At 65.4% G+C, this 53354-nt stretch carries 52 protein-coding genes and 2 pseudogenes; 20 read left to right on the top strand and 34 right to left on the bottom strand.

Annotated features, from left to right (window positions below; genetic code table 11):
• Positions 1–156 precede the first annotated feature (156 nt).
• From I6F38_RS34830 to I6F38_RS34820, 3 genes are all read right to left on the bottom strand, one after another.
• Entirely contained in the window at positions 157–1014 is an 858-nt protein-coding gene (locus I6F38_RS34830; protein ID WP_225163606.1) for an FkbM family methyltransferase, read from the bottom strand.
• A gap of 30 nt (positions 1015–1044) precedes the next feature.
• A complete protein-coding gene (locus tag I6F38_RS34825) occupies positions 1045–3096 on the bottom strand; it encodes an ABC transporter ATP-binding protein/permease (protein ID WP_225163605.1) in 2052 nt (683 codons plus the stop codon).
• Positions 3097–3255: 159 nt separating this feature from the next.
• Positions 3256–5400 carry a hybrid sensor histidine kinase/response regulator gene (locus tag I6F38_RS34820; RefSeq protein ID WP_225163604.1) on the bottom strand — a complete coding sequence of 715 codons (2145 nt, stop codon included), beginning with the start codon at positions 5398–5400 and terminating at the stop codon, positions 3256–3258.
• 332 nt (positions 5401–5732) lie between these two features.
• Between I6F38_RS34820 and I6F38_RS34815 the strand changes: the two genes are divergently transcribed.
• The 3 genes from I6F38_RS34815 to I6F38_RS34805 all read left to right on the top strand — a co-directional run bounded on the left by I6F38_RS34815 (position 5733) and on the right by I6F38_RS34805 (position 10770).
• Positions 5733–6020 carry a FeoA family protein gene (locus I6F38_RS34815; protein WP_057018132.1) on the top strand — a complete coding sequence of 96 codons (288 nt, stop codon included), beginning with the start codon at positions 5733–5735 and terminating at the stop codon, positions 6018–6020.
• The gene (locus I6F38_RS34810) at positions 6017–7891 is read left to right on the top strand and encodes a ferrous iron transporter B (protein ID WP_225163603.1); all 1875 of its coding nucleotides are present in this window, start codon (positions 6017–6019) and stop codon (positions 7889–7891) included. The genes I6F38_RS34815 and I6F38_RS34810 overlap by 4 nt, the downstream gene beginning before the upstream one ends.
• Before the next feature lie 128 nt (positions 7892–8019).
• Positions 8020–10770 carry a bifunctional acetate--CoA ligase family protein/GNAT family N-acetyltransferase gene (locus tag I6F38_RS34805; protein WP_225163602.1) on the top strand — a complete coding sequence of 917 codons (2751 nt, stop codon included), beginning with the start codon at positions 8020–8022 and terminating at the stop codon, positions 10768–10770.
• A gap of 28 nt (positions 10771–10798) precedes the next feature.
• On the opposite strand, the gene I6F38_RS34800 is transcribed toward I6F38_RS34805, so the two are convergent.
• From I6F38_RS34800 to I6F38_RS34780, 5 genes are all read right to left on the bottom strand, one after another.
• Positions 10799–11584, bottom strand: a complete 786-nt coding sequence (locus tag I6F38_RS34800) for a succinate dehydrogenase iron-sulfur subunit (RefSeq protein WP_028337893.1) — start codon at positions 11582–11584, stop codon at positions 10799–10801.
• An 18-nt stretch (positions 11585–11602) separates the two neighbouring features.
• A complete protein-coding gene (gene sdhA / locus I6F38_RS34795; RefSeq protein ID WP_057018135.1) occupies positions 11603–13441 on the bottom strand; it encodes a succinate dehydrogenase flavoprotein subunit in 1839 nt (612 codons plus the stop codon).
• A 3-nt stretch (positions 13442–13444) separates the two neighbouring features.
• Complete coding sequence (gene sdhD / locus I6F38_RS34790; RefSeq protein ID WP_085964893.1) at positions 13445–13819, bottom strand: succinate dehydrogenase, hydrophobic membrane anchor protein; 375 nt, start codon at positions 13817–13819, stop codon at positions 13445–13447.
• Between the two features lie 14 nt (positions 13820–13833).
• Positions 13834–14232 carry a succinate dehydrogenase, cytochrome b556 subunit gene (sdhC, locus tag I6F38_RS34785; RefSeq protein ID WP_028337891.1) on the bottom strand — a complete coding sequence of 133 codons (399 nt, stop codon included), beginning with the start codon at positions 14230–14232 and terminating at the stop codon, positions 13834–13836.
• 229 nt (positions 14233–14461) lie between these two features.
• Positions 14462–15364 carry a LysR family transcriptional regulator gene (locus I6F38_RS34780; protein ID WP_225163608.1) on the bottom strand — a complete coding sequence of 301 codons (903 nt, stop codon included), beginning with the start codon at positions 15362–15364 and terminating at the stop codon, positions 14462–14464.
• A gap of 162 nt (positions 15365–15526) precedes the next feature.
• Here I6F38_RS34780 and I6F38_RS34775 point away from each other — a divergent pair, with 162 nt between their 5' ends.
• Positions 15527–16387, top strand: coding sequence for a sulfite exporter TauE/SafE family protein (locus I6F38_RS34775; RefSeq protein WP_225163607.1), 861 nt, complete (start codon positions 15527–15529; stop codon positions 16385–16387).
• 118 nt (positions 16388–16505) lie between these two features.
• Here I6F38_RS34775 and I6F38_RS34770 read toward each other — a convergent pair whose 3' ends face one another.
• The 3 genes from I6F38_RS34770 to I6F38_RS34760 all read right to left on the bottom strand — a co-directional run bounded on the left by I6F38_RS34770 (position 16506) and on the right by I6F38_RS34760 (position 19207).
• Positions 16506–16994: a hypothetical protein gene (locus I6F38_RS34770; RefSeq protein ID WP_225163601.1), complete on the bottom strand. Its 489-nt coding sequence runs from the start codon at positions 16992–16994 to the stop codon at positions 16506–16508.
• A gap of 153 nt (positions 16995–17147) precedes the next feature.
• Positions 17148–17651, bottom strand: coding sequence for a DUF3658 domain-containing protein (locus I6F38_RS34765; protein WP_225163600.1), 504 nt, complete (start codon positions 17649–17651; stop codon positions 17148–17150).
• A 26-nt stretch (positions 17652–17677) separates the two neighbouring features.
• Positions 17678–19207: a malonyl-CoA synthase gene (locus I6F38_RS34760; protein ID WP_225163599.1), complete on the bottom strand. Its 1530-nt coding sequence runs from the start codon at positions 19205–19207 to the stop codon at positions 17678–17680.
• 86 nt (positions 19208–19293) lie between these two features.
• Between I6F38_RS34760 and I6F38_RS34755 the strand changes: the two are divergent.
• Positions 19294–20054: pseudogene (locus tag I6F38_RS34755) on the top strand (SDR family oxidoreductase).
• 258 nt (positions 20055–20312) lie between these two features.
• Here I6F38_RS34755 and I6F38_RS34750 read toward each other — a convergent pair.
• Positions 20313–21713, bottom strand: a complete 1401-nt coding sequence (locus I6F38_RS34750) for an MFS transporter (RefSeq protein ID WP_225163598.1) — start codon at positions 21711–21713, stop codon at positions 20313–20315.
• A 326-nt stretch (positions 21714–22039) separates the two neighbouring features.
• Between I6F38_RS34750 and I6F38_RS34745 the strand changes: the two genes are divergently transcribed.
• From I6F38_RS34745 to I6F38_RS34735, 3 genes are all read left to right on the top strand, one after another.
• Positions 22040–22594 carry a fasciclin domain-containing protein gene (locus tag I6F38_RS34745; RefSeq protein ID WP_225163597.1) on the top strand — a complete coding sequence of 185 codons (555 nt, stop codon included), beginning with the start codon at positions 22040–22042 and terminating at the stop codon, positions 22592–22594.
• 181 nt (positions 22595–22775) lie between these two features.
• Complete coding sequence (locus tag I6F38_RS34740; protein ID WP_225163596.1) at positions 22776–23408, top strand: cytochrome b/b6 domain-containing protein; 633 nt, start codon at positions 22776–22778, stop codon at positions 23406–23408.
• A gap of 11 nt (positions 23409–23419) precedes the next feature.
• Positions 23420–24205, top strand: coding sequence for a molybdopterin-binding protein (locus I6F38_RS34735; protein ID WP_225163595.1), 786 nt, complete (start codon positions 23420–23422; stop codon positions 24203–24205).
• A 95-nt stretch (positions 24206–24300) separates the two neighbouring features.
• On the opposite strand, the gene I6F38_RS34730 is transcribed toward I6F38_RS34735, so the two are convergent.
• The 3 genes from I6F38_RS34730 to I6F38_RS43815 form a co-directional block, all read right to left on the bottom strand.
• A complete protein-coding gene (locus I6F38_RS34730; RefSeq protein WP_225163594.1) occupies positions 24301–25509 on the bottom strand; it encodes a YbfB/YjiJ family MFS transporter in 1209 nt (402 codons plus the stop codon).
• A gap of 81 nt (positions 25510–25590) precedes the next feature.
• A complete protein-coding gene (locus tag I6F38_RS34725) occupies positions 25591–25965 on the bottom strand; it encodes an EamA family transporter (protein WP_225163593.1) in 375 nt (124 codons plus the stop codon).
• Entirely contained in the window at positions 25872–26453 is a 582-nt protein-coding gene (locus I6F38_RS43815) for a DMT family transporter (protein ID WP_225163592.1), read from the bottom strand. The genes I6F38_RS34725 and I6F38_RS43815 overlap by 94 nt, the downstream gene beginning before the upstream one ends.
• A gap of 263 nt (positions 26454–26716) precedes the next feature.
• Here I6F38_RS43815 and leuB point away from each other — a divergent pair, with 263 nt between their 5' ends.
• Complete coding sequence (leuB, locus tag I6F38_RS34715) at positions 26717–27829, top strand: 3-isopropylmalate dehydrogenase (protein WP_092086966.1); 1113 nt, start codon at positions 26717–26719, stop codon at positions 27827–27829.
• Positions 27830–28102: 273 nt separating this feature from the next.
• Here leuB and I6F38_RS34710 read toward each other — a convergent pair whose 3' ends face one another.
• Positions 28103–28507: a hypothetical protein gene (locus I6F38_RS34710; protein ID WP_028337879.1), complete on the bottom strand. Its 405-nt coding sequence runs from the start codon at positions 28505–28507 to the stop codon at positions 28103–28105.
• A 177-nt stretch (positions 28508–28684) separates the two neighbouring features.
• Entirely contained in the window at positions 28685–29476 is a 792-nt protein-coding gene (locus I6F38_RS34705; RefSeq protein ID WP_225163591.1) for a hypothetical protein, read from the bottom strand.
• 116 nt (positions 29477–29592) lie between these two features.
• On the opposite strand from I6F38_RS34705, the gene I6F38_RS34700 reads away from it, so the two are divergent.
• Both I6F38_RS34700 and I6F38_RS34695 read left to right on the top strand, forming a co-directional pair.
• Positions 29593–30627, top strand: a complete 1035-nt coding sequence (locus tag I6F38_RS34700; RefSeq protein ID WP_225163590.1) for an aspartate-semialdehyde dehydrogenase — start codon at positions 29593–29595, stop codon at positions 30625–30627.
• A 25-nt stretch (positions 30628–30652) separates the two neighbouring features.
• The gene (locus tag I6F38_RS34695) at positions 30653–31213 is read left to right on the top strand and encodes a TIGR00645 family protein (protein ID WP_225163589.1); all 561 of its coding nucleotides are present in this window, start codon (positions 30653–30655) and stop codon (positions 31211–31213) included.
• A gap of 1 nt (position 31214) precedes the next feature.
• On the opposite strand, the gene I6F38_RS34690 is transcribed toward I6F38_RS34695, so the two are convergent.
• A complete protein-coding gene (locus I6F38_RS34690; RefSeq protein ID WP_225163588.1) occupies positions 31215–31871 on the bottom strand; it encodes a carbonic anhydrase in 657 nt (218 codons plus the stop codon).
• Between the two features lie 144 nt (positions 31872–32015).
• On the opposite strand from I6F38_RS34690, the pseudogene I6F38_RS34685 reads away from it, so the two are divergent.
• Positions 32016–32893: pseudogene (locus tag I6F38_RS34685) on the top strand (CoA ester lyase).
• A 169-nt stretch (positions 32894–33062) separates the two neighbouring features.
• Here I6F38_RS34685 and I6F38_RS34680 read toward each other — a convergent pair.
• The 3 genes from I6F38_RS34680 to I6F38_RS34670 all read right to left on the bottom strand — a co-directional run bounded on the left by I6F38_RS34680 (position 33063) and on the right by I6F38_RS34670 (position 35033).
• The gene (locus tag I6F38_RS34680) at positions 33063–33851 is read right to left on the bottom strand and encodes a hypothetical protein (RefSeq protein WP_057020955.1); all 789 of its coding nucleotides are present in this window, start codon (positions 33849–33851) and stop codon (positions 33063–33065) included.
• Between the two features lie 93 nt (positions 33852–33944).
• On the bottom strand, positions 33945–34547 hold the full coding sequence (gene leuD, locus I6F38_RS34675; RefSeq protein ID WP_057020954.1) for a 3-isopropylmalate dehydratase small subunit: 603 nt from the start codon (positions 34545–34547) through the stop codon (positions 33945–33947).
• An 87-nt stretch (positions 34548–34634) separates the two neighbouring features.
• Positions 34635–35033 carry a metallopeptidase family protein gene (locus tag I6F38_RS34670; protein WP_016847635.1) on the bottom strand — a complete coding sequence of 133 codons (399 nt, stop codon included), beginning with the start codon at positions 35031–35033 and terminating at the stop codon, positions 34635–34637.
• A 115-nt stretch (positions 35034–35148) separates the two neighbouring features.
• On the opposite strand from I6F38_RS34670, the gene I6F38_RS34665 reads away from it, so the two are divergent.
• Entirely contained in the window at positions 35149–35475 is a 327-nt protein-coding gene (locus I6F38_RS34665) for a hypothetical protein (RefSeq protein WP_057020952.1), read from the top strand.
• Here the strand turns inward: I6F38_RS34665 and I6F38_RS34660 are convergent.
• Positions 35472–35810, bottom strand: a complete 339-nt coding sequence (locus I6F38_RS34660; protein WP_225163587.1) for a hypothetical protein — start codon at positions 35808–35810, stop codon at positions 35472–35474. The two genes, I6F38_RS34665 and I6F38_RS34660, sit on opposite strands and share 4 nt — an antisense overlap.
• 220 nt (positions 35811–36030) lie before the next feature.
• Between I6F38_RS34660 and I6F38_RS34655 the strand changes: the two genes are divergently transcribed.
• Together I6F38_RS34655 and I6F38_RS34650 are read left to right on the top strand one after the other, a co-directional pair.
• Positions 36031–36264, top strand: a complete 234-nt coding sequence (locus I6F38_RS34655; RefSeq protein ID WP_016847632.1) for a hypothetical protein — start codon at positions 36031–36033, stop codon at positions 36262–36264.
• Between the two features lie 127 nt (positions 36265–36391).
• On the top strand, positions 36392–36715 hold the full coding sequence (locus I6F38_RS34650; RefSeq protein WP_225163586.1) for a hypothetical protein: 324 nt from the start codon (positions 36392–36394) through the stop codon (positions 36713–36715).
• A gap of 75 nt (positions 36716–36790) precedes the next feature.
• Here the strand turns inward: I6F38_RS34650 and I6F38_RS34645 are convergent, their stop codons facing one another.
• The gene (locus tag I6F38_RS34645) at positions 36791–37084 is read right to left on the bottom strand and encodes a DUF1330 domain-containing protein (RefSeq protein ID WP_225163585.1); all 294 of its coding nucleotides are present in this window, start codon (positions 37082–37084) and stop codon (positions 36791–36793) included.
• A 158-nt stretch (positions 37085–37242) separates the two neighbouring features.
• On the opposite strand from I6F38_RS34645, the gene I6F38_RS34640 reads away from it, so the two are divergent.
• Complete coding sequence (locus tag I6F38_RS34640; RefSeq protein WP_225163584.1) at positions 37243–37809, top strand: hypothetical protein; 567 nt, start codon at positions 37243–37245, stop codon at positions 37807–37809.
• A gap of 125 nt (positions 37810–37934) precedes the next feature.
• Here the strand turns inward: I6F38_RS34640 and I6F38_RS34635 are convergent, their stop codons facing one another.
• The 6 genes from I6F38_RS34635 to I6F38_RS34610 form a co-directional block, all read right to left on the bottom strand.
• The gene (locus I6F38_RS34635; RefSeq protein ID WP_016847629.1) at positions 37935–38144 is read right to left on the bottom strand and encodes a hypothetical protein; all 210 of its coding nucleotides are present in this window, start codon (positions 38142–38144) and stop codon (positions 37935–37937) included.
• 170 nt (positions 38145–38314) lie between these two features.
• Positions 38315–39721 (bottom strand): 3-isopropylmalate dehydratase large subunit, encoded by a 1407-nt coding sequence (gene leuC / locus I6F38_RS34630; protein ID WP_225163583.1) that lies wholly within the window; start codon positions 39719–39721, stop codon positions 38315–38317.
• Between the two features lie 500 nt (positions 39722–40221).
• Positions 40222–40602: a 50S ribosomal protein L19 gene (gene rplS / locus I6F38_RS34625; protein ID WP_018269387.1), complete on the bottom strand. Its 381-nt coding sequence runs from the start codon at positions 40600–40602 to the stop codon at positions 40222–40224.
• A gap of 109 nt (positions 40603–40711) precedes the next feature.
• Positions 40712–41473: a tRNA (guanosine(37)-N1)-methyltransferase TrmD gene (gene trmD, locus I6F38_RS34620; protein WP_092086995.1), complete on the bottom strand. Its 762-nt coding sequence runs from the start codon at positions 41471–41473 to the stop codon at positions 40712–40714.
• A gap of 9 nt (positions 41474–41482) precedes the next feature.
• Positions 41483–42565, bottom strand: a complete 1083-nt coding sequence (locus I6F38_RS34615) for a zinc-binding alcohol dehydrogenase family protein (protein ID WP_225163582.1) — start codon at positions 42563–42565, stop codon at positions 41483–41485.
• A gap of 134 nt (positions 42566–42699) precedes the next feature.
• Entirely contained in the window at positions 42700–43899 is a 1200-nt protein-coding gene (locus I6F38_RS34610; protein WP_225163581.1) for an MFS transporter, read from the bottom strand.
• 171 nt (positions 43900–44070) lie between these two features.
• Here I6F38_RS34610 and gcvA point away from each other — a divergent pair, with 171 nt between their 5' ends.
• Entirely contained in the window at positions 44071–44982 is a 912-nt protein-coding gene (gcvA, locus tag I6F38_RS34605; RefSeq protein WP_225163580.1) for a transcriptional regulator GcvA, read from the top strand.
• A gap of 13 nt (positions 44983–44995) precedes the next feature.
• Here gcvA and rimM read toward each other — a convergent pair whose 3' ends face one another.
• From rimM to ffh, 3 genes are all read right to left on the bottom strand, one after another.
• Positions 44996–45517, bottom strand: coding sequence for a ribosome maturation factor RimM (rimM, locus tag I6F38_RS34600; protein WP_225163579.1), 522 nt, complete (start codon positions 45515–45517; stop codon positions 44996–44998).
• 18 nt (positions 45518–45535) lie between these two features.
• Positions 45536–45868 carry a 30S ribosomal protein S16 gene (gene rpsP, locus I6F38_RS34595; RefSeq protein WP_016847621.1) on the bottom strand — a complete coding sequence of 111 codons (333 nt, stop codon included), beginning with the start codon at positions 45866–45868 and terminating at the stop codon, positions 45536–45538.
• A 140-nt stretch (positions 45869–46008) separates the two neighbouring features.
• The gene (ffh, locus tag I6F38_RS34590; protein WP_018269389.1) at positions 46009–47556 is read right to left on the bottom strand and encodes a signal recognition particle protein; all 1548 of its coding nucleotides are present in this window, start codon (positions 47554–47556) and stop codon (positions 46009–46011) included.
• Between the two features lie 426 nt (positions 47557–47982).
• Between ffh and I6F38_RS34585 the strand changes: the two genes are divergently transcribed.
• A complete protein-coding gene (locus tag I6F38_RS34585; protein WP_225163578.1) occupies positions 47983–49047 on the top strand; it encodes an MBL fold metallo-hydrolase in 1065 nt (354 codons plus the stop codon).
• Positions 49048–49298: 251 nt separating this feature from the next.
• Here the strand turns inward: I6F38_RS34585 and I6F38_RS34580 are convergent, their stop codons facing one another.
• Both I6F38_RS34580 and I6F38_RS34575 read right to left on the bottom strand, forming a co-directional pair.
• Entirely contained in the window at positions 49299–50039 is a 741-nt protein-coding gene (locus I6F38_RS34580; protein ID WP_225163577.1) for an SIMPL domain-containing protein, read from the bottom strand.
• 5 nt (positions 50040–50044) lie between these two features.
• Entirely contained in the window at positions 50045–50755 is a 711-nt protein-coding gene (locus tag I6F38_RS34575) for a GyrI-like domain-containing protein (RefSeq protein WP_028340834.1), read from the bottom strand.
• A gap of 183 nt (positions 50756–50938) precedes the next feature.
• Between I6F38_RS34575 and dapF the strand changes: the two genes are divergently transcribed.
• Together dapF and mtaB are read left to right on the top strand one after the other, a co-directional pair.
• Positions 50939–51826: a diaminopimelate epimerase gene (dapF, locus tag I6F38_RS34570; protein ID WP_225163576.1), complete on the top strand. Its 888-nt coding sequence runs from the start codon at positions 50939–50941 to the stop codon at positions 51824–51826.
• A gap of 18 nt (positions 51827–51844) precedes the next feature.
• Positions 51845–53119 carry a tRNA (N(6)-L-threonylcarbamoyladenosine(37)-C(2))-methylthiotransferase MtaB gene (gene mtaB, locus I6F38_RS34565; RefSeq protein WP_225163575.1) on the top strand — a complete coding sequence of 425 codons (1275 nt, stop codon included), beginning with the start codon at positions 51845–51847 and terminating at the stop codon, positions 53117–53119.
• The last annotated feature ends 235 nt before the right edge of the window (positions 53120–53354 follow it).

Here is a 53354-nt window from a genome sequence, read left to right as displayed (position 1 = left end):
TGTTCACCCGTCGAGCACTCGCCACCATCGACCAGCCTCCGCCCATCAATCCCAGCCACCGCAAATGCAGAACATCCCCAAACCAGATGGAGTTCTGCTATGGATGACGTTCCCCGGACAGCCCTGCCTTTCAGGGGGAAGGAGAAGACAAGTCTGTCAACTCCGCACCAGCAGCGTGTTGCTCCGCGTCCGGCCCTGCTCGACGTAACCGCGCGCATGCATGTCCGCAATGCAGTCGTCGGCCCATTCGTCGTTCGACAGGTGCTCGATCACCACCGCGCGCGGCCACAGTGACTGCGGCGCGTCGCGGAAGAAGCCGATCAGCACGCGGTCCTCGAAACCCTCGACGTCGATCTTGAGCGCATCGACCTTGGTCGCGCCGGCCTCGTCGAGGATGCGTTGCAGCCGCAGCGACGGCACCTTGAACGCCTTGCCCGTCGGCGTGCCGGTGACGATGTGGCTGGCGCCGAGATTATCGCCGTCGGTCTCGATCATCAGTCCGCCATCGGTCGGGCCAGCGGCCGCCGCAACCAGGCGCACCTGCGGAAAGCCGGAGGCCTGGGTGTTGAACTTGAGCCGCGCATGCGTCACCGGATGCGGCTCGATCGCGATCACCCTGCCACCGGGCCCGACATCGCGCGCCAGCGCCAGCGCATAGGTGCCGACATTGGCGCCGAGATCGACGAAGGTGCCATCCGCGCCGACATGCGCCCGCAGGAAGGCGAGTTCTTCAAGGTTGTAATCGGGATTGAACAGCGCGCCGCGCTCGGTCGCGCTCGCCTGATGATAGAAGCGGAACGATGCGCCCTGATAGGTCACGTCCAGCGGCCCAGCGCCGAACAGATTGACCAGTTTCGACAGCCAGGGTCGGAACGCGCCGCGCTTCAATCCTGAGCCATGCGCCAGGCGGATGATGGCGGCCTGCGCCGCATTGGGCGCGAAGGCGCCGAACGGCGCCGGCGATATGTCGTTGCTCGGGATCACGCATGGCCTCGTCAAAAGCGCGGCATGCATAGCCGGTTTTGCCGGCAGCGCCAACGCCCGTTACGCCGCCTTGCCCGCTGCCTGTCGTTGCCGCAGGAAGCGGCCGAGCAGCCTTCGCTTGCCCTTGCGCGGGATCAGGTCGACGTCGCTGACCAGTTTGGCGCCGCCCTTGCGGCGCTCCAGCACGATCTTGCGGCTATGGAACGCTTCGAGCTCGACGCGGTGGGCGACGCTGACGATGGTCGCCTTCGGCAGTTCCGTCGTCACCGTCTCCATCATCTTGTCCTGGCTCTTCTCGTCGAGCGCGGACGTCGCCTCGTCGAGCACGACGATGTCGGGGGCGTGCAGCAGCAGGCGGGCAAAGGCGAGCCGCTGCTTCTCGCCGCCGGACAGGGTCTGGTCCCACGGCGCGTCCTCCTCGATCTTGTCCTTGAGATGGTCGAGGCCAACCTTGTGCAGGGCACGGCTGATCTCATCGACGTTCCAGTCTTCCGCCGCACCGGGATAGGCCACCGCGCGCCGCAGCGTGCCCGAGGGCACGTAGGGCTTTTGCGGCAGCATGAACAGGCGGCGGTCCGCGTGCAGGCCGACACTGCCGCCGCCCCACGGCCACAGCCCGGCGATGGCGCGCACCAGCGTGCTCTTGCCGGTGCCGGATTCGCCGGCGACCAACAGCCGCTCGCCCGGTTCGATCACCACTTCGGTCTCGCCGACCACGGCGGTGCCGTCGTCCAGCGTGACGGAGAGATCGTTGAGGCTCAGCATGGCCTCGCCCTCGGTCTCGCCGCGCTCGATGCGGCCGAAGCCGTCGCCGGTCTCGGCGCGTTCCAGCCCGTCAAGCGACATCATCAGCGAGGCGATGCGCCGTGCGCAGGCGTTCCAGTCGGCGAGCCGCGGATAGTTGTCGACCAGCCAGCCGAACGCGGTCTGCACGATGGTGAAGGCCGAGGCCGCCTGCATCACTTGGCCGAGCGACATGCTGCCGTCGAGGAATTTTGGCGCACACAGCAGCAAGGGTACCACCGGCGCAATGAGATTCGATCCCTGCGACACCAGCGTCGTGCGCATGTGTTGCCCGGCGAGCCGCGCCCATTGCCGCAACACGTTCGAGAACGTCTTGTCGATGCCGTCGCGCTCCTCGGTTTCGCCGCCGAGTAGCGCGATGCTTTCGCCATTCTCGCGCACGCGGGTCAGGATGTAGCGGAATTCCGCTTCCGCCTGGTTCTTGTCCTCGGAGATCTGCGCGAAGCTGCGGCCGATCGCCGTGATCGAGCCCGACGCGATCGCCGCATAGATGATGGCGGCAATGACCAGGAAGCCCGGGATGCTGATCGACGAGCCGCCGAGCGTCACCGTCAGCGCGCCGCCGATGGTCCAGAGCACGACGATGAAGGTGACGGCCGAGAGCAGCGCCGACGTCACGCCGGCGACGAAGTCGACCGGAGAATCGGTCGCGATCCGCAAATCCTCCGCGATCCGGTATTCCGGATTCTTGTGATCGCCGTCGACGAGGTTGAGCTGGTAGTAGCGGCCGTTCGTCAGCCATCGCGAGACGACGGCGTTGGTCAGCCAGGCGCGCCAGCGCCGCTGGATGCCCATGCGGCCGAACACCTGGGCGACCCCCAGTAGCACGCTGCCGATCGCGAGCGGAAAGAAGGTGGCCGTCAGGTGGAAGACACTGGCCGAATCGCGCTTTTCGATCGCATCGAAGATCGCGCGATTCCAGACATTGATGCCGTACTGAACGGCGACATTGGCGACGATCAGCAGCAGCAGGCCGATCGTGAACAGCCACGCCAGCCGGTCGCCGCTCCGGCCCCAATAGCCGCGCGCGCTGATCCAGAACCGCGTCAGCAAATAGTCCTTGCGCGCCTGTTCGGCCTCTTCGGCCGACAATTCGGGATCGGGTTCGACGATTTCGGGCGGCGGCGGTTCGACATCGTCGCCGCCTTCGGCAATCACCTCGACGAATTCCGACTTCTCATCCCCTTCGCTTGGCGCGGGATCCTTGCGCTCTTGACCGGCCGCCTTTGCGCTCGCTTTCCGGGACGATGCAGTCTTGGCCGACGACGGCCCGTCCGACGATTTGGATTTTGCCTCAGCTTTGCCCATGGCAGATAACGCCAGGCAAATTACCCGGTTCCGCACTGGGACCGGCGGTCAGTCGCGCGGATTGCAACGACGAGTCCCCGCCACAACATCCGCCGCGGCGGTATGGCTCCCTGCTTTCGCCAGGACGACAGCGTGCTTGGGATGTGCCGCGCAACTACCTCACTCCGCCGGCGCCTGATCGCGCTTCAGCCGGCGCGAGCGCGTTGCTTTGTGCAGCACGCGCGCGAGCTGCTCGGCCGAATAGGGCTTCTGCAGCAGCTCGAAGCCACCGCTGCCCTGCTGCGACAGCACCTGGCTGTAGCCGGAGGCGAGCACGATCGGCAGATCGAGGCGCTGCCGGCGGATCTCCTCCGCAAGCTCGATGCCGCTCATGCCGGGCATCACGACGTCGGTGAACACCAGGTCGAACCGGTCAGCGTCGACGGCCAGCTCCTCCAGCGCGTGGGTGGCGTTGTCCACCAGCACGCAGGTGCAGCCGAGCTGGGTCAGCGTGTCCGCGGCAAACTTTCCGACCTCGGCATTGTCCTCGACGATCAGGACCGATGCGCCGGTCCGATCGACCGAGGGCGCGTCCTCGGCGCGCGGCGCTCGCGCGCCATGCCCGCCGACGACGCGCGGCAGATACAGCGTGAATGTCGCACCCTTGCCGACTTCGCTGGTGACGGTCACCTCGCCGCCGGACTGCTTGGCGAAGCCGAACACCTGCGACAGGCCGAGGCCGGTGCCGTGACCGACCTCCTTGGTGGTGTAAAACGGCTCGAAGATGCGGCCGAACAGCTCCTGCGGAATTCCGACGCCGGTGTCGGTCACCGACACCGCGACATGGCCGGGCGAGTTCGGCGGCGTGCTGGTCGCGGACGGCAGTCCGTCCACGGCGCGGACAGCGATCGTGAGCCGGCCGACGCCGTCCATGGCGTCACGCGCGTTGACCGCCATGTTGATGATGGCGGTCTCGAACTGGCCGGCATCGGCGTTGACGAGACAGGTCTCGTCCGGCACCTGCGCTGTGATCTCGATGCGCGCGCCGATCAGGGTTGCGATCATCTCGCTCAGGGTGCGGACATTCTGGCAGGCGTCGAACACCTCGGGCTTGAGGGTTTGCCGCCGCGCGAATGCAAGCAGCTGGTTGGTCAGCTTGGCGGCACGGTTCACGGTGTTGGAGATCGCATCGATGTAGCGCTGCCGCCGCGGCTCCGGCAGGTCCGGCCGCCGCAACATGTCGACTGACGCGCGGATCACGGTGAGCAGGTTGTTGAAGTCGTGCGCGACGCCGCCGGTGAGCTGCCCGAGTGCCTCGAGCCGCTGGCCGTGCCGCAATGCCTCCTCGGCCTCGATGCGCCGGTTGGCCTCCTCCTGCAGGCGCTGGGTTCGCCGGAAGGCGAGTGCGAGCAGGCCGAACAGCAGGGCGGTGGCCGGGATCCCGAAGATCAGGTGCTGGGCCATGGTCGACCTCCAGCGCGACTGGATCGCCGAGGTTTCGAGGCCGGCGCTGACATAGATCGGGTATCCGGCCAGCCGCTGGTAGCGCATGCGCCGCTCGATGCCGTCGGCCGGGGATTGGATCGTCATCGTCCCGGCCTCGGGATTGGCGACGATCTGCCGCCCGAGCGGGCCGCTCGGCTCGAACCGGACATCGTGGTCAACGGCAGGGAAGTGTGCCAGCACGGCGCCGTCGGTCCGGATCAGCGCCAGGAAGCTGCCGGGCTCGCGGCCGATCCTGGCGTAGAAATTCTCGAAATATTCCGGAAGCACGGAGGCCTGGATCACGCCGGCAAAGCTGCCGTCGTCGCCGTTGCGGCGCCGGCCGACGCTGAAGAACCGCGAGCCCAGATAGGGCGGCCGCGGCGTCAGCACCTCGCCGATATAGGTGCCGATGTCGCCCTGGGCATGGATCCGGAAGTAATCCCGGTCCGAGAAGTCGACGTCGGGGGCCGGCTGCACCAGGCTGTTGACCAGGGCGCGGCCGTTGGCATCGAACACCCAGACCGATTTCACCTGGGGGAGCGCCATGGCGACCTGGCGCAGCCGCTCGTGCAGGCTCTTCTCGCGCGCGCCGATATCGGCATCGCCCATGCCGCGGACGACCTCGGTGACCTCGGCGAGGCCGCGATCGATGGTCTCGAACACCTTCAGCGCGTGCTCATGGGCGACATCGAGCGTGCGCTGGATCTCCTGGTCGGCGGCCTCGCTGGTCGAGATCCAGGACATTGCGGAGGCAAAAACGAACAGCGCCAGCGGAAGGGCCAGCGCGGCGGCCATCATCCATTGCAGCAGTCTCAGCGAATTGCGTTGTGCGGTCTGCACGGGCGCTCCGGCTCCGCGCGGACCATAACGCAAACCGTTGCGCGGGAGGAAGCGAAACGGCGCCGCCGGGCGCGGCGCGGACGCTCGTTCGCCATTCCGCGACCTGTCAAGGTTACCGGAGGCCAACCCGGATCAATCAATTCGCAGCCGGCTCGCGTCCGGGGCGGCACGGGCGGCTGCGGCGCGGTAACATCACGACCTCGTTAGCCGCTCGCCGGCAGTCAAGCGGAAAATCGGCCTGGATGGCGCTTTCGGCCGCTGTTTTTAGGAGTTCTAAAACCTCTCACGGGCAAACGCTTGACCCTGTGACTACCTGCTGAAAAACAGGCCGCATGACAGGCGATCCAAACAGCTCCCGGGATGATTTGCAGGACGTCCGGCTCGGACATGCGGATCGCGGTTTTGTCGGAAAGATCATCAGGCTCGATGCGCTCGTGACGGGCTCATCGCTGTCTCCGCAGGAGCTGGAGCAGCGCCTGGTCGAGATGGGATTTGTCGAGGGCGCGCGCGTGGAAATCCTGCATGAAGGCACGATCCGAAAGGACCCGATCGCGGTGCGCGTCGACAACATCACGATCGCGCTGCGCCGGAGCGAAGCCATGGCTGTGATCGTCGAATGACCGCTGCATCCCTGCGCCTGGCGCTGGTCGGCGCGCCGAACACCGGCAAGACGTCGCTGTTCAACAGCCTGACCGGCAGCCGTCAGAAGGTCGCCAACTATCCGGGCGTCACGGTCGAGCGCAAATCCGGCGGCTTCGTCACGCCGGAGGGCCGCAGCGTGACCGTGCTCGACCTGCCCGGCACCTATTCGTTGCGCGGCCGCAGCCCGGACGAGGAGATCACCCGCGACATCGTGCTCGGCCGCTTCGACGGTGAGGCGGTGCCCGATCTCGTGCTCTGCGTCGCGGACGCCACCAATCTGCGGCTGACCTTGCGGCTGGTGCTCGAGCTGAAGCGCGTCGGCCGGCCGATGATGCTCGTGCTCAACATGATCGATATCGCGAAGCGCCGCGGCGTCACGATCGACATCGACCGGATGTCGCAGGAGCTCGGCCTGCCGATCGTGACCTCGGTCGCGGTTCGCAAGGGCGGCATCGACGAGCTCCTGAAGCGAACCGACGAATTCCTGGCCAAGTCGCATGAGGCGGCGGCCAGCGAATGGACGACGCCGACGATCGCCGACCTCAAGGCGGCGCAGCGCGAGGCGGACCGCATCATCGCGGCGGCGGTGACGCTGCCGACCAAGCCCGACACGCTGACCAACCGGATCGATTCGGTGGTGCTGCATCCGGCCTGGGGTCTCGTGATCCTGGCCGTGATCCTGTTCGTGATGTTCCAGGCGGTGTTCACCTGGGCGCAGCCGGCGATGGAGTTCCTGTCGGACAGCTTCGCCGCGCTCGGGCAGCTGATCCACAATTTGCTGCCCGAAAGCTGGAGCCTGTTGCAGAGCTTCCTACAGAACGGCGTGATCTCCGGCGTCGGCAGCGTGATCGTGTTCCTGCCGCAGATCATCATCATCTTCCTGTTCATCCTGCTGTTGGAAGATTTCGGCTACATGGCGCGCGCCGCGTTCCTGATGGACCGCATCATGGGCGGCGCCGGGCTGCATGGCCGCGCCTTCATTCCGCTGCTGTCGAGCTTTGCCTGCGCAATTCCAGGCATCATGGCGACGCGCGTCATCGACAACCGCCGCGACCGCCTGACCACGATCCTGATCGCGCCGCTGATGACTTGCTCGGCGCGCATTCCGGTCTACACGCTGATTATCTCCGCTTTCGTTCCAGCGACCACGCTGTGGGGTTTCGTCAACCTGCAGGGGCTCGTGATGTTCGGCCTCTATACCGCCGGCATCACCAGCGCGCTGACGGTCTCGGCGATCGCGAAATTCTTCCTGTGGCGCGATCACGCGCCGGCGCCGTTCATGCTGGAATTGCCCGACTACAAGATGCCGCGGCTGCGCAGCATCGCGATCGGCGTGTTCACCCGCGCCAAGATGTTCCTTTACCGGGCCGGGACTACGATCCTCTCGATGATGGTGCTGATCTGGTTCCTGGCCTCGTTCCCGCAGGCGCCGGCCGGCGCCGAAGGGCCGGCGATCAATTACAGCTTTGCGGCGATGATCGGCCATGCGCTCGAGCCGCTGCTGCGGCCGATCGGCTTCAACTGGCAGATCGCGGTGGCGCTGATCCCGGGCATGGCGGCGCGCGAGGTCGCGGTCGCAGCCCTCGGCACCGTCTATTCGATCGAGGGAGGCAAGGAGGCGGCGGACCAGATCGGCCAGGTGCTGGCGCAGAAATGGACGCTGGCGACCGCGCTGTCGCTGCTGGTCTGGTACATCTTCGCCCCGCAATGCGCCTCGACGCTCGCGGTGATCCGCCGCGAGACCGGCGGCGCGAAGTGGATGGTGGTGACGTTCATCTACATGCTCGCGCTGGCCTATGTCGCGAGCTTCCTGACCTTCAACCTCGCGCAGGCGCTTGGCCTGCATTGATCGGCAACGCAGTTTCATCATTTCGACTCGAAACTACGATAGGTGCATGCAACCAAGCGAAGCAGTAGAGTTGGCCGAGGGCGCGTGAAGCGGCAGGCGCCTCCGCGTGTTCCCTGCGAGACCATGCAATGTCGACGTACGGCCTGGAGCGGCTATTTTCGCCTCGAAGCATCGCAATCGTCGGCGGCAGCCCGCGTCCGTCGTCGCTCGGCGCGGCGGTGCTCAGGAACATCAAGGCGAGCGGCTTCACCGGCCGCGTCGGCGTCGTCAATCGGAACTATGCCGACGTCGATGGTGCGCCGACCGTTCCCGACCTGAAATCGCTGCCGTTCGTTCCGGATCTCGTCGTCATCAGCGCACCGGCGGCGGCGGTTCCGGAAATCGTCGCGGAGGCGGCTTCGGCCGGCGTTGTCGGTGCGGCGATCCTGTCGGCCGGTCTCGGCCATGGCGCGGGCTCGCTCGCGGAGGCCGCGGGGCAGACGGCGCGACGGCATGGCATGCGCCTGATCGGGCCGAATTGCCTCGGCGTCATGGTGCCGCGCGCCAAGCTCAATGCGAGCTTCGCCTCGCATCAGCCGTCCGACGGACACGTTGCCCTGATCTCGCAGTCCGGCGCGGTCGCGTCGGCGATGATCGAATGGGCGGCGGAGCGGCGGCTCGGCTTGTCCGGCATCGCGTCGATCGGCGACCAGCTCGATGTCGATGTCGCCGACCTCCTGGATTATTTCGCGCTCGACGACCACACCAGCGCGATCCTGATCTATCTCGAAGCCGTCAAGGACGCGCGCAAGTTCATGTCGGCGGCGCGCGCCGCGGCGCGGTTGAAGCCGGTCGTCATCGTCAAGTCGGGACGGATGGCGCAGGGCGCCAAGGCCGCCGCGACCCACACCGGCGCGCTGGCCGGCTCCGATGCGGTCTACGACGCCGCATTCCGCCGCGCCGGCATGCTGCGCGTCTACGACCTGCGCCAGCTGTTCGATTGCGCAGAGCTGCTCGGCCGCGGCTTCATCCCGCGCGGCAACCGGCTGGCGATCCTGACCAATGGCGGCGGGCTCGGCATCCTCGCGACCGACCGGCTGGCTGAACTCGGCGGCGTTCCCGCGACACTGACGGCGGAGACCATCGCGCGGCTCGACAAGGTGCTGCCGTCGGGCTGGTCCTGCGCCAATCCCGTCGACATCGCGGGCGATGCCGATGCCGACCGCTACGTGGCGGCGCTCAACGCACTGCTCGATGATGCGAACAGCGACGCGGTGCTGGTCGCGAATGTGGAAACCGCGGTTGCGCCGGCCCAGGGAATTGCAGAGGCGGTGGCGCAATGCGTGCGCGACCGCAGGACGAAGCGGAGTGCGGTTGCCGCGCTGGTGCTTGCGGCCTGGGTCGGCGCCGACGAACGCGCCGGCGCGATCTTCGAGGCGGCGCGGATTCCGCATTTCCCGACCGAGGACGATGCGGTGCGCGCCTTCATGTATCTGGTGCGCTATCGCGAGGCCTCCACGGCGCTCGCCGCAACCCCGCCGGGCGTCGCATCGGTGTTCACGCCGGAGACGGCGGCGGCGCGCCACGTCGTCGTGAACGCGCTGTCGGAAGGGCGCGCCTGGCTCGATCCGGCCGAGATCGTCGCGCTGTTCGCGGCCTATCATATTCCGATCGTGACGACGCTCGTCGCCGAGACCGCCGAGGACGCCGCCGCGAAGGCGGCGCCGTTTCTCGCCGAGGGACATGCGATCGTGGTCAGGGTGTTCTCGCGCGACATCCGGCACGCCTCCGATGTCGGCGGCGTGATCCTCGACCTGCGCACGAAAGACAACGTCGTTGAAGCTGCACGGACGGTCATGGCGCGGGCACGAAGTGCCCGGCCCGATGCCATCCTGCAGGGCGTGACGATCCAGCCGATGATCGTGCGGCGCGCGGCGCGCGAGCTGATCTTCGGCATCGCCGAAGATCCGACCTTCGGTCCGGTGATCGTGTTCGGCCGCGGCGGCCCCGCGGTCGAGGTGATCAACGACAAGGCGCTGGCGCTGCCGCCGCTCGACATGAATCTCGCCCGTGAGCTGATCGGACGCACCCGCGTTTCGCGGCTGCTCGGCGGCTATGGCGATGTGCCGGCGGTCCCGGCGGACGTCGTGCCGCTCACCCTCGTCAAGCTGGCGCAGATGGCGGCCGACATTCCCGAGGTCGCCGAGCTCGACATCAATCCGATGCTGGCGGACGAGAGCGGCGTGCTCGCGCTCGATGCGCGGGTCGCGATCCGCAAGCCGGCGCGGCTGTTTGCCGGCCAAACGCGGCTCGCCGTCAGGCCCTATCCGTCGCAATGGGAAGGTGAGCTTGCGCTGCGCGACGGCTCGCGTGTCACGGTGCGCCCGATGCGGCCGGAGGATGAGCCGATGGTCAGCGAGTTCTTCAAGCGCGTCACCGCCGAAGACCTCAGGCTGCGCTTCTTCCATGCGATGAAGGAATTCTCGCACGCCTTCATCGCGCGCCTGACCCAACTCGACTATGCGCGCGCGATGGCGTTTGTGGCGCTCGATCCGAACACCGGCGAGATGATGGGGGCGGTCCGGCTGCATTCGGACTCGCTGTACGAGAATGCCGAATACGCGATCCTGCTGCAGTCCGATCTCAAGGGCAAAGGCCTGGGCTGGGCGCTGATGCAGCTCCTGATCCACTATGCGCGGTCGGAGGGATTGAAGCGTCTGTCCGGCCAGGTGCTGACCGAGAACACCACGATGATCGGGATGTGCCGCGATCTCGGCTTCACCGTGACGATGGATCCGGACGATCACAGCATCGTCGATGTCGTACTCGACCTCGATCGATCCGGCGTCGATGCGGTCGGCGCCGATATCTTGATCCGGCCCGCTGCGGCTGGCCGCTGATAACAGCGCCAGCCGCGGCCGCGTCGGATCAGATCTGGCGTTCGACCAGCTTGAACTTGAGCTCGGCGATCGCTTCGGAGGGATTGAGGCCCTTCGGGCACGCCTTGGCGCAGTTCATGATGGTGTGGCAGCGATAGAGGCGGAACGGATCCTCGAGATTGTCGAGCCGCTCGCCGGTCGCCTCGTCGCGGGAGTCGGTGACCCAGCGGTTTGCCTGCAGCAGCGCGGCGGGGCCGAGGAAACGCTCGCTGTTCCACCAATAGCTCGGGCACGAGGTCGAGCAGCAGGCGCACAGGATGCACTCGTAGAGACCGTCGAGCTTCTCGCGGTCCTCGTGGCTCTGCCTCCACTCCTTCTGCGGCGTCGGCGTCGTGGTCTTCAGCCACGGCTCGATCGAGGCATACTGGGCGTAGAAATTGGTCAGGTCGGGAACGAGGTCCTTCACCACCGGCTGGTGCGGCAGCGGATTGACCTTCACGGCGCCGCCCGCGCCGACGTCGTGCATCGACTTGGTGCAGGCCAGCGTGTTCTGGCCGTCGATGTTCATCGCGCAGGAGCCGCAGACGCCTTCGCGGCAGGAGCGGCGGAAAGTCAGCGTCGGGTCGATGTGGTTCTTGATCCAGATCAGGCCGTCCAGCACCATCGGACCGCAATCATTGGTGTCGACATGATAGGTGTCGACGCTCGGATTCTTGCCGTCGTCCGGGTTCCAGCGATACACCCGAAATTCGCGCGTCTCGGTGGCGCCGGCCGGCTTCGGCCAGGTCTTGCCGCCTGAAATCTTCGAATTCTTCGGAAGTGCGAATTCAACCATGCTTGCTCGCCTTCGTTCTCAGTAGACCCGCGCCTTCGGCGGGATGTACTGCACGTCATTGGTCATCGTGTAGCTGTGCACCGGACGGTACTCGATCGCAGTCTTGCCGGCCGGATCGATCCAGGTCAGCGTGTGCTTCATCCAGTCCTTGTCGTTGCGGTCCGGGAAGTCCTCGCGCGCATGCGCGCCGCGGCTTTCGGTGCGGTTCGCCGCCGAATCCATCGTCACGACCGCCTGCACGATCAGATTGTCGAATTCCAGCGTCTCGACCAGATCGGAATTCCACACCAGCGAGCGGTCCGACACCGAGATGTCGCCGACGCCGCCATAGACCTTGTGGATCAGGTTCTGGCCTTCCTGCAGCACGTCGCCGGTGCGGAACACCGCGCAATTGTTCTGCATCACATGCTGCATGCTGTCGCGCAGCTTGGCGGTCGGCGTGCCGCCGGAGGCGTGGCGGAAGTGATCGAGGCGGCCGAGCGCGAGATCGGCGGAATCCTTCGGCAGCTCCGGCTGCTTGGCGTTCGCCGTCAGCTTGTCGGCAAGGCGCAGCGCGGCGGCGCGGCCGAACACCACGAGGTCGATCAGCGAGTTGGAGCCGAGGCGGTTGGCGCCGTGCACCGACACGCAGGCCGCTTCGCCGATCGCCATCAGGCCCGGCACCACCGAATTGTCGTCGCCATTGCGCTTGGTCAGCACCTCGGCGTGATAATTCGTGGCGATGCCGCCCATGTTGTAGTGCACGGTCGGCACGATCGGGATCGGCTCGCGGGTGACGTCGACATTGGCGAAGATCTTTGCCGATTCGGAGATGCCCGGCAGCCGCTCATGCAGCACCTTCGGATCGAGGTGGTCGAGATGCAGGAAGATGTGGTCCTTCTTCTTGCCGACGCCGCGGCCTTCGCGGATCTCGATCGTCATCGCGCGCGAGACGACGTCGCGCGAGGCGAGGTCCTTGGCCGACGGCGCATAGCGCTCCATGAAGCGCTCGCCCTCGGAGTTGACGAGATAGCCGCCTTCGCCGCGGGCGCCTTCGGTGACGAGGCAGCCCGAGCCGTAGATTCCGGTCGGGTGGAACTGGACGAATTCCATGTCCTGCAGCGGCAGGCCGGCGCGCAGCACCATGCCGCCGCCATCGCCGGTGCAGGTGTGCGCCGAGGTGCAGGAGGCATAGGCGCGGCCATAGCCGCCGGTCGCCAGAATCGTGGTCTGGGCCCGGAAACGATGCAGCGTGCCGTCATCGAGCTTGAGCGCGATCACGCCGCGGCAGACGCCCTGATCGTCCATGATCAGGTCGATGGCGAAGAACTCGATGAAGAACTCGGCCGAGTGGCGCAGCGACTGGCCATACATCGTGTGCAGCATGGCGTGGCCGGTGCGGTCGGCGGCGGCGCAGGTGCGCTGTGCCTGGCTCTTGCCGAAGTCGATGGTCATGCCGCCGAACGGGCGCTGATAGATCTTGCCGTCCTCGGTGCGCGAGAACGGAACGCCCCAATGCTCGAGCTCATAGACCGCGTCGGGCGCGTTGCGCACCATGTATTCGATCGCGTCCTGGTCGCCGAGCCAGTCCGACCCCTTCACGGTGTCGTACATGTGCCAGCGCCAGTCGTCCTGATGCATGTTGCCGAGCGAGGCCGAGATGCCGCCCTGCGCCGCCACCGTGTGCGAGCGGGTCGGGAACACCTTGGTGATGCAGGCGGTGCGCAGCCCGGCTTCCGAACAGCCGACCACGGCGCGCAGGCCGGCGCCGCCGGCACCAACCACGACGACGTCGTAGGTATGGTCCTGGATCGGGTAGGCCTTGCCGTTCGTGGCCGGGCCACCGTTGGTGGCCTTGCCGTTTCCTTCACCGGCCATGGATCAAACTCCCGACGACAATTTGAGGATTGCGTAGATCGAGGCCAATGCGACCGCGACGCAGAAGAAGTTGTTCGCCATCACGCTGGCGATCTTCAGCTTCTCGTTGTGGATGTAGTCTTCGATCACGACCTGCATGCCGATCTTCATGTGCCAGGTGCTGGCGATAATGAAGAGCAGCAGGATGATGGCGATCGGGATCGAGCCGAGGATCTGCGCCGCGCCGGCATGGTTGCGGCCGATCAGCGTGATCACCACGACGATCACGGGAACGATCAGCAGCGTCATCGCAACCGCGGTGAGGCGCTGGCGCCAGAAATCGCCCGTGCCGGTATGCGCGGAGCCGAGGCCGCGGACGCGCTCCAGCGGCGTGCGCATCGAGGAGGGGCCGCTCATCGTCCACCTCCCACGGCGTAGGCAATGATCCAGACCAAAACGGTCAATGCGATGCCGGCGACCAGCGCGCCCCAGGTCAGGGCTTCGCGCTCATTGGCCTTGAAGCCGTAGCCGAGGTCCCAGACGAAATGCCGGATGCCGCTGCACAGATGGTGCATCAGCGCCCATGTGTAGCCGAACACGATAAGCTTGCCGATCGCGCTGCCGGTGAAGGCCTGGACGTTGGCGTAAGCCGAGGGGCCGGAGGCGGCGGCGATCAGCCACCAGGCCAGCAGCAGCGTGCCGAAATAGAGGGCCAGACCCGTGGCGCGGTGGACGATGGACAGCGCCATCGTCAGCGTCCACCGGTAGGTCTGCAAATGGGGTGAAAGCGGTCGTTCGATCCTGGCGGTCATCGGCGGGCTTTATGTTGTGAGGGACCGCGGCCGGCCCATCGGGGAACGCGGTAGAGGAGTTCTATTTACGGAGTCGGATCACCCCGCGCAACGGCCAAATAGCCTTCGGTCGAACCGAAGTTCATTGTTAGAGTTGCCGAATTCTGGTTGATCCGCAGTGTGGTATACCAGATGCAAGGCCGAGCGAACAAAGTAATGAATCAGGATGCTCGTGGATCGATTGGCGCGCTCAGCTGCCCGCAAACGGGGTCCGCAAGGCGTCGATTTCGCCCCACTGCTCCACCAGATAATCGACAAATGCCCTGATCTTAGGCGATGCGAGACGTGACGGCTGAAGCATCAGATGTAGCGGCGTCGGCGCCGCCTCGTGGTCGATCAGCAGGCGCGTCAGGCGACCGCCGGCGAGATCGGACTGCACCTGCCAGGACGGCACGCGGACGACGCCGGCGCCCTCCCGCGCCGCGCTGACCAGCGCGTCGAGGCTATTCATCCAGAGCCGACCGGATATGCGGATTTTGCGACCCGTCTTGCTGCCGTCGGCAAAACGCCACTCCGCGCTGCCGGGCGAATTGGAAAACACCAGGCAGTCATGCCCGGCAAGATCGTCCGGGGTCTGCGGTGCGCCGTGCCGGGCCAGGTAGTCCGGCGACGCGCACACGATCATCTGCAGATCGGTGAGCTTGCGCGCTACGAGTTGCGAGTCGCGCAAGCGGCCGATGCGTATGGCCAGATGGATATCCTCCTCGACCATGTCGACGGCGCGGTCGATCAACAGCAGGTCGACGGACAGCGCAGGATAGCGGCGCAGAAACTCGACCAGCAGCGGCGCGATCACGAGCCGTCCGATCAGACTCGGCGAGCTGACGCGGATCCGTCCCGATGGCTGATGCGGGTCGCGCGCCAGCGTCGCCTCGATCTCCCTGACTTCGCCGAGGATCGATTTCGCGCGCTCGTAGAGGATGCGTCCGTCGTCGGTCAGCGCGAGCTGGCGGGTGGTGCGCAGCAGCAGGCGAGTGCCGAAATGCTCCTCGAGCGCGCTGATCTGCCGGCTCACCGAGGTCAGCGAGCTTGGCAGTGAGCGCGCGGCCGCCGACAGGCTGCCGCTCTCGACCGCGCGGACAAAGGCCGCCATCGCCGCAAGCTGGTCCAAGCCCGATCCTTCCGTATTTCGCAAGAGAGCCTGCTCAAGTGCATAGATACTCCCGAATCCCAAAAGGGGCTATTGCTCACCGCGAACAGTCTCAGGACGGCGCCGGGGAACCTGGTGTGGCCCTACATCGATACTGCGAAGGACATGATGGCCGGCCTCGATCCCAAGGAGCTACTCGAGCTTGCGCTGCTGCTGATCGCGGTCGGCGCGCTTTCCGGCTTTCTTGCTGGGCTGTTCGGCATCGGCGGCGGCGCGATTCTGGTGCCGGTGTTCTACGAATGCTTCCGCCTCGCCGGCGTGCCGCTCGAGGTGCGGATGCCGCTGTGTATCGGCACCTCGCTCGCGATCATCATCCCGACCTCGCTGAGCTCGTTCCGCGCGCATTATCGCCGCGGCGCGGTCGATATGGCGATCCTGAGGCGATGGTGGCTGCCGATCGTGATCGGCGTCGCCGCCGGCAGCGTCACCGCGCGCTTCGCGCCGGAGCGGCTGTTCAAGATCGTGTTCGTGATGGTGGCATGGTCGGCGGCCGCGCGCCTGCTGCTGGCGCGCGAGACCTGGAAGTTCGGCGACGACGTGCCGAAGGGCTTTTTGATGCGCGTCTATGGCTTCTTCGTCGGCCTGTTGTCGACGCTGATGGGCATCGGCGGCGGCCTGTTCGCCAATTTGCTGATGACCTTCTACGGCCGGCCGATCCATCAGGCGGTCGCGACCTCGTCGGCGCTCGCGGTGCTGATCTCGATCCCCGGCGCGCTGGGCTATGTCTATGCCGGCTGGCCCGCCGCCGCGCGCTTCCCCGACGTCACCGCGCTGCAACTGCCGTTCGCGCTCGGTTACGTCTCGCTGATCGGCGCGCTCTTGGTGATGCCGACCACGCTCGTCACCGCGCCGCTCGGCGTCAAGGTCGCGCACGCGCTGTCGAAGCGGGCGCTGGAGGTGGCGTTCGGGGCCTATCTCTTCATCGTCGGCGGACGGTTCGTGATCAGCCTCGTCGGCGGACATTAGCCGCAGCGCGTAGCCCGGATGGAGCGAAGCGTAATCCGGGGTTCATGCCAGTGATAGACCGCTCCCGGATTTCGCTTCGCTCCATCCGGGCTACGAACCGAGCGGACAACAGCCGCAGTCAGCCCTTCAACCGGACCTCGCTGTTGCCCCAGTATCGCAGATCGCCAGCGCTCTCGATACGATCCAAATCAGAGAGCGCCTGCAATCGGGCCGCCGTCGCCTCATAGGTGATAGCCCAACCGAGTTCCTTGAAGCGCTTTTCCGCATCGGTCACGAACGCCACAACTTTCCGCCAGCGGGACTTCAAAAGCGAGAAGATGACTTCGTCCAGTTGATCTTCGGTCACCGATGGCGGGAGAAGTACCTCGCTCCATGTCAATTCGCTGAAGAGATGCGGGGGCCTCGGTGGAGGTTTTAGGTCCGGATGCTGGGCATAGATGCCCACCAACAGCTTTCGGTGGACGATTTCGTAGAGTTCCTTGAGATGCTCCCACAAGGCGTCGCGCTCGGCCTCGTCGATTTGCCCCATGGCCATGACCGTACGATCGAGTGCTCGGCCCACGTTCAGTAGGCGTCTTTTCAGTTCGGCCGCCTGCTCTCGATCCATGCCGGGTCCCCGTCACCGCGTCCTGTAAATATCCTTGCGCGCTTCTTTCCGCAGCGCGTAGCCCGGATGGAGCGAAGCGCAATCCGAGGTTCTCGCAGCTGATAGAGTGGTCCCGGATTTCGCTTCGCTCCGTCCGGGCTACAAAACCACGCGTTAGTCCGTCAGTCGTACTTGGCTGTGGGTCGGTGAACGGGGATCACCCTCACCTTCGATTCGACCGGTATCCCATAGGTATCGCAAACGTGCTGCCATCATGCGATAGCTGAACGGCAATCCCAGCTCGTCGGAACGTACGATGCCTTTGCCTAGAACCAGCGCGGCCTTTTGCCAATATGGCTCAAGCAGCGACATGAGGAATTCGTCGAGCGCTGCTGTGGTCGCGCCGCGCGGCAATTTTACGTCGCTCCATGCCACGTCGGAGGTGGGGGAGGGGACAGGCAATTCCTCAAGAAGCGCGGACGGCAGCAAGTCGGGAAATTTTTCGTAAAGCGGCACCATCACTTGCCATTGCAACTCAATCAGAAGCTCGAAGAGCGGGCCGTCAAATTCGAGCTGCTCCTCTTTTCCGAGTTCTGCAATAGCCGTTCGGGCTTTCATCATCGCCTCGTTGGCGACGATGAGGTGGTCACTCAACCGAATAGCCTCTTTGCGATTCATCGGTTATCGCGGATTGTCGCGCCCCCTTACCCCTTCGCGTAAATATCCTTGTAGGTATCCCGCAGAATGTTCTTCTGCACCTTGCCCATTGCGTTGCGCGGCAGTTCGTCGACGACGAAGACGCGCTTCGGCATCTTGAACTTCGCCAGTCGTCCGTCGAGCGCCTTCAGCACTGACGCCTCGCTGACATCGGCGCCCTTGCTGCACACCAGGACGGCGGTGACGCCTTCGCCGAAATCGGCATGCGGCACGCCGATCACGGCTGATTCGATCACCCCGGGCATGGCGTCGATCTCGCTCTCGATCTCCTTCGGGTAGACATTGAAGCCGCCCGAGATCACGAGATCCTTGCCGCGCCCGAGGATGTGGACATAACCCTTGTCGTCGATCTTGCCGAGATCGCCGGTGATGAAGAAGCCGTCGCCACGGAATTCGGCCTTGGTCTTCTCCGGCATCCGCCAGTAGCCCTGGAACACGTTCGGGCCCTTCACCTCGATCACGCCGATGGTCTCGCGCGCGAGCTCCTTGCCGGTCTCGGGATCGGTGACCCGCACCGAAACGCCGGGCAGCGCGAAGCCGACTGCGCCGGGCACGCGATCGCCGTCATAGGGGTTGCTCGTGTTCATGTTGGTCTCGGTCATGCCGTAGCGCTCGAGCACGGCGTGGCCGGTGCGATCAGACCATTCGCGATGGGTGTCGGCGAGCAGCGGCGCCGAGCCCGAGATGAACAGCCGCATGTGCCTGGTCGCGTCCTTGTTCAGGCTGGGGTTCTGCAGCAGGCGGGTATAGAAGGTCGGCACGCCCATCATCACGGTGGCGCGCGACATCAGCTTGATGATCACGTCCGGATCGAACTTCGGCAGGAAGATCATCGAGGCGCGCGCGAACAGCGTCACGTTGCTCGCCACGAACAGGCCGTGGGTGTGATAGATCGGCAGCGCGTGGATCAGCACGTCCTTGTCCGTGAAGCGCCAGTAGTCGACCAGCGAATACGAGTTCGACGCCAGATTGTCGTGCGAGAGCATCGCGCCCTTGGAGCGGCCGGTGGTGCCCGACGTGTAGAGGATCGCGGCGAGATCGTTATTACCGCGCGGCACGGTGGCGAATTCCGTCGCCGCCTTGTCGGCGGCCTCGGTCAGCGAACCCTTGCCGCTGGCACCGAGCGTCTCGACCTTGGCGCCCACCTTGGCTGCGATCGCCTTGATGCCGTCCTGCTTGGAAGGATCGCAGACCACCAGCGCCGGCTCGGCATCGGTGATGAAGTATTCGAGCTCGTTCAGCGTATAGGCGGTGTTCAGCGGCAGGTAGACGCCGCCGGCGCGCACGGTGGCGAGATACAGCACCAGGGCCGAAACCGACTTCTCGGTCTGCGCCGCGACGCGGTCGCCCGGCTTGACGCCGCGCTCAACCAGCACGTTCGCCATCTGGCCTGCGCGCGCGATCAGATCGCCATAGGAGATGCGGCTGCCGTCGAGCTGCTCGATCGCGAGCCGGCCGGGGTCGTCGAGGCCGTCGAACAGGCGGGAAAACAGATTGGCGTTGGTGGTCGTGTTCATGCAAAGATTCCCCGAGGGGCGAAGGGCCAGAAGATTTCGGCTGGATTAGCAAAAACGCCCTTCAGAAAGCAACGGAGACAGTTTGCATGACAAATAATGGGAAACGCGTGGCCTGGGTCACCGGCGGCGGCACTGGAATCGGCGAATCCGGGGCGGAATTCCTGGCTGCGGACGGCTGGACGGTGGTGATCTCCGGCCGCCGCAGGGAAGAGCTCGACCGCGTGGTGGCCAACATCACGAAAAAGGGCGGCAAGGCCGAGGCGATCCCGCTCGATGTCAGCAACAAGACCGATGTCAACAAGGCCGCCGAGACGATCGTCGCCAAGCACGGCCGCATCGACCTCCTGGTCAACAGCGCCGGCATCAACGTGCCGAAGCGCAGCTGGGCCGACTGGAACTGGAAGGCTGGGACAAGCTCGTCGAGATCAACCTCAACGGCGTGCTCTACTGCATGCGCGCGGTGCTGCCGACGATGCGCAAGCAGAAGGACGGCTGCATCATCAATGTCGCCTCCTGGGCCGGCCGCCACGTCTCGAAGATGCCGGGTCCGGCCTACACCACGACCAAGCACGCGGTGCTGGCGCTGACCCATTCCTTCAACATGGACGAATGCGTCAACGGCCTGCGCGCTTGCTGCCTGTCGCCGGGCGAGGTCGCGACCCCGATCCTGAAGCAACGGCCGGTGGTGCCGAGCGAAGCCGAGCAGGCCAAGATGCTGCAGCCGGAGGATTGCGGCCGCACCATCGCCTTCGTCGCCAGCATGCCGGCACGGGTCTGCATGAACGAGATCCTGATCAGCCCGACCCACAACCGCGGCTTCATCCAGACGCCGGCGAACCGGGATTAGATGAGGACCGTCTTCTCCTTCCCCCTGAAAGGGGGAAGGCCGGGATGGGGGTCAGCCGCAGGCTATGCTGTATGCGGAGAGCGCTGATCCCCACCCGCCTTGCTCTGCGAGCAAAGCGACCTCCCCTTTTCAAGGGGAGGTTGGACTCCGTAGCCCGGATGGAGCGAAGCGTAATCCGGGGCGGTCTTCCCGCGGAGAGGCTGGTCACGGATTTCGCTGCGCTTGATCCGGGCTACAAACGACGGAGTCCCGCGCGACTCACTCGATGATCTCGTTCAATTCCTTCCCGGTATGCTCCGGCACGAACAGGAACACGCCGATCGCCATCGCGATCATCAGCACCGGGATACACAGGAACGACAGCGCGAATGAGCCGGTGTGCTGCTGGAGTGCGATCGAGACGAACGGGAACAGCACGAAGCCGACGAAATAGGCGATCGCCCAGACCACGCCGTTGGCGGCGCCGCGGATGCGGGTCGGGAAGATCTCCGCGGTCAGCGTTGTGCTCGGCCCCCAGAAGCCGAGGAAGCCGAGACACCAGGCGAGCCCGAACGCCCAGAGCAGCACACGGTCCTCGGAATAGACCCAGAGCGTCATGAAGATCGCACCCTCGATCAGGGTGATGATGAAAGTGCGGCGGCGGCCGATCTTGTCGATCAGCCAGCCCACCAAGCACAGTCCAAGGAAGCCGCAGAGCCCGTAGAACACGTAGAACAGGCTGTACTCGGTGGTCGACCAGTGCTTCTCGGTCGATAGATACAGCGGCATCCAGGCGCCGACCGTGCCGTAGATGCAGGTCGAGGCGCAGGCGACGAACAGCGCGACAAGCGTGGCGGGCAGCACGTCGGGCATGAACACCTGGCGGATGCCGACCGACTTGGCCTTGCCGAACCAGGCGCTGTCCTCGGCGCTGACCGTGCCGCCGCGCGCCAGCGTCTCCGAGATGCGCCGCTTGCGGTCCTGCGCGCGCACCCAATAGGGCGATTCCGGGCAGGTGGAGCGGATATAGATCGCAAGCAGCGCGATCACGCCGGGCACCATCACTGCGATGCGCCAGCCGAAATTGGCAGCCACGAGCCCGGTGATTGCGCCGGCGAGCGTGGCGCCGAGGCACCAGGCCGAGCGGGTGATGCTGATGACGCGGCCGCGCAGCCGGGCCGGCCAGGTCTCCGCGACCAGCATCGAGCCCAGCGACCATTCGCCGTTGAGCGCGAAGAACAATAGCGAGCGCGCGATCACGAACACCGCGAAGGTCGGCGACATCGCCGCGACCGGCATCAGGAGCGAGAACAGCGCGATATTGACGGCGAGCAGCGTGCGGCGACCGTAGCGGTCGGCGAGCCATGGCCAGAAGTAAAGCCCCGCGATGCCGACGAACAGCGCGATCTGCATGCCGGAGCGGTACTCCGGCAGGCTCAGCGAAAATTCCTTGATCACCATCGGCGAGATCAGCGCGAAGATCACGCCGTCCATGCCGTCAAAGCCCCAGCCGAGTGCGTTGGCGGTGGCGATGTGCCAATGCGTTTTCGTGATCTCGGTTGTGTCCGCAACCGCGCGGTAGTTGGCGTATTGCAGGTGCTTCTGCTCGAGCGGACCGATGTCGATGCCTGCATCGTTCACCGCAGGTGCGGCGTGGCCGTCAGCCGTGATGCTGCTCATGATGCCTCCCCGCGGCCGCTTTCTGCGAAGCCGTGCCGCAACCTCAAGCTGAACCAATCGGCTAGTGGCGGCAAGCAAATTGCTCGCGGCAGCGCACGCGTCCATTCCGCTGAATGGAATGCCTGGCGGGCTGCGCGAGGTGTCGCGTGTACGCAGCGCGCGCCGGCCGGTTTCAACAATCACAAAGAATTATTTCCGGAAACCGTCGGGAAAACCTGCCGTAGCTCGGCCAACGACGACGCACACATCAACCAGCACGCGCCGTTGTTGCCCCTTCAACGCCGGCGAAGCCTCGCCGGTCGGCCTACTCATCGGGAGATGAAACCATGTCGAAGCGTATTGCCTATCTCGCCGCCGCCACCTTCAGCGCGCTTGCGATCACCGCCACTGTCGTGGCGCCGGTCCGTGCCGAGGAAAAGACCGTGATGGTCGGCGGCGCCGCGATGTTCCCGTCGAAGAACATCGTGCAGAACGCCGTCAATTCGAAGGATCACACCACGCTCGTCGCCGCGGTGAAGGCCGCGGGCCTGGTCGGCACGCTGGAAGGCAAGGGCCCGTTCACGGTGTTCGCGCCGACCAATGCCGCGTTCGGCAAGCTGCCGGCCGGAACCGTCGACACCCTCGTCAAGCCCGAGAACAAGGCGACTCTGACCAAGATCCTCACCTACCATGTGGTGCCGGGCAAGCTCGAGGCCTCCGATCTCACCGACGGCAAGAAGCTGAAGACCGCCGAAGGCGAGGAGCTGACCGTCAAGAAGCAGGACGGCAAGGTCTGGATCGTCGATGCCAAGGGCGGCACGTCGATGGTGACGATTTCCAACGTCAACCAGTCGAACGGCGTCATCCATGTGGTCGATACCGTGCTGATGCCGGCGACGTAACACCTGACGGCCTGCTTTAGTCCCTCAAAGGACCCGCGACATAGCGAGCCGGCGCCTCGCCCCGGCTCGCATTTTTGTGACCATATGAAGCAGCCTATATCAAACTGATGATGCGCGACCCCGTAACGGACCGCCGGTTCCGGGCGTATAACCCGGTAACGACCACGAGCAGAGATATCCCATGACGAGCCTTGCCGTCAGCGACCACCAGGCAGAGACCGCGGCGCCCGCGAAGGCGATCCAGCCGGTCTGGGTGCGCATGGTGCACTGGATCAACGCCTTCGCGATGATCCTGATGATCATGTCCGGCTGGCAAATCTACAACGCCTCGCCGCTGTTTGGCTTCACTTTCTCGCGGAGCATCACGCTCGGCGGCTGGCTCGGCGGTGCGCTGCTCTGGCATTTCGCCGCGATGTGGCTGTTGATGGTCAACGGCCTGGTCTATCTGGCGCTGGGTTTCGCCACCGGCCGCTTCCGCAAGAAGCTGCTGCCGATCACCCCCGGCGGCGTGATTGCCGACACCAAGGCGGCGCTGACCTTCAAGCTGTCGCATGACGATCTCAGCAAATACAATTCGGTGCAGAAACTGCTCTATGCCGGCATCATCGTGGTCGGCGTCGTCATCGTGCTGTCCGGCCTGTCGATGTGGAAGCCGGTGCAGCTGCACTGGCTGGTGTCGCTGTTCGGCGGCTACGATTTCGCCCGCTACGTTCACTTCACCTGCATGGCGCTGATCGTCGCCTTCCTGGTGATCCATGTCGCGCTCGCCCTGCTGGTGCCGAAGAGCCTGCGCGCCATGATCATCGGACGCTGAGGGAGGTAGTCATGGGTCGTCTCCGCAAGCTCCTGATTCCCGGTGTCGACAAGAAGCTGCTCGTGCGCGATGCGGTGAAGACGATGCCGGAGCTGACGCGCCGCCGCTTCATCACGGCGGGCACCAGCCTCGGCGCGCTGACGTTATTGACCGGCTGCGACGTGGTCGATTCGTCGTCGGCCGAGGAAATGCTGAAGCAGGTCTCGAAGTTCAACGATGCGGTGCAGGCCTGGATGTTCAATCCGGATGCGCTGGCGCCGACCTTCCCCGAGAGCATGATCACCAAGCCGTTCCCGTTCAACGCCTATTACGATCTCGACGACGCGCCTGAGATTGCGGCAGCGGACTGGAAGCTCGAGGTGCGCGGGCTGGTCGACAACAAGAAATCGTGGACGCTCGACGAATTGTACAAGCTGCCGCAGGTCAAGCAGGTGACGCGGCATATCTGCGTCGAAGGCTGGAGCGCGATCGGCAGCTGGACCGGTACGCCCTTGCGCGATTTCCTCAAGCTGGTCGGCGCCGACACGCGTGCCAAATATGTCTGGTTCCAGTGCGCCGACAAGGACGGCTACAACTCGCCGCTCGACATGCGCTCGGCGCTGCATCCGCAGACCCAGATGACGTTCAAATTCGCCGACGAGATCCTGCCGCGCGCCTACGGTTTCCCGATGAAGATCCGGGTGCCGACCAAGCTCGGCTTCAAGAACCCGAAATACGTGCTCTCGATGGAAGTCACCAACGACTACAAGGGCGGCTACTGGGAAGACCAGGGCTACAATTCGTTCAGCGGGAGCTGACTCGCTGTCGTCCCGGCGAAAGCCGGGACCCATACTCCGCGGCTGAGGGAATAGGCAGGCCGGGAGACGCTCCCCTCCATCGCAACCGCTTGTGGTTATGGGTCCCGGCCTTCGCCGGGACGACGCCGGGAGGGGACCTTCCTTTGAAAGGCCGACAGCAGCGCGCCGAGCGCGAGCATCGCGGCCGAGACGTTCAACGCAAATGACAGGCTGCCGACCGCGTCGGTGATGGCGCCGACCACGATCGGTCCGAGCGTCTGGCCGATGCCGAAGGCGATGGTCATCGCCGCGATTGCGGTCGGCCAGGATTGCGGCGGGTAGTTGAAACGCACGAAGGCGGTGGTCGAGCCGACCACGGCGAAGAAGGCGACGCCGAACACCAGCGCCGAGATCGCCAGCAGCAGCGGCGAATGCCCGAAGATCGGCAGGCTGGCGCCGAGCGCGTTGACGCCGAGGATGATGGTGGTGGCGAGCCCGCCGCGGTCGAGCGCCAGCACGTGCCCCCAGACCCAGGGCGTCACGAATGCGCTGACGCCGATCAGGCTCCAGAACGCGCTCTGTGCAGCCGCGCCGCCGCCGCCGTCGCGGACATAGGCGATCATGAAGGTCATGTAGGCGATGTAGCCGGCACCGAACAGGAAATAGGCGGCGAGGTAGATCAGGACCGGCATGACAGCGAATTGGGTCCGCACGATGCCGCCGGCGGCGGCATTGGCGTGGAGCGGCGCCAGCATCAGCGGCACGGTCATGATCGCGGAAAGCAGCGTCATCGCCCACCACACGATCCACCACGAGCCGGCGCCGAAGCCCTGCAGCACGAAGGGCGCGATCAATCCGGATGCCAAGATGCCGACGCCCGGCCCGGCATAGAACAGGCTGAGCAGGAAGTTCGCGCGTTCGGGTCGCGATTGCGCGATGGTTGCCGCAAGCGCGCCGCCGCCGACAAAGCCGATCGCGGCGGCGAAGCCGACCAGCAGGCGGGCAAAGCTCAGCACCACGAAATTGCCCGAGAGGGCGCAAAGCGCCAGCGACAGCGCGCAGGCCAGCGTCGACCAGCGCACCGACGCGGCAAGTCCGAAGCGTTCAATCAGGCGTGAGGCGAGCAGTGCGCCGACCAGATAGCCGGCGGCATTGATCGTGTTCATGAAGCCGGCTGCCGAATAGGACCAGGCCAGCGAGTCGCGCATGTCGGGCAGCACCAGCGAATAGGCAAACCGGCCGATGCCGAGACCGACCGTCGGTGCGAGCGACAGAATAAGGATCAGCCGCGCGGGATGCGGGTAGGACGGGGCGGGGGCTCTCACAATTCACTCCGGCAATGCGGCCATTGTGACAGGCCGCGGCGGCGCTGCCCAGCGCCGATGCCCGCAACACTGTCTTGCGTATCAGGCAATCAGGACCAGCGCGACGCCGATCACGGTCAGCAGGGTTCCGCCGACGATCCGCGCGGTGATCTCGACATGCTTGAGCACCACCGCGCTCATCGCCACGGTGACCAGCGGGTAGATCGCGGCGAGCGGCGCCACCAGCGTGATCGGGCCGTTGCGGACCGCGGCGAACAGGCTGAGCGCGCTGAGCCCGTTGCTGATCCCGGTCAGCGCGAACCAGAACCGGCCCTCGCGCGGCGCCTGCACCATGAAGCTGCCCTTGCGGACCCGTTGCACGGTCAGCACCACCAGCGAGGACATGACGTAGCCGACCAGGCAGGCCCATAGCGGGCTCGGCCAGATCGCAAGGCCGAGCTTGGCGATCGGCGGCACGATGCCCGCACCAGCGCGCTGGTAAGCGGCAGCAGCAGGGCCCAGCTGCGCCAATGGCCGAGGTCGTGCGGCCTCGTCACGGTGATGATGGCGGCGCCCGCGACCGCGACGACGAGGCCGATGAGCTGCTGCGGCAGCAAGGGCTCGTGCAGCAGCACCACGGCGGCGGTGACCGCAAACAGCGGTGCCAGATTGCCGAGCGTCGAGGTGATGACCGGTCCCAGCGCCCGGTTTGACGCAAAGGTCAGGAGCGTCAGCGAGGCCGGGAAGAACAGCCCGATCGCCATGAAGATCGGCAGCGCACGCCAGACCACCGGCTCGCCATGCAGGATCAGCGGCGACAGCACCAGGAACAGCAGGGTGAAAGTGGGCACGCTGATCGCGGCGCCCGACAGCGGCTCGACGGTGCGCAGGCCAAGCTGCGCCAGCACCACCCCGGCGCCGAGGAAAATGGCCGAGGCGAAGGCGTAGACGATGGCTGCGGTCATGAGGTCCGTCTTGTTGGCTTCTGAAGGCGCGGGTTGCCCGTTGGGACCATTCTGGGCCGATCCAGGGTGCCTTGCCAATCCGGCTCCGGCGTTTTAGCACTCCGGCCGGATTTCCCCCCGCTCGTCATGCCCGGGCTCGACCCGGGCATCCATCCATCTTCAAAGGCCTTTCGAAGCGGGATGGATTGCCGGGTCATCTGTGCGAGGACGCGCTTCGCGCTCTTGCCCGGCAACGACAACAACGATTAGCTCGAGGTAACACCATGGCGACCCATAAACTGCTGCTTCTCCCCGGCGACGGCATCGGCCCCGAAGTGATGGCCGAGGTGCAGCGCCTGATCGACTGGCTGAATGCGCAGGGCATCGCGAAGTTCGAGACCGAGCAGGGCCTGGTCGGCGGTTCCGCCTATGACGCCCACAAGGTGTCGATCTCCGAGGGCGACATGGCCAAGGCGACGGCGGCGGACGCCGTGATCTTCGGCGCGGTCGGCGGCCCGAAGTGGGACAGCGTGCCCTATGAGGTGCGTCCCGAGGCCGGCCTGCTGCGGCTGCGCAAGGATCTCGGCCTGTTCGCCAATCTGCGCCCGGCGGTGTGCTACCCGGCGCTCGCCGAGGCCTCGAGCCTGAAGCGCGACGTGGTCGAGGGGCTCGACATCATGATCGTCCGCGAGCTCACCGGCGGCGTCTATTTCGGCGAACCGAAGACCATCACCGATCTCGGCAACGGCCAGAAGCGCGCGGTCGACACCCAGGTCTACGACACCTACGAGATCGAGCGCATCGGCCGCGTCGCCTTCGACCTGGCGCGCAAGCGCCGCAACAAGGTGACGTCGATGGAGAAGCGCAATGTCATGAAGTCGGGCGTGCTCTGGAACGAGGTCATGACCCAGGTCCATGCGCGCGAATACAAGGACGTCACGCTCGAGCACCAGCTCGCCGATTCCGGCGGTATGAACCTCGTCAAGGCGCCGAAGCAGTTCGACGTCATCGTGACCGACAATCTGTTCGGCGACATGCTGTCGGACATCGCGGCGATGCTGACCGGCTCGCTCGGCATGCTGCCGTCGGCCTCGCTCGGCGAAGTCGATTCGAAGACGAAGAAGCGGCGCTCGCTGTTCGAGCCGGTGCACGGCTCGGCGCCCGATATCGCAGGCCGAGGCCTCGCCAATCCGATCGCGATGATCTCGTCGTTCGGCATGGCGCTGCGCTATTCCTTCGACATGGGCGAACTCGCCGACAAGGTCGATGCCGCGATCGCGGCCGTGCTCGCCAGCGGCCTGCGCACCGCCGACATCAAGTCGGAAGGCACCACGCCGGCCAGCACGAGCCAGATGGGCGAGGCGATCCTGAAGGAATTGCAGAAGCTGCACGCGTAACGGCTCGCGGCAACGACAATGCGGCAACGAACAATGGTGTCGTCCCGGCGAAGGCCGGGACCCATACGCCGCGGCTTCTCAATCTGAAGCGACTGGCAGACGAGCTCATAACCAACAGCAGTGGTTATGGGTCCCGGCCTTCGCCGGGACGACGCAGGACGTTGAACATCAGTAAGCTGGGCAAAGCGAAAGCGCGCCCACCCTACACTTTGATCCAAATAAAAATGCCCGGCCGAAGCCGGGCATTTTCGTATCGGCTGCTCGCCGAAATTCTCAATACAGCGGGAAATTCCGCGGATAGCCACCGAGATCGGCCGGCGGGCTGAGCGGCTGACGATCGATCGGGCGATTGTTGTTCTCGCGTGCGAACGTGGGGTAGCCGATCTCCGGCGGATACGCGTAGTCGTTAAACTTGCGGTCGCCCGGCAGCACTTCGGTGCCGGCGTCGAGCCACGAGCGCGTGGTGACGTAAACGCGGGTGCGCGGACCCTGCTGATAGACGCGGTTCGGACCCTGCGCACCGTAATAGCGGCGGCCGTCGCGGTCATACTGCTCCTGCTGCTTGCGCTTGGCCGGGCTCTGCGCGCTGGCCGCGGTCATGCCGAACGCGGTTGCGGTGACGGCAGCCGCGGCAAGCAACACCACGAGCTTGTTCGCGGCAGGGAATTTCAAGGTCATCGCATCCTCGTCATTACGGCCCCGTTGGGGGCTGGCGCGTCCGCCAAAATCACTCGGAACACATTGTAGCCATGGTGGGGAGGCCGTCACTAGGTCAATTGCGCCACACCGGCCGAGATAATGCGTGTCCAAGCGCAAAAGTTTCATGAAAACCAGTGCCTTGCCACGGTCTCGCCATCAAAGGGCGCCGCGCAGGCGCGGGTTCTCGCTGCCCATGACCCAGTCGGCCGACAGGGCCGGCGCGCCGGAGGTAACGCAGTCGGTGCGCTTGAGCTTGGCATGCGCGAACAGATCGGCGAGCCGCGGATCGTTGCCCGCGGCCAGCAGAGTCAGGCGGTTCAGCATGCAGACGATCGCGGCGCGCCGGGCCGGCAGACTGGTGCCCTGGCAGGTCCAGCCGGAGATCCGGAGGTCAGGCGCGTCGGCCTGCTTGAGGAAGCCGAGGCAGGCGCGGTCGCCGTCCTGCCGCGCCGGGCGCAGCAAGGTGACGCCGCCGAACTTGCTGTCGACGATGCCGGCCGCCTCGAGCTCGCGGACGCCGCTCGGCTCGAGCCGCCCGGCAATCTCGGTGACCGCAGGGCCCATGGCCTCGCCGCCGGGGCGGTAGATTTCCAGCTCGGCGACCGGTGCACCGTTGGCATCAGCCCAGCGGAAGACGTCCTTGCGGCCACCCTCGGGGTGCCGGAAGATTTCATAAGTCTCTGTTTTTTCTCGCAGATCGAGCCGGCTCACGGCAAACGCCGGCGCCGGGCGGCCGGGGCTCCAGCTCGCGGCGGCAGGAGCCGCCATCGCCGTTGCGTCGGGCAGCTGCTTCCATAGATAGTTGCCGAGGACGACGAACAGCGCGAGCACGGCGACATAGGCGAACAGCCGGGAGAGCGTGGCGTACACCTCGTCGACGAAGCTCGTCAGCGCTGACGGATTTCTCGTATGATGGGGCGCGGCCGGAACGGCCCGAAATAAACGCATCAAAACGCTCAAAAGCTACGCAACGTTGTCTTGACGGGGTTTCTCGCATAGAAGCGCTGCCTCTTCCCTTTCCGCAGCTGGCGGGGGAACGGGCATTTTTCGTCGGAGAGTGAACGATGGGTTACAAAGTCGCGGTGGTCGGAGCGACCGGCAATGTCGGGCGCGAAATGCTCAACATTCTCGACGAGCGCAAATTCCCCGCCGACGAGGTCGTCGTGCTGGCCTCGCGCCGCAGCGTCGGCATCGAGGTCTCCTATGGCGACCGTACGCTGAAGGTGAAGGCGCTCGAGCACTATGACTTCTCCGACATCGACATCTGCCTGATGTCGGCCGGCGGCTCGGTCTCCAAGGAATGGTCGCCCAAGATCGGCGCCGCCGGCGCGGTCGTGATCGACAACTCCTCGGCCTGGCGCATGGACCCTGACGTGCCGCTGATCGTGCCGGAGGTCAACGCGGATGCGGCCGCCGGCTTCACCAAGAAGAACATCATCGCCAACCCGAACTGCTCGACGGCGCAGCTCGTGGTCGCGCTGAAGCCGCTGCACGACAAGGCGACGATCACGCGCGTCGTGGTCTCGACCTATCAATCGGTGTCGGGCGCCGGCAAGGACGCGATGGACGAATTGTTCTCGCAGACCAAGGCCGTCTACACCAATGACGAGCTGGTCAATAAGAAGTTTCCGAAGCGCATCGCCTTCAACATCATTCCGCAGATCGACGTCTTCATGGAAGACGGCTTCACCAAGGAAGAGTGGAAGATGATGGTGGAGACCAAGAAGATCCTTGATCCCAAGATCAAGCTGACCGCGACCTGCGTGCGCGTGCCGGTGTTCGTCAGCCACTCCGAAGCCGTCAACGTCGAGTTCGCCAATCCGATCACGGCGGACGAGGCGCGCAACATCCTGCGCAATGCGCCGGGCTGCCTCGTGATCGACAAGCACGAGCCGGGCGGCTACGTCACGCCCTATGAGGCCGCCGGCGAGGACGCGACCTATATCAGCCGCATCCGCGAGGACGCCACGGTGGAGAACGGCCTGTCGTTCTGGTGCGTGTCGGACAATCTGCGCAAGGGCGCGGCGCTGAATGCCGTGCAGATCGCCGAGGTCCTGATCAACCGCAAGCTGATCGCCCCGAAGCAGAAGGCGGCCTAGCAGCGGAAATCGGGAAGCGCGTGCCATGGCCGAAGCGGAAGAACCGGCGACCTACCGGCCCAATCCGACGCTGAAGCGCGTCGAAAGAAGCTTCGAAAGCCTGCTCTTCAACAGCCGCTGGCTGATGGCGCCGTTCTATTTCGGCCTCGTCATCAGCCTCGCGGCATTGCTGCTCAAGTTCTGCATGGAGCTGTGGCACTTCATCCTGCATGTGCCGGATGCCAAGGAATCCGACATCATCCTCGGCGTGCTCGCCCTGATCGACATCTCGCTGACCGGCAATCTGATCCTGATCGTGGTGTTTTCCGGTTACGAGAATTTCGTCTCGAAGATCGATCCGGAAGGGCACCCGGATTGGCCGGACTGGATGACCAAGGTCGATTTCGGCGGCCTGAAGCAAAAGCTGCTGGCGTCGATCGTCGCGATCTCGGCGATTCAGGTGCTGAAGGCGTTCATGAACCTCGATACCGCGTTCGACCCCAGCAAGCTCGCCTGGCTGGTCGGCGTGCACCTGGTATTCGTGGTGTCGTCCTTCATGCTCGCGATCTCCGACCGCTGGGGCAGCGGCCATCACGGCAACGAGTAGATTACTGGTCTGATTTCAGCTCGTCGCGGACGCTGATGAATTCCTTCGCGACCCGGTCGAGCACGAACAGCGAGCCCTCGGCGACGCCGAAATAGGCGCCGTGCAGCTGCATCTCGCCGCTCTCCACACGCTCGCGCACGAACGGGAAGGTCATCAGGTTTTCCAGCGAGCGGAACACCGCGGCCTTCTCGATGCGGACGACGAAGTCCTGCATCGTCTCATGCTCGCGTTGTTCGACGACCTCGCCGGGCTTGATGAACATCTGCATCCATTTGCCGATGAAGTCGCCGGGCGTGAGCGGCTTGATCTTGTCGACGAAGGCGCGGATGCCGCCGCACTGCGCGTGGCCCAGCACCACGATATTCTTCACCTTCAAAACGGTCACGGCATATTCCAGCGCGGCCGAGACGCCGTGGGCGTTGCTGTCGGGCTGATAGACCGGAACCAAATTGGCGATGTTGCGGACCACGAACAACTCGCCGGGGCCGGCGTCGAAGATCACCTCCGGCGAGACGCGGGAGTCGCAGCAGCCGATCACCATGGTCTCGGGAAACTGGCCGCGCTCCGACAGGTCCCGGTAGCGCGACTGCTCGGTCGGCAGCCGCTGGGTCGCGAACGTCCGGTAGCCGTCGATCAATTGCTTCGGAAAGAATTTCATGGCCTCTGGCTAACCACATGCGGGTAACGGGAACAAGACTTTCGGCGTGCGGCCTGAGATGATACGGCAGCGTTGAAGAACGGTTCCCGCCCGATGTCCAAACAATGGACACCGGCGGAGCCCGAGCCCCCCAGGAGAATGTCGATGACCCGTCCGCGCCGCAGCCTGTTGTTCATGCCGGGATCGAATGCACGTGCGCTGGAAAAGGCCCGGACGCTGCCGGCGGACGGCATTATCCTCGACCTTGAGGATTCGGTCGCCCCCGACGCCAAGGCCACAGCCCGCGAGCAGATCGCCACGGCGGTCGCGGCCAAGGGCTTTGGCAAGCGCGAGGTGCTGATCCGCATCAACGCGCTCGACACGCCCTGGTGGGTCGACGACATCGGCATGGCCGGCAAGGCGCAGCCGGACGGGATCCTGGTTCCCAAGATCTCGACCGTCGACGATCTCAACGCCGTCGCCGATCGCCTTAGCGACATCAGTGCGCCGGCCTCGATCCGGGTCTGGGCGATGATCGAGACCGCGCGCGCGGTGCTCGACGCCGACAAGCTGGCCGCGGCATCGAAGGATTCCGAAACCCGGCTCGCCGGCTTCGTGTTCGGGCCGAACGACATTGCGCGCGAAACCCGGATCCGGATGAAGCCGGGCCGCGCGGCGATGATCCCGATGATCACGCATTGCATCCTGGCGACCGCGCGCACGGGCTCGAGATCCTCGACGGGCCCTACAGCGACATCAGTAATGTCGACGGCTTCGCCGAGGAATGCGCGCAGGGCCGGGATCTCGGCTTCGACGGCAAGACGCTGATCCATCCGAGCCACATCGATGCCTGCAACGCGATCTTCACGCCGCCCGAGGCCGAGGTCGCCGAGGCGCGCAAGATCATCGCCGCCTTCGAGAAACCGGAGAACGCCTCGCGCGGCGCGATCCAGCTCGACGGCCGCATGGTCGAGCGCCTGCACGCCGAGATGGCCAGGCGCACGATCGCGATCGCCGATGCGATCGCCGCGATGGGGCATTAGCCCAGCGAAGCGTCTTCCTTCTCCCCCTGTGGGAGAAGGTGGCGCGAAGCGCCGGATGAGGGGTTGTCTCCGCTTCCGAGATTCTCCCGTGGGGAGAGAACCCCTCACCCGGCTTCGCTTCGCGAAGCCACCCTCTCCCACAAGGGGAGAGGGTGCAGCGGTGTTTGCGTTACGCTCCAAACCTCTCCGCCGCCCACGCGTAGAGGCTGCCCGGGATCGGCGCCTCCTTGCCGCGTCCTTTCGGCGAGATGTGCAGGCCGATGATTCCGGGATCGTTCAGGTAGCGCGAAAAATCCGACGGCTCGAAGAACAGCTTCGGCTCGGCATGCACGGCGTAGAATGATCGCTTCGGCAGCGCGTGCTGCAATTCGCCTGCGCGGCGCGCCAGCGCGGTGAGCGCCGCCGGGCCGTAGATCGCGACACGGATGTCGGCGAGGCGGTTGGATTTGCCGCGCAGCCGGCGCATCGCAAAGGTCAGGCGGTGGCGCAGCGCCAGCCAGTCCGGGATCAACTCGTCCTGCTGCATCAGCGCCTCGAAGGCGCGCACGATCGGATCGTCGGGCGGCAGATACAGCACGGAGTTGCCGAGCTGCCGCGGCCGCTCCCAGGCAAAATAGGGCTTGGCCGGATCGAGCTCGACGCCCTTCAGCAGCAGCACGTCGGCGTCGAGCCAGAGGCCGGCGCGCCGCGCCATCAGCCGCATGCGGAAGAAGTCGCTGAACTGCAGCATGGTCCAGTCGCGCCACGAGCCGTCGGGCTCCGCCGGGCGCAGCTTCTCCGCGAACGAATGCGGCAGCACGGCTTCGGCCTCGGCATTGCCGATACCGTCGGGCAGGCCGGGAATCGGATCGAAGCTGTAGACGGTGACCTTGTGCCCCGCCGCCGCCTGCGAGCGCAGGCAGGTCTGGCGCAGCGCGTCCATCGAGCCGTGCCAGAAGGTGACGATGTCAGGCAGCATGCGCGTCAGCTATCAGCGGGTTTGCGGCGAGCGAATTCGGCAAAGAAAAGCCCCGGCGCCTGACGGCACCGGGGCACGATGATGGGCTGAGCCTCAAGCCCAGGCGCGTTCCTTGAGCTTGGTCTCGTAGCTGTCGATCGACGATTTCTTTTCCATCGTCAGGCCGATGTCGTCGAGGCCGTTGATCAGGCAGTGCTTGCGGAACGGGTCGATCTCGAACTTGACCTTGCCGCCGTCGGGACCGCGGATCTCCTGGTTGGGGAGGTCGATGGTCAGCGTCGCGTTGGCGCCGCGCTCGGCGTCGTCGAACAGCTTGTCGAGGTCCTCCTGCGACACGCGGATCGGCAGGATGCCGTTCTTGAAGCAGTTGTTGTAGAAGATGTCGCCAAACGAGGTCGAGATCACGCAGCGGATGCCGAAGTCGAGCAGTGCCCAGGGCGCGTGCTCGCGGCTCGAGCCGCAGCCGAAATTGTCGCCGGCGACCAGCACCTTCGCGTTGCGATAGGCGGGCTGGTTGAGGACGAAATCCGGGTTCTCGCTGCCGTCATCCTTGTAGCGCTGCTCGGAGAAAAGCCCCTTGCCAAGGCCGGTGCGCTTGATGGTCTTGAGGTACTGCTTCGGAATGATCATGTCGGTGTCGACATTGATGATCTTCAGCGGCGCCGCGACGCCTTCCAGCGTGGTGAACTTGTCCATCGGTGCTCTTCCCGGGCAAAAAATAGCGGATATCGGCCGGATGTTTATCGCGAATGTGACAGCGGTAAAAGGGCCATTTCTGCAGGGCTAGCCCGCATCGGCCTCAATCGCCTCCATATCGGCGTCGGAGAGGCCGAAATGGTGCCCGATCTCATGGATCAGCACGTGGCGAACGATGTGGCCGAGGGTCTCGTCGTGCTCGGCCCAGTAGTCCAGGATCGGCCGGCGGTACAGCCAGACCAGGTTGGGCAGCCGGGCCACGTCGCTATGGCTCTGCTGCGGTAGGCCGATGCCCTGAAACAGGCCGAGCAGGTCGAACTCGCTCTCGGCCTGCATCTCGTCGAGCACCTCGTCGGTCGGAAAGTCGTCGACGCGGATGATCAGGCCCTCGCAGAGGGCCCGGAACGTCTTGGGCAGGCGCTCGAAAACCTCGTGCGCCATGGCCTCCATCTCGGCCAGCGAGGGGGCTTTTTCTGTGGTCCACATGACACTCCTTTAGCGCGAGTGCTATCGGCGGCGCCAGCGCAGTTGACCTTGGCGGCGCAATGGGAGACCGTGCCGCCCACGAATGGGGCTCAAGAATCGAGCTTGGGTGGGCGTAATGAAACGGATCGTGGCGACAGCGCTGTTGGCTGTAGCAGTCGGGCTCTCGCTCCCGGCGACAAAGGCGCAGGCACAGAGCGCGGCGGCTGAGGCGCGCGTCGGCGAGGCGGCACCGGTCGCGCGCACGCGCGTCGTCGAGCGCCGCCGGCTGAAGCGCGTGCCGATCTACCGGTCCCGGCCCGATCATTGGGAACCCGATGTCATCCCGCGCTACAACCCCGGTCCGAACGCCGTGCGCGACTGCACCGCGACCTATGTGCAGGAGCACCGGCCGAGCGGTACCGTGATCACGCCGCGCATGAACTGCTTCTGGCGGCCGGGCTAGTTACGCGTATGTCGGCGCGCCGCGCCGATCATCGCAACAGCCGCAATCAATCCTGTCGCCCCATAGACCGCCGCCGCCATCAGCATCCGCGTGCGATGGCTTGCGGTGCCGATGTCGTCGCCCGGTCCTTGCGAGGCGAGCGCGACATCGCCGAGCATGATGGAACCGCAGAGCGCGAGGGCTGTTCGAAGCATCGATCTGCGTGGGCTTGTTCGTGTCACGGCAATCTCCTGCAACAAACGGAAGGCGAGATACGACCATCGTCTATGTCGTTTGCACACGAACGCGAAAAATCGCGCGCAGTGCTGGAACCTGATTGCGCCGGCAGCATTCATGTTCGTGGCGCAGTCATTCACTTCCCATTCACGTCGTCCGCATTCTGCTAGCGATCTGCGTCGCGGCAACGGCGTCGATTCGAAAGCTGAAGCGTTTTCCAGCGGAGCCTGTCCCGCACGTGATGCGGGACGGACACCGGTTCGCGTGAGGAAAGCGCGTCAAGCAGAAGTTCGAGTCGTCGTTGCAAGACGTGACATCAAGGGATCAAGGAGACAATTCATGAAGGCGATGAAGGTTCTGGGGCTCGCGGCTGTCGGTGCCGTGTTGGTGTTGGCGGCGCCGGCCGAGCGTGCAAGCGCGATGTCGCTCGCCACGCCGGGCACAGCCGCTACGGTTCAGGACAATGCGAACCAGACGACCACGCAGGTACGCTGGGGCGGGCGCGGCTGGCATCGTGGCTGGCATCGCGGACATCACCGCGGCTGGGGGCATCGTCGCCACTGGCGCCGTTGATCGCGCGGCGTATTAGCGCAGTTGAGACACAGGCCCGTGAGCAGCGGGCCTGTTGTCGTTCTCAGCCATCAAACCGGCAGATTCGCCCACGCGAGATGATATCCATCGCAATCTGCAGGAGTTGATCATGATGAGATGGATCGGTGTCGCGGCTGTCGCGTGTGCATTCGCGTTGACGGCGCCGGCATCGGCAACCGCCGCGGCATCAGCCACGCCGCAGCAGCAAGCAGGCAAGGCGACTGATATCAGCGCGCAACGCCATCATCACCACTACCATCGTCGCCACTATCACCACGGCTACCGTCCCCATTACCGGCCGTACTACCGGCCCTATTCCTATTATCGGCCGTACGGCTCCTATTATTACGGGCGGCCTTATTACTATCGGCCGTACCCCTATGCTGCGCCGGCGCCATTCACCTTCGGCTTCGGGTTCGGCCCGTTCTGGTGATGCACGCAGTCGCGCCGTGCGCGACATCAGCCGTGCAACAAGAGAGCAGCTCCGATCGGAGCTGCTCCATCCGTCTCAGGGCGCGAAGCCCTTCGCCAGCAGCACAATGCCCTGCGCACCCGCCTTGCGATCCCTGGAGATCTCGACATATTCGGGCGACTCCGACCAGGCACGGAATGCGGCTTCGTCAGGGAATGACATCAGCACCAGCTTGTCGCGATCCCAGCTGCCCTCGATCACCGCGGGCTGTTCGTCGGCCGACAGCAGGCGTCCGTTGAACTTCCTGAATACGTCGAAGAAGCGCGCCTGATACCGATCATAGGCGGCGCGATCGGTCATCTTGAGTTGCACGATCACATAGACAGTCACTGACGTTTCTCCCGGACGTTTCGCCGCAGCGTTTTGCGCGTTCATGGCGCATTCACTCAACGATTTCTAGCGTCATGCCGGGAGCGACTGCAATGAACGCAATGAAACCGGCTGCCATGCAGCCTGGTGCTCGTTGCCGTTGTCAGGGAGGTTCAGAGATGAGGGAGAGCTATTTGCGGCGCGGATTGGTGCGCCGTCTCGGCGTTGCGGCGGCCGCTGTCTTCGCATTGTCGGTTGCCTCGCAGCAGCGCACCGAAGCGCTGTCGCTGGCGAGCCCGGCCGCCGCGCCCGCGGCAAGGTCTGCGGCCGATGCCATGACGACCCAGGTCCGGCACGGCGGTGACGGCCACGGCGGCGGAGGTTTTCATGGTGGCGGCTTCCGCGGTGGTGGATTCCACGGCGGCGGATTTCACGGCCGCGGCTTCCGTGGTGGCGGCTTCCGCGCCGCGCCGGCGTTCCATGGCGGCTATCGCTATGGCGGCTTCCATCGCCATTATGGTGGCTACCACCGCTTCTACGGCGGCGGTTACCGCTACGGCTATCGGCCCTATTACCGCCGGCACTTCCATCACCGGCGCTTCTTCTACGGATCGTCCTACTATTACCCGGCCTACTATCATCACCGCCGTTGCCGGGTGGTCTGGACCTATTACGGTCCGCGCCGGATCTGCCGGCCGTGGTGGCACCATCGCCACTACTGGCGGCCGTACCGGGTCTATTGGTAAAGTTTGAAATAACAGCGGGCGCCTCACGGCGCCCGTCTTGTTGGGTCCCTCTCTTCGCGCGCTGGAGCGTGTTCGAACGAAGCGGGCGCCGTTTCGCGTGAAGAAAACGCGTCAAGAAAGGGGCGTTAGTCCCAGTTCTTCAGCTTCCAGGACTTTATCTTCCACGGCGTCAGGTTTTCCATCCGCCATTGCGTCCAGCGCTCCGGCGGCCAGTGGCTGAGGCGCGAGGTTTCCTTCACCTCGGGAAGCGGATCGATGATGCGCGCCACGGCACGACGGCGCTTTTGGCGCGTCGCGTCGCTGATCATGTCGACGAATTCGGGTTTATCGGCCACGGCACGCGCTCCTTGCGAAGGCTTGTTTTCGCAAGGAGGCAGTGTGCGTACGCCCCGTTAACGAGCCGTTTCCGAAACGGCTCGAGCTTGAGACGAAGCAATAGCGTTTTCGAGCGAAGTGTCCCGGTTCGCGTGAAGAAAACGCGTCAAAAAAGAATCTGGCGCTTGCCTTAGCGCCAGTCGCGGACGTCGACGAAGTGTCCGGCGATCGCGGCGGCCGCGGCCATCGCGGGCGACACCAGATGGGTGCGGCCCTTGAAGCCCTGGCGGCCCTCGAAGTTGCGGTTCGAGGTCGAGGCGCAGCGCTCTTCCGGCTTCAGCTTGTCCGGGTTCATCGCAAGGCACATCGAGCAGCCCGGCTCGCGCCAGTCGAAGCCGGCCGCAATGAAGATCTTGTCGAGGCCTTCGGCTTCCGCCTGCTCCTTCACGATGCCCGAGCCCGGCACGATCATCGCGTTGACGTTGGCGTTGACGGTCTTGCCCTCGGCGATCTTCGCAGCGGCACGCAGGTCCTCGATGCGGCCGTTGGTGCAGGAGCCGATGAAGACGCGGTCGAGCTTGATGTCGGTGATCTTCGTGCCGGCGGTCAGGCCCATATATTTCAGCGCGCGATGCTTGGAGATGCGCTTGGCCTCATCGGCGATTTTGTCGGGATCGGGCACGAAGCCGGTCACCGAGATGACGTCCTCAGGGCTCGTGCCCCAGGTGACGATCGGCGGCAGCTTGGCCGCATCGAGCCGGATCTCGTGGTCGAAATGCGCGCCCTCGTCGGAGCGCAGCGTCTCCCAGTAGCGCATCGCGGCGTCCCAGGCGGCGCCCTTCGGCGCCTTCGGGCGGCCGCGCAGGAAGTCGAACGCCTTCTGGTCGGGCGCGACCAGGCCGGCGCGCGCGCCGCCTTCGATCGACATGTTGCAGACCGTCATGCGGCCTTCCATCGAGAGCGCACGGATCGCCTCGCCGGCATATTCCAGCACATAGCCGGTGCCGCCGGCGGTGCCGATCTCGCCGATGATCGCCAGGATGATGTCCTTGCCGGTCACGCCTTCGGGCAATTTGCCGTCGACGATCGCGCGCATGTTCTTGGCCTTCTTCTGGATCAGCGTCTGCGTCGCCAGCACATGCTCGACCTCGGAGGTGCCGATGCCGTGCGCGAGCGCGCCGAACGCGCCATGCGTCGAGGTGTGGCTGTCACCGCAGACGATGGTGGTGCCGGGCAGCGTAAAACCCTGCTCCGGGCCGATGACGTGAACGATGCCCTGGCGCTTGTCGAACTCGTTGTAATACTCGATGCCGAATTCCTTGGCGTTCTCCGCCATCACCCGCATCTGCTCGATGCTCTCAGGATCGGGGTTCGGCTTCGAGCGGTCGGTGGTCGGGATGTTGTGGTCGACGACGGCGAGTGTCTTCTCGGGCGCGTGCACCTTGCGGCCGGCGGCGCGCAGCCCTTCGAACGCCTGCGGCGAGGTCACCTCGTGCACCAGGTGGCGATCGATATAGAGCAGGCAGGTGCCGTCGTCGGCCTCGTGGACCAGATGGTCGTTCCAGATCTTGTCGTACAGCGTTGTCGGTTTGGACATGAGCTTCAGCTCCAGAAGAAATTCAGTGGTGGAATGGCATGAGCGCGTCTTAAGCGCGCGGACAGGCGAAAGCGTCGAGGCAGCGTTACGCTGCGCGTCTAAGCTCTGATGTTGCCGACGTCGCAAAGCGCCCGAAGAAGCGGCCGGGCAGCCGCGAGCGATCGTCGATCACGACGCGCTTGCAGGTCTGACTTGGACAGCGCTGGCTTGCTTGATCCGGAACCATTCTAAATTTCTAACACAGGGCTTATAGCCGCGACAATCGATCGATTGCGCGGGTGCCCCTGTCGTCATTGCCGGGCATAGCCGTCCGAAGGACGGCGTCGCTTCGCTCGCCTATGCCCGGCAATCCATCCTCTTGAACAAGAGTTCTCATTTCGATGGATGCGCGGGTCAAGCCCGCGCATGACGAGTTGAGGCTGATCTTCGATATAGGCATGCCGCAACAAAAAAGCGCGGGGCAGGCCCCGCGCTTTCGGTCACATCCGCTGAGGGAAACGTTACTCGCCGACGGCGGTCTGGCGGTCCTGCTTCTCGACGATGCGGGCCGACTTGCCGCGCAGGTTGCGCAGGTAATAGAGCTTGGCGCGACGAACCTTGCCGCGACGCACGACCTTGATCGAGTCGATCATCGGCGACATCACCGGGAAGACGCGCTCGACGCCTTCGCCGTAGGAGATCTTGCGCACGGTGAAGCTCTCGTTGAGGCCCTGGCCGGAACGACCGATGCAAACGCCCTCATAGGCCTGCACGCGGGTGCGTTCGCCTTCGACCACCTTCACGTTGACGATGACGGTGTCGCCGGGTCCGAATTCCGGGATATCCTTGGTGGCGGCGAGTTTGTCGAACTGCTCTTTTTCGAGCTGCTGAATAAGGTTCATTGAAATCTCCATCGGCGGCGCGCCCAGCCTTTCGCGGGCTGCGCAAACGTCCATCTATCCTGCGCGGGTGCGGATTTGGCCGCCCGTATAAGGCAAAGCGCAGGGTTTGTCACCCGTCTGTCTTGTTTTTTGTCCCTCGCCGAGCGGCTTTTTGGCCGGCCTTGCGGGCCCAGAGATCGGGCCGCCGAGCCGCCGTCAGAGCCTCGGACTGGGCCAGTCGCCAGGCCGCGACCTTGGCGTGATCGCCGGAAATCAGGATTTCCGGGATTGGCTTGCCCTCGAACTCCTGCGGGCGGGTGTATTGGGGGTATTCCAGTAGTCCTTCGGAAAAGCTTTCCTCGGTTCCCGAGGCCTGCTTGCCCATCACCCCCGGCAGCAGGCGGACGCAGGCGTCGATCAGGGCCATCGCGGCGATTTCGCCGCCGGACAGCACATAATCGCCGATCGAGACCTCCTCGAGGCCTCGCGCCTCGATCACCCGCTGGTCGATGCCTTCGAAGCGGCCGCAGACGATCAGGGGGCCCGGCCCAACCGCCAGCTCCGCGACCTGGGTCTGGGTCAATGGCCGACCGCGCGGACTCATCAAGAGGCGCGGACGGTCAGGCGCGATATCGGCAGCGTCGATCGCCGCCGCCAGCACGTCGGCCCGCAGCACCATGCCCGGGCCGCCGCCCGCCGGCGTGTCGTCGACGCTGCGGTGCTTGTCGGTCGCCGAGGTCCGGATGTCGCGCGCTTCCAGCGCCCAGAGTCCGCCTGCCAGCGCCTTGCCGGCCAGGCTCACGCCGAGCGGCCCCGGAAACATGTCCGGGAACAGGGTCAGCACGGTGGCGCGCCATGGTGTCGCCTGGGCTGTGGTGTCTTGCGATGTCATGGCCTCTGGTTACGGCACCACGGCCGTGAGGTCGAGGCTCTGCATCATCGCGGCCGCATCCACTGCGCGGCGGAAGTCGGCAAGCTTGAAGGTCGCGACGTTGATCTTGCGCAGGTCCAGCAGGCCTTCGGCGGCGAGGCCGGCGAGCTGGCCTGGTGCCGTGCGGTCGTACATGAACTGCCCGACCACCTCCCAGTCATTCGCCAGCATCTCGCGGAACGAGAGTTCGAGCGGCACCTCGGCGCTGCCCATCAGCACCATCCGGCCGCCACGCCTGAGCGCGCGCAGACAGGACAGTGTGGTCGAGGTGCTCTTGGCGGCGCCGAGCAGATCAAGCGCGACATCGGCGGTGCCGCCGGCGGCGCGGCGGATGACCGCAAGGTCGGCTTCGGCATCGCCGCTGACGACGGCGGGAATGACGCGCGGGCCGAACGCGTCGCGCAACTGCTCGAGCGCGGCCTCCTTGCGGCCGACGGCGACGACGCGGCCCGCGCCCATCGCGACCGCGAGCATCACGCCGCCCGAACCGAAATAGCCGGTCGCCCCGTTGACGATGATGGTCTGTCCGCCGCGCAGGCCGGAGCGCTGCAATCCGCCGAACGGCACGATCAGTTTGGCGAGCCCGATCAATTCGCTGGCCGGCTTGTCGTCGAGATTGGCGAGCGGCGTGACGCAGGCGGCCGGCCAGTGCGCGATCTCGGCAAATACGCCGTCGCGCCAGCGTGTCTGCAACGCGAACGCCTCCGGCGTCGTCACCGTGGCGGTGAGGCCGATCAGGATCTGCGGCGGATCGCGATCCGGCACGTCGCCGCGCAGATGCGGGCTGAGGAACACCCGGTCGCCGCCCCGCACATGCGTGACGTTGTCGCCCACGGCGACGACGCGTGCGATCGCGTTGGTGCCCGGCACGAACGGCATCGGCGGCAGGCTGTAGGGCAGCGCGCCGGACAGAAGCTTGTTGGTGTAGGACAGCACCATGCCGGCCTCGATCCGCACGACGACGCCATCGGGCGCGGGCATCGGCGTCGTAACATCCTCGAAGCGCAGATCGTTGTGGGCGTGCAGCCGCCAGGCCTTGTGCGTGCTTGTCATTGGGATGCTCCGTGAGACCATTGCTTAAGTAGCCCGGATGGAGCGAAGCGCAATCCGGGAATCTTGCCAGCGATGAGGTGCGGTCCCGGATTGCGCTGCGCTTCATCCGGGCTACGGGCTAACCCACGTTATGGTCACGCCGTCGTCGGATCGTCAGCGAGATGCCGCGCGAGCGCGACGGCAAGCGGACAGATCGCTAGCGCCGTGAGCGCGGTCGCAGCGGTGGCGAGCGTCGGGCCGAGCGCGTCGCCAAGCAGGCCGTAGATAACGGGCGCGATCGCGCCCGATCCGATCGTTCCGGTATAGAACAGCGCGAAGGCGCGCTCGGTCTGATGCGCGGGGGTGAGCTCGGGCACCGTGCCATAGAGCACCGAGGAGGTGCCGTTGAGCATCACGCCGAGCAGCGGCAGCAGCATGATGGCGGGTGCGAGCGGCAGCGCCAGCACCGCTGCGATCAGCGCCGCTGTGCCGCCTTCGGTGATCAGCACGGTGCGCAGCGTGCCGACCCGTGCGCCGAGCCAGCCGCAGGTGAATTTTCCCGCGGCGCCGCCGATGAAGACAAGCGCCAGCGCGAGACCGTTGGTCGGCAGCGAGGCGCCCTTGTCGCGCAACAGGAACGGCAGGAAGGTGAGAAAGCCCATCCTGACCGCGGTGTCGAGAATTCCGATCGCGAGCAGCCAGCGAAAGCCGCCGCCTGTGCTGGCGCCGCGCGATGCTGATGCCGCCTTGTGCTCGGCGCCCTTGCCGACGGCCGGCATCCAGAGCGCGATGCAGACCGCGACGAGCAAGCCTGCGAGAGCGAGCACGAGCAGCGCGTGCCGCCACGACATGATCACCAGCAGGATCGAGGTCAGCGCCGGGATCGCCGCCTTGCCGAGATCGCCCGAGAAATTGTAGATGCCGAGCGGCCCGCGCGCCGCCGCGCCATAGGCGCGCGACACCGCCGCGGAAGCGATCGGATGCTGCGTGCTCGAGCCCGCGCCGGAGAGCGCGAGGGCGAGGCCAAGGCCAATGACGCCGCCGGAGCATCCAGCAAACGTGTAGCCGAGCGCCGACAGTGCCGTGCCCGCGATCAGGATGATCTTGCCGTCGATCCGCTCCGCGATGCGTCCGACCGGAATCTGCAGCCCGGCCATGGCGCCGGCATAGAGCCCGCGCAGCAGCGCCAGCAGGCCGTAGCTCAGCGCAAATTCGGCCTGCCAGACCGGCAGCAGCACGTAGATGACGTCGGTGTAGCCGTCGTGGAGGGCGTGGTTGAGCCCGGTCACGGTCAGGGTGCGGGTTGACCGGGCACGGTCGGGCCGCGCCGTGCCGGTTTCGGCCGACACGCTCATTGCCGCCTTCCAATGCAAGAAAATCTAAAGCTTGGGCGGGTGAGCATCAGGAGGGGACCTCAGAAAAGAAAGCTATGCAAGGAGCTTGCATGGCAGTATGCGCCGCCAAGGCACTTGTCACAAATCAGTAATAATCGGATCATGCGTTAGAAAATCTTGTATTGGGGGATCATGTTCGTCCCACGCCGCAGCCTGCCGCCGCTCAATGCGGTGCGTGCCTTCGAGGCCGCCGCCCGGCTCGGCAGCTTCAAGGAAGCCGCCGCTGAGCTCAGCGTGACCCATGGCGCGGTCAGTCAACAGATCCGCCTGCTCGAGGAATGGCTGGGGGCGCCGTCGCTGTTTCGGCGATCGGTGCGGCGCGTGGTGCTGACGCCGGCAGGCGCGGCATTGCTGGCAGAGTTCGCGCCCGCGCTCGACCGGATTTCCGCCGCCGTGCAGCAGCATCGCGAGCGGCGCGGCGATCTGGCGGTCGCGGTGTTGCGCGTCAATGCGCTCGCGACCTTCAGCCTGCGCTGGCTGCTGCCGCGGATGAGCCGGTTTCGCGCCGAGCATCCGGATATCGAGGTACGCCTGAGCACGTCGAACGATCCGGTGGATGCGTTGTCTGAATCATTCGACGTCGTGATCCGCGGTGGCCCCGACACCTTCCACGGCTTCTCGTCGCGCTTCCTGGTGTCGGAGCGGAGATTGCCGGTGTGCAGTCCGTCGCTATTGGCGCAGCTGCCGCTCAATGAGATCGCGGACCTCTCCAGGCACACGCTGCTGCATGTCACGTCGATGCCGCGGCTGTGGCGCGACTGGCTCACCGAGGCCGGGCAATCCGCGCTGGAGCCGGCGGCCGCGCTGACCTTCGATCACTTCTATCTGACGATCCAGGCCGCGCTCGACAGTCTCGGCGTCGCGATGGGACCGACCGCGCTGATCGCGGATGATCTCGCGGCCGGGCGCCTGGTGACGCCGTTTCCGGATGTCAGCCTGCCGGCGCGGAGCTACTTCGCGTATTTTCCGGCGGGCCGCAGCAACGATCCGCACAGCGCGGTGTTCTGCGACTGGCTCGAGCAGCAGGGCCGGATGACGGGTTGAAAATTATTCTCGGTCAGGCGGCCGACGGATCGTCGCCGTCGATTTCCTTGGGCAGGTCGATCACCACGCGGCCGCCGTCGAGATCGACAGTCGGCACCACGGCATTGGTGAACGGCAGCAGCATCGTCGCGCCCTGCGGCGGGGCGATCTCGATGATGTCGCCGGCGCCGAAATTATGGATCGCGATCACCTTGCCGAGCGGCTGCTCCGTCGTCGTCACCGCGGCGAGCCCGATCAGATCGGTGTGGTAGTATTCGCCGTCGTCGGTGTCCGGCAGCCGGTCGCGCGGAACGTAGAGCTCGAGCCCGTTGAGCCGTTCGGCATCATCGCGGCTGGCGACGCCCTTCAGCGTCACCACCAGATGGTCCTTGGCCTCACGCACATGCGTGACCTCGAACTGGCGCGTGCCGTCCTTGGTCATCAGCGGACCGTAGTCCTTCACGGCCAGCGGATCTTCGGTGAAGGTCCAAAGCCTGACGGCGCCGCGCACGCCATGCGCAGCGCCGATACGGGCGACACAGACCGGTGCAGCCACCGTGGTCGCCGTTCAGCCTTAAGCCTTGGCGGCGGCTTCGGCCTGCGCCTTGCGCTCCTTGCGCGGCACGGCCTTTTCCGGGTTGTTGCGCGGCGCGCGCTTCTTGACGCCGGCGGCGTCGAGGAAGCGGGTGACGCGATCCGACGGCTGCGCGCCCTTGGCGAGCCAGGCCTTCACCTTGTCCATGTCGAGCTTCAGGCGCGACTCGTTGTCCTTCGGCAGCAGCGGATTGAAGTGGCCGAGACGCTCGATGAAGCGGCCATCGCGCGGGAAGCGCGAGTCGGCGACGACGACGTGATAGACGGGACGCTTCTTGGTGCCTGCGCGAGCGAGGCGGATAACAACGGACATTCAGTTCTCCTTAAGTGTTGGTTCAAAGTCTGTGTTGGTCAGTTACGCCGTCATTGCGAGGAGCGAAGCGACGAAGCAATCCATGTCTCCGCGCGCGGTGAGATGGATTGCTTCGCTGCGCTCGCAATGACGAAAGAGGGTCATTTCTTCTTGCCCGGGAAGCCGCCGAGGCCCGGCAGCATCGGCTTGCCGGAAAGGCCGGTTAGGCCCGGCACGTTCGGCAGGCCGCCGCGCAGCCCGGCCGGCAAATCCTTCGGCAGATTGGGCAGACCGCCGCCGGCGCCGCCCTGCATCTTCTCGGCGAGCGCCTTCATCTCCTCGGCCGAGGGCGGCTTCATGCCGCCGCCGAATCCCATCGCCTGCGCGATGCCGGCGAGCGGGCCGCGTTTGCCGCTTCCCATGGCCTTCATCATGTCGGCCATGTTCCGATGCATCTTCAGCAGCTTGTTGACGTGCTCGACGCTCTGGCCAGCACCTGCCGCGATGCGCTTCTTGCGGCTCGCCTTCAGGATGTCCGGGTTCTTGCGCTCCTGCCGCGTCATCGAATCGATGATCGCGACCTGGCGCTTCAGGATCTTGTCGTCGATGCCGGCCGCCGCGATCTGGTTCTTCATCTTGGAGATGCCGGGCATCATGCCCATCAGGCCGCCGATGCCGCCCATATTGGCCATCTGCTGCAGCTGCTCGCGCATGTCGTTGAGGTCGAACTGACCCTTGCGCATGCGCTCGGCGGTGCGCGCGGCCTTCTCGGCGTCGATATTGGCGGCGGCCTTCTCGACCAGCGAGACAACGTCGCCCATGCCGAGGATGCGGCCGGCGATGCGGTTCGGATGGAAGTCTTCCAGCGCGTCGGTCTTTTCGCCGGTGCCGATCAGCTTGATCGGCTTGCCGGTGACGGCGCGCATCGACAGCGCCGCGCCGCCGCGGCCGTCGCCGTCGACGCGCGTCAGCACGATGCCGGTGAGGCCGACGCGCTCATCGAACGAGCGCGCGAGGTTGACCGCGTCCTGGCCAGTGAGGCTATCCGCGACCAGCAGCACTTCGTGCGGGTTGGCGGCGGCTTTGATCTCGGCCGCCTCCTTCATCATGTCTTCGTCGAGCGTGGTGCGGCCGGCGGTGTCGAGCAGCACGACGTCGTAGCCGCCGAGCTTGCCGGCCTCCAACGCGCGCCTTGCGATCTGCGGCGGCATCTGGCCGGCGACGATCGGCAGCGTCGGAATGTCGAGGTCGCGGCCGAGCACCGCGAGCTGCTCCATCGCCGCCGGGCGGTAGACGTCGAGCGAGGCCATCAGCACCTTGCGCTTGTCGCGCTGGACCATGCGGCGCGCGAGCTTTGCGGTGGTGGTGGTCTTACCGGAGCCTTGCAGACCGACCATCATGATCGGCACCGGTGGCACCGAGTTGATATCGATGGTCTGGCCGTCGGAACCGAGTGTGGCGACGAGCTCGTCATGGACGATCTTCACCACCATCTGGCCCGGCGTCACCGACTTGACGACGGTGGCGCCGATCGCCTGCTCGCGGACCCGGTCGATGAAGCTGCGGACCACCTCGAGCGCGACGTCGGCCTCGAGCAGCGCGCGGCGCACCTCGCGCATTGCGGCATCGACGTCCTTTTCGGTCAGCGCACCGCGCCCCGTCAGACGATCGAGAATGCCACCAAGCCGTTCCGACAGATTGTCGAACAATGCCGTTGTCCTCTTTTACCTCTCCCCGCCTGAGGGGAGAGGTCGCCGCGCATTTGCGCGGCGGGTGAAGGGGTACAGGGCTATCCACACGCACAGTGCGCGGAGAGAGCTCCTCACCCCGACTCTCTCCCCGCAAGAGCGGGGCGAGGGAGAAGGAAATCCAAACACTTTCGCGCCCGAGGGCGCATCGCGCTGTCGGGCGTTGGCCTCTGGCCTCCAGGACCAGTCGGCGGGTCGAAAAGACGGAGCTTTCCGAGAAAGTGGCCGCGTTAAACGCTGCCGGGGCGGCAAAGTCAAGGAAAGTTTCGCTGAAATCCGCTCAGTATCGACCGTAAGGTACTGAAATCACGTCGATTTGCCCTATTGGTTCCGAATTCGCCGCTGCCACCCATATAACCGGAGCCTGCCTCCTATTCCGGAACCCGCGTGCTGATCACCCGCCGCCGCCTTCTCGCAACCTTGACCGGAGCCGCCGCAGCGATCGGTGTGCCCTCGATCTGGATGACTGCCATGAAAACCTACGACGGCCCCGTGTCCGATCATTTCGACGGCCTGCACTTCTTCGATCCGGACGGCTCGCCGCCGAAATCGCTTGGTGAGGTGCTGCGCTGGCAGTTCGGGGGCGGCCGGAAGCGCGCGGTCTGGCCGGAATGGGCGCCGAGCCCCCATGCCGATACGCCGCCGCCCCGTGTGGATGGCGACAAGGTGCGGCTCTGCTTCGTCGGTCATGCCAGCTGGCTGATCCAGGCCGCGGGCCTCAACATCCTGTTCGATCCAGTCTGGTCGATGCGTGCCTCACCGTTCAGCTTCGCCGGGCCGAAGCGGCACAACGATCCCGGCATCGCATTCGATAAACTGCCCAGGATTGATGTCGTGCTGGTGTCGCACGGCCACTACGACCATCTCGACGTCGCGACGCTGTCGAAACTTGCGGGTGCATTTGGTCCTCGCGTGATCACGCCGCTCGGCAACGACGTCACGATGCGTACGTCCGATGCCGCGATCAAAGCCGAGGCGTTCGACTGGCATCAGCGCGTCGAGCTCGGCAATGGCCTTGCCGCGACACTGGTGCCGACGCGGCACTGGTCGGCGCGCGGCCTGTTCGATCGCAACAAGGCGCTGTGGGCGAGTTTTGTTTTGGAGACGCCGGCCGGCAAGCTCTACATCGTCGGCGATTCCGGCTACGGCGACGGGGGGCATTTCCGCCGGGTGGCCGAGGCGCTTGGCCCGCTCAGGCTTGCGATCCTGCCGATCGGCGCCTATGAGCCGCGCTGGTTCATGCGCGACCAGCACATGAACCCGGAGGATGCGGTGAAGGCGCTGGCCGATTGTGGCGCCGCCCAGGCGCTGGCGCATCACCACGGCACATTCCAGTTGACCGACGAGGCGATCGACGCGCCCGCGATCGCGCTTGGCGAAGCGCTCGACGCGGCGAGCGTGCCGCGCGAGAAGTTTCTGACGTTGAAGCCCGGGCAGGTGTTCGAGATTTAGAGCGATAAGTAGCCCGGATGAAGCGCAGCGTAATCCGGGAAAGTCCATCCGCGGAGAAGTCGGCCCCGGATTGCGCTGCGCTTCATCCGGGCTACGATTTCACCTCCCCTTGAAAAGGGGAGGTCGCTTTGCTCGTCAGAGCAAAGCGGGTGGGGATCTGCTCCCTCCACTTGCAGCGGAGCCTGCGGCTGACCCCCATCCCGACCTTCCCCCTTTCAGGGGGGGAAAGGAGACGAGAGATCTGTAGCCTCTTACTTCTCCTTGATCGCCCAGGAGACGCTGACATTGACCGTCAGCGTTTCCTCGCCTTGCGCCACCGGCGTCGGCGCGGCGAAGCCTGCCGTCGCCATCTTGGGACGGAACACCGGGACCGGCGCCGAGCCGACCTCCGCAATATTCACGGGTGCGCCGAGCGTGACGCCGGCGGCCTTGGCGTAGATCTCGGCCTTGCGGCGGGCGTCGGCGATCGCCTTTTCGCGCGCCTCGTCGAGCAGCTTCGAGGCCTGCGACACCGAGAAATTGAGCCCGCCGATATCGTTGGCGCCGGCGCCGACCAGCACGTCGATGACGCTGGCGACCTTGCTCACATCGTGCAGCCTGATCGTGACGCGATTGCTCGCGTGGTAGCTGACGATGCTGGGCGGGGCGTTCGGCGACGACGGCCCACGATTGGCGAATTGCGGCTGTAGTGACAGCCGCGAGGTCTGAAAGTCCTTCTCCGCGATCCCGGCGCCCTTCAGCGCGGCCAGCACCTTGCCCATCGTCACATTGTTGGCTTCGGCGGCTTCGCGTGCGGTCTTGGCGTCGGTGGTGACGCCGGCGTCGAGCTGCGCCTGGTCGGGCGGCGCCGACACGGTCGCCTCGCCGGTGACCGAGATCGCCGGCGGAAAGTCGTCATTGGCCAGTGCGGGCGCAGCCAGCAGCGTGGTCGCGATCAGGGGGACGGCGAAGGAGAGGCCGAAGGGGAGGCCAAGGAGAAGGCGATGGGTCATCTGGCTCACTTCAGGGGTACGTAGACGTTGATCACAAGCTTGTCCTCCGCGGTCTTCAGCGGATCGGTGATGTATTCCTCGATAAAGGTGTCCTTGGCTTCGAGCTTCTTGTCGTCGAGGTGGTTGGTGATCGCCTCATAGGTGTTGTCCATGTTGTCGTAGGAACCGCGATGGACGAACTTCAGCGCCTTGCCGTCAGGCGAATTGCCCATGCTCATGTTCTTGCCGAGGTTCTTGACGTCCTGATCGACCGGGATCTCGGCGATGAAGGTGAAGCCGGTGTCGTCGGTCGAGGTGTAGACGATCATCGGATTGCCCGCTGCCTTGACGCCGTCCTTGTCGAGCAGCGCGGTGAGCTGCTTGAACGCCTCGATCAGCGCGTCGAAGGCGGAATCCCAATTGGCGGTGCCCTTCAGCATCACGACCTTCTTCGGCTCCAGCGTGAACGGCTCGCCGAAGGGATCGGCGGTCTGCACTGGGGCGGCCGGCGCCGGCGCCGGGGTCTGCGCTGCGGCCGGGCTGTCGGCCGGCGACTTGGTCTCGGCCGGCGGGGGCACCGGCGTCGCCGACGGTGCAGGGGCAGGGGTCGGGCTCGGGCTCGCTGCGGGAGCGGGCGAGGCTGACGGCGACTGGGCAGGGGCCGGGCTTGCCAGTGCGATCGCGGCCAAGGGCAGCAGCGCGACCAGGGCGGCGCGGAGCGTGTTGATACGGTTCATTGGTTTTTCTCCATCCCCTGCCTCGAACGGCCGCTCGATCTGTCCCGGCGCGCGGTCCGTGAGGTGCGATATTCCTAACACGCAAGTTCTGCATTCGTCCCATGACAGATGTGTCATGGGGCCATTCAGGCTGGCTAACTGGCCACCACTCGCCATATAACCGGGCAGAATTTGGGAAAATCGATGAGCGCGCTCGCTAATCACGCATTCGCCAAGATGAACGGCATCGGCAACGAGATCGTCGTCGTCGACCTGCGCGATTTAGCGGCACAAGGTCGGGCACAGGTGTCGGCGGCGGAGGCGCGCGCCGTGGCTTCGCCGGCGGGCGGCGTGCCCTATGACCAGCTGATGGTGCTGCAGCCGCCGCGGCTCGACGGCACCGAAGCGTTCATCTCGATCTACAACAATGACGGCTCGGAGGCCGGGGCCTGCGGCAACGGCATGCGCTGCGTGGTGCGGCGGATCTTCGAGAAGACCGGCCAGACATCAGCGACGTTCCAGACCCGCGCCGGCCTGCTCAATTGCTGGCAGGGGCCGGCGCCCGATCTCTACACCGTCGACATGGGCGCGCCGAAGTTCGGCTGGCAGGACATTCCGCTGGCTGAGGAATTTCGCGACACCCGCTACATCGAGCTGCAGGTCGGTCCGATCGACAATCCGGTGCTGCACTCGCCCTCGGTGGTCTCGATGGGCAATCCGCATGCGATCTTCTGGGTCGATGACGTCAATGCCTACGATCTCGAACGTTTCGGGCCGCTGCTGGAAAACCATCCGATCTTTCCGGAGCGCGCCAACATCACCCTCGCCCATATCGTCGATCGCGACCACATCACGATCCGCACCTGGGAACGCGGCGCCGGCCTCACCAGAGCGTGCGGCTCGGCGGCCTGCGCGACGGCGGTTGCGGCGGCGCGGCTCAAGCGTGCCAATCGCATCGTCGAGATCACGCTGCCCGGCGGCAAGCTCGGCATCGAGTGGCGCGAGCGCGACGATCACGTGCTGATGACCGGCACCGCCGATTTCGAGTATGAGGGCCGCTTCGATCCGGCGCTGTTCGCCAGCGTTGCTTGATCGGGCGTGAGATCGGTTATGGGCGTCGATGTCATCACCTTTGGCTGCCGCCTCAACGCATTTGAGTCCGAGGTGATTCGCCGCGAAGCCGAGCAGGCGGGGCTTTTCGACACCATCGTCGTCAACAGCTGCGCCGTCACCAACGAGGCGGTGGCGCAGGTGCGGCAGTCGATCCGCAAGCTGAAACGCGAACGCCCGCATGCGCGCATCGTCGTCACTGGCTGTGCGGCGCAGACGCAAAGCCGGATGTTCGCCGAGATGGCCGAAGTCGATCGCGTCGTCGGCAATGACGAGAAGATGCGCGGCGAAGCCTGGCAGGCGACGCGTGCAGCTCTCGAGGCGCCGTTCGGCATCGATGCGAGCGAGAAGGTCGCGGTCGCCGACATCATGGCGGTGACCGAGATGGCGCCGCATCTGCTCGACGGCTTCGAGTGCGGCCTGCCTCGCGTATTCGTGCAGGTGCAGAACGGCTGCGATCATCGCTGCACCTTCTGCATCATCCCCTACGGCCGCGGCAATTCGCGCTCGGTGCCGATGGGCGCGGTGGTCGATCAGGTCCGCGCGCTGGTCGGGCGCGGCCATGCCGAGATCGTGCTGACCGGCGTCGATCTCACGAGCTATGGCGCCGACCTGCCGGGCGCGCCGAAACTCGGCCAGTTGACCCGGCAGATCCTGCGCCATGTGCCCGAGCTGAAGCGGCTGCGCATTTCGTCGATCGATTCGATCGAGGCGGATCGCGACCTGCTCGATGTCATCGCCGACGATACGCGGCTGATGCCGCATCTGCATCTGTCGTTGCAGTCCGGCGACGACATGATCCTGAAGCGGATGAAGCGCCGGCATTCGCGAAAGGATGCGATCGATTTCTGCGCGCAGGTCCGCCGGCTGCGGCCGGACATCGCTCTCGGCGCCGACATCATCGCGGGCTTCCCGACCGAGTCTGAAGCGATGTTCGCGCGTTCGCTCGATCTGGTCGCGGAATGCGATCTCACCTTCCTGCACGTGTTTCCCTATTCGCGGCGTCCGGGCACGCCCGCCGCACGGATGCCGCAGGTCGATGGCGGCGCGATCAAGGAGCGCGCCAGGCGGCTGCGCGCGGCAGGCGAAGCCGCGCTGCTGCGCCGGCTTGATGCGGAAGTCGGCGCGACGCGCGAGGTGCTGATCGAGAGCGAGCGGCAAGGCCGCACCGAGCACTTCCTGCCGGTCGCGATCGAGAGAGATGTGCCGGGCATGGTGCGCGCGATGACTATCCGCGGCCATGACGGTGCGCGGCTCATTGCATCGGGCCGCTGAGAGAGTTCGCTCCCATTGTCGTCCCGGCGCAGGCCGGGACCCATTGCCCCAAATCTCAATTGCTGCGCGAAGCTGGGGCCGCGATCTCGCACGGTCACCGAATGCGGTGGTTGATGGTGTGGACGGCCCCCTACGGCATCAGTGTGCCAGAATGAGGTTGTCTAGATCTCATACAAGGGAGCCGTCCGTGAACCAGATTATCCGCATTGGGATTGATACGTCGAAGTATATTTTT

Source organism: Bradyrhizobium sp. BRP56 (genome assembly GCF_020194035.1).
Taxonomy (GTDB): Bacteria; Pseudomonadota; Alphaproteobacteria; order Rhizobiales; family Xanthobacteraceae; genus Bradyrhizobium; species Bradyrhizobium australafricanum.
Note: the sequence above shows the minus strand (reverse complement) of the source record. Positions and strands in the feature narration are given on the sequence as shown.

Excerpts from the sequence above, each read along its gene's own strand:
- I6F38_RS34655 (WP_016847632.1), top strand. The coding sequence starts at position 36,031 with ATGAAGGCGATGAAGGTTCTGGGGCTCGCGGCTGTCGGTGCCGTGTTG.
- I6F38_RS34805 (WP_225163602.1), top strand. The coding sequence starts at position 8,020 with ATGTCGACGTACGGCCTGGAGCGGCTATTTTCGCCTCGAAGCATCGCA.
- I6F38_RS34615 (WP_225163582.1), bottom strand. The coding sequence starts at position 42,565 with ATGACAAGCACGCACAAGGCCTGGCGGCTGCACGCCCACAACGATCTG.
- dapF (WP_225163576.1), top strand. The coding sequence starts at position 50,939 with ATGAGCGCGCTCGCTAATCACGCATTCGCCAAGATGAACGGCATCGGC.
- I6F38_RS34610 (WP_225163581.1), bottom strand. The coding sequence starts at position 43,899 with ATGAGCGTGTCGGCCGAAACCGGCACGGCGCGGCCCGACCGTGCCCGG.
- sdhA (WP_057018135.1), bottom strand. The coding sequence starts at position 13,441 with ATGGCCGGTGAAGGAAACGGCAAGGCCACCAACGGTGGCCCGGCCACG.
- I6F38_RS34765 (WP_225163600.1), bottom strand. The coding sequence starts at position 17,651 with ATGAATCGCAAAGAGGCTATTCGGTTGAGTGACCACCTCATCGTCGCC.
- I6F38_RS34800 (WP_028337893.1), bottom strand. The coding sequence starts at position 11,584 with ATGGTTGAATTCGCACTTCCGAAGAATTCGAAGATTTCAGGCGGCAAG.
- I6F38_RS34810 (WP_225163603.1), top strand. The coding sequence starts at position 6,017 with ATGACCGCTGCATCCCTGCGCCTGGCGCTGGTCGGCGCGCCGAACACC.
- I6F38_RS34780 (WP_225163608.1), bottom strand. The coding sequence starts at position 15,364 with ATGGCGGCCTTTGTCCGCGCGGTCGAGAGCGGCAGCCTGTCGGCGGCC.
- rplS (WP_018269387.1), bottom strand. The coding sequence starts at position 40,602 with ATGAACCTTATTCAGCAGCTCGAAAAAGAGCAGTTCGACAAACTCGCC.
- I6F38_RS34825 (WP_225163605.1), bottom strand. The coding sequence starts at position 3,096 with ATGGGCAAAGCTGAGGCAAAATCCAAATCGTCGGACGGGCCGTCGTCG.
- leuD (WP_057020954.1), bottom strand. The coding sequence starts at position 34,547 with ATGGACAAGTTCACCACGCTGGAAGGCGTCGCGGCGCCGCTGAAGATC.
- gcvA (WP_225163580.1), top strand. The coding sequence starts at position 44,071 with ATGTTCGTCCCACGCCGCAGCCTGCCGCCGCTCAATGCGGTGCGTGCC.
- I6F38_RS34705 (WP_225163591.1), bottom strand. The coding sequence starts at position 29,476 with ATGCGTTTATTTCGGGCCGTTCCGGCCGCGCCCCATCATACGAGAAAT.
- I6F38_RS34650 (WP_225163586.1), top strand. The coding sequence starts at position 36,392 with ATGATGAGATGGATCGGTGTCGCGGCTGTCGCGTGTGCATTCGCGTTG.
- mtaB (WP_225163575.1), top strand. The coding sequence starts at position 51,845 with ATGGGCGTCGATGTCATCACCTTTGGCTGCCGCCTCAACGCATTTGAG.
- leuB (WP_092086966.1), top strand. The coding sequence starts at position 26,717 with ATGGCGACCCATAAACTGCTGCTTCTCCCCGGCGACGGCATCGGCCCC.
- I6F38_RS34815 (WP_057018132.1), top strand. The coding sequence starts at position 5,733 with ATGACAGGCGATCCAAACAGCTCCCGGGATGATTTGCAGGACGTCCGG.
- sdhC (WP_028337891.1), bottom strand. The coding sequence starts at position 14,232 with ATGACCGCCAGGATCGAACGACCGCTTTCACCCCATTTGCAGACCTAC.
- I6F38_RS34580 (WP_225163577.1), bottom strand. The coding sequence starts at position 50,039 with ATGACCCATCGCCTTCTCCTTGGCCTCCCCTTCGGCCTCTCCTTCGCC.
- sdhD (WP_085964893.1), bottom strand. The coding sequence starts at position 13,819 with ATGCGCACGCCGCTGGAGCGCGTCCGCGGCCTCGGCTCCGCGCATACC.
- I6F38_RS34760 (WP_225163599.1), bottom strand. The coding sequence starts at position 19,207 with ATGAACACGACCACCAACGCCAATCTGTTTTCCCGCCTGTTCGACGGC.
- I6F38_RS34770 (WP_225163601.1), bottom strand. The coding sequence starts at position 16,994 with ATGGATCGAGAGCAGGCGGCCGAACTGAAAAGACGCCTACTGAACGTG.
- I6F38_RS34665 (WP_057020952.1), top strand. The coding sequence starts at position 35,149 with ATGAAACGGATCGTGGCGACAGCGCTGTTGGCTGTAGCAGTCGGGCTC.
- I6F38_RS34735 (WP_225163595.1), top strand. The coding sequence starts at position 23,420 with ATGGGTCGTCTCCGCAAGCTCCTGATTCCCGGTGTCGACAAGAAGCTG.
- I6F38_RS34575 (WP_028340834.1), bottom strand. The coding sequence starts at position 50,755 with ATGAACCGTATCAACACGCTCCGCGCCGCCCTGGTCGCGCTGCTGCCC.
- I6F38_RS43815 (WP_225163592.1), bottom strand. The coding sequence starts at position 26,453 with ATGACCGCAGCCATCGTCTACGCCTTCGCCTCGGCCATTTTCCTCGGC.
- I6F38_RS34740 (WP_225163596.1), top strand. The coding sequence starts at position 22,776 with ATGACGAGCCTTGCCGTCAGCGACCACCAGGCAGAGACCGCGGCGCCC.
- I6F38_RS34680 (WP_057020955.1), bottom strand. The coding sequence starts at position 33,851 with ATGCTGCCTGACATCGTCACCTTCTGGCACGGCTCGATGGACGCGCTG.
- I6F38_RS34670 (WP_016847635.1), bottom strand. The coding sequence starts at position 35,033 with ATGTGGACCACAGAAAAAGCCCCCTCGCTGGCCGAGATGGAGGCCATG.
- I6F38_RS34830 (WP_225163606.1), bottom strand. The coding sequence starts at position 1,014 with ATGCATGCCGCGCTTTTGACGAGGCCATGCGTGATCCCGAGCAACGAC.
- trmD (WP_092086995.1), bottom strand. The coding sequence starts at position 41,473 with ATGACATCGCAAGACACCACAGCCCAGGCGACACCATGGCGCGCCACC.
- I6F38_RS34750 (WP_225163598.1), bottom strand. The coding sequence starts at position 21,713 with ATGAGCAGCATCACGGCTGACGGCCACGCCGCACCTGCGGTGAACGAT.
- I6F38_RS34690 (WP_225163588.1), bottom strand. The coding sequence starts at position 31,871 with ATGAAATTCTTTCCGAAGCAATTGATCGACGGCTACCGGACGTTCGCG.
- I6F38_RS34710 (WP_028337879.1), bottom strand. The coding sequence starts at position 28,507 with ATGACCTTGAAATTCCCTGCCGCGAACAAGCTCGTGGTGTTGCTTGCC.
- I6F38_RS34660 (WP_225163587.1), bottom strand. The coding sequence starts at position 35,810 with ATGAATGCTGCCGGCGCAATCAGGTTCCAGCACTGCGCGCGATTTTTC.
- rpsP (WP_016847621.1), bottom strand. The coding sequence starts at position 45,868 with ATGTCCGTTGTTATCCGCCTCGCTCGCGCAGGCACCAAGAAGCGTCCC.
- I6F38_RS34775 (WP_225163607.1), top strand. The coding sequence starts at position 15,527 with ATGATGGCCGGCCTCGATCCCAAGGAGCTACTCGAGCTTGCGCTGCTG.
- I6F38_RS34700 (WP_225163590.1), top strand. The coding sequence starts at position 29,593 with ATGGGTTACAAAGTCGCGGTGGTCGGAGCGACCGGCAATGTCGGGCGC.
- I6F38_RS34695 (WP_225163589.1), top strand. The coding sequence starts at position 30,653 with ATGGCCGAAGCGGAAGAACCGGCGACCTACCGGCCCAATCCGACGCTG.
- leuC (WP_225163583.1), bottom strand. The coding sequence starts at position 39,721 with ATGTCCAAACCGACAACGCTGTACGACAAGATCTGGAACGACCATCTG.
- I6F38_RS34640 (WP_225163584.1), top strand. The coding sequence starts at position 37,243 with ATGAGGGAGAGCTATTTGCGGCGCGGATTGGTGCGCCGTCTCGGCGTT.
- I6F38_RS34745 (WP_225163597.1), top strand. The coding sequence starts at position 22,040 with ATGTCGAAGCGTATTGCCTATCTCGCCGCCGCCACCTTCAGCGCGCTT.